Genomic DNA, 53,555 nt, shown 5'->3' with positions numbered 1-53,555 from the left:
GTAGTAACCCGTAACCGATAGCAGGTTTATCTGGAAAAGGCATCCGGCTTTTTTAAGTTTTTTGTATTCATCTGTATTTTGCAGGTAAAACAAATACCTTTCCGGGTGTGCCAGTACAGGCTTATAGCCTGCCACCTGCAAATCAAAAAGAACCTCATATAGCTTTAGCGGGGCGTTCAGGTAAGACATTTCTACCAAAACATAATTATCTTTAAGTGTCAGCAGTTGCTCTTCCTTAAATAGCTTTGCAAAAGTATCATCAATAATATATTCGGCTGCAGTTTTAAACGGTACTTCGGCATCTTTAAAAATGGATTTTGTACTTACCTCTTTGGTAAGTATATCTTCTTTTGTATTGTTCCATACCCCTGTCAGTACGTGTGGGGTAGTTATGAACTGGCCAAATCCGTAGCTTTTTAATATAGTAATCAGGCTTGTAGTGTCTTCATCATCTTTGGCACCATCATCTATGCCCGGCAGCAGGTGCGAATGTATATCTACATATCCATCGGGAATGATATCGCAAAGCCTTGGTTTAGGTTTCTTAAAAAAAAGCATTTGTTGTTAGTTTATACAAATATAGTTAAATGCTTTTAGTGCTTGGGCTTATACGCAAAGTACGCAATAGTATTGTGGTATTAAGCGCAAGCAGCGGTAACACGATTAACAGGTGTGGCTTATTAAGCATAAACAGTATATAAACGACAAAGCAGGCAAGCAGTATATAACAAAGAGTTTTTACTGCTTTTGTTTTACCTGCAAAGGTTAGTATAACCAATAATAAGAACAGCGGATTAATGAGTAATGCATTATAATTCTGTGAAATTTCATCATGAAAAGAATAAAATCCTACCGTGCAAAAGAACAAGCCTATCAATCCTGTAATTGCCATATAGCTTAATCGTATAACTTTATATCGTGTTAGCCACATTAATAGTAAAATTGCAAGTGCATAGCTGTAAAAACTATTCCAGAAGGTAAATGACTTCACCTTTGGCTGTGCCGCATTTACAAGCTCTGCCTGCGCAGCAAGTGGTTTACCATTAATATTGGTGTTCGAGATGCCTTCTAACAGTTCCTGAGGCAGGAAAAGCTTATCGCTTATCTTGTCTGTTTTATATCCGAAAATAAGATTGATGCCAAGATTTTCGTAAAAGTGGTTACCAAGGTAACTGTAAATGATTTCCCTGTTGGTTTTACCTTTATCAGATGTTTCATCTGATATTGTTCCTTCTATATTAGCGGCAATAATATCGGCAACCATAGTTGTACAGTTACGGTCTATAAACTTATAGGTATAAAACCTGCGGTCAGACAGTAAAATGTTATTTAGCTCATTCGCTACATTTTGCTTTTGTTGCTGGGTTAGCAGTAACTCCTGCTCCTGTACCGAACGGCCGTAATATTCGTATTCCTGTAAAAACTCTCTGTAAGATGTTACCGATACAAAATAGTGTAAGTCGCCCTTTACAAACTTCAGGTAAAAATTAGGAGTGCTGAAATCGAAAGTGCCGAAATTATATACAATATCTAATCCACGGCCATAATCGGCAATACGAATTGCCGTATGCCCGAATGTGGAGTATAGTTCTTCTCCGGGGCCACAGGTAAGCAGTGTAACTTTTGCCTGCTCTGTAAGTTCAAGCTGGGCCTTTGCTGTAAAAGGTAAAAAACAAATGGTGAGTAGTAACAGTGCAAATAAGGTGCTTCGCATTGGTTTAGGTTTTTACCGTATAAAGGTACCTAAATCTACCTTAAGTGAAAAAATATTTGAATAAAGTGCAGCGCTTTGGTCGCCAATATCTGTAAGGGCATAATCTACTGCAATACCTTTATACTTAAACCCAAGACCGATGTTGGGCTGAAAGCTCAGTTTTTCAGAATTATCTATCTGGGTTATATTCTGGAAATTACCTACACCTGCACGAAGATAAACAAGGTCTATATACCCAAACTCAAAACCCACTGCCGGGTCTATACTTACAATCTCAGAAGATATAATATCATTGGTCTGTGCAAACTGCATATTAAGGTTTGCAGCAGCAAGTATGCTGTAATCATACCTGATTATAAATTTCTTTGCAAAGCCAAGCTGTGCTTTAGGCAATGTAATTTCAGATGTTTCAGGCAGTTCCTGGTTTTCGCCGGGTATAGCACCGGCTATGGTTTCATATTCTTCTTCATCAATATTCCATACATTGTAGGTAGTGGTAATATCGCGTAGCATAAGGCCAATCATCCAGTCGTTCTTCGTTTGGTATTGCAGCCCAATATCAAAACCAAACCCCCATGAGTCGGCAAACTTGCCTATAACCCTTCGGATAACCTTGGCATTAATACCATAGTTTAGCCCATCCAAAGGTAAAGAACGTGCGTAGGATATCGTAAAGCCATAATCAGCGGTAGAGAAAAGGCTGATGCGGTTGTAGTCGATGTTACCTTCATCGTCTATAAGCTGGGTGGTATTCAGGATGTCATCAACACCAAAGCGGATAACAGAGAATCCAAAAGCCGAACGGTCGTCTATAGGCATGGCATAGCCTGCATAGTCATACTGTGCTATGTTGGCAAAGTAGCTGGCATGCATTAGCGCTACCTGCTTGTCTTTTACCTTTAGCAGCCCTGCCGGATTCCAATAACCTGAGTTAACATCGGCGCTGTGTGCAGTAACGGCATTGCTCATGCCGAGTGCCGCCGCATCTACGCCTATGTTCATAAACTCGTTGGAGTATTTCCTTACAGACTGTCCGTAAGTAATTACGGGTAAAAGAAATGATAAAAAAATTAAAAACCTGTTCAATGCTGTTAATTTGTGCAAATATGACATAAAATTCTCAATTACTAAACTCCATTTCAATTAACTTATTGTGTTAACTTTGTGCTTATAAAAAATTACATGCTATGCCTTTAAGGAAACACGTTCCGAACATTATTACTTTACTTAATTTAACTGCCGGGCTTGTTGCCCTTGTTTATGCTTTTGACACTAACCTGCAAATGGCATTTATATGGGTATGCATCGGTATTTTTTTAGATTTCTGGGATGGTTTCTTTGCACGTATCTTAAATGCACAAAGCAAAATCGGGTTACAGCTCGACTCGTTAGCCGATATGGTTACCAGTGGTGTGGTACCGGGTGTGGTGATGTATAAAATGCTGGAGAATATATATGAACTTAGCGAAACCTATGCTCCTGACAATTTTTATATGAACCTGCTGCCATACATTGGTTTTATAATAACAATAGGCTCATGCTACAGGCTTGCTAAATTTAATGTTGACACACGCCAGACCGAGTCTTTCATCGGTTTGCCGACTCCTGCAAATGCATTGCTTATAATAAGCCTCCCGGTTATTTTAAATCATTCCGACGGTACCGGGTTTGTTTTCGATATACTTTCTAACCCCTATGTACTGGTAGGCATAAGCCTGCTTAGCGCGTTTTTGTTAAATGCTGAAATTCCGCTTTTTTCGCTTAAGGTTAAGTACTTTAACTGGGAAACAAATAAGATACAGATTTTCTTTTTAGTACTTTCGGTGCTATTGCTTTTCTTTTTCCAGTATCTGGGCATACCACTAATTATATTGTCATACGTTATACTGTCAGTATTCAATAACAAACTTTCAGAAAAAAAGGCAGTGTAGCATGAAGCGCCCTGCGCCTAAAAAAGTAACAGTAGTAAAGAAAAAGCCTGTGGCCAAGCGCAGGTCTGCCCGCAAAAGCAAACAGCCTCATTCCTGGCAAAAAGCAAAGCGTTGGGTTATTCTCGTTTTTATTGCTGTACTACTTGTTGTTGCCTACAAATACCATAACGGGCTATTGTATTACCTTGGTTTTAAAACCGATAAAAATATAGATGCGCTTACCAAAGAAGAGCGCAAGCTTGCCGACCTGCGTATTTATGAAATTGTAGGTCGAAATAAGGATAAAGTGTTTGGTATTGATGTATCGCACTACCAAGGACGCATTAACTGGGAAGAATTACAAAAGGCAGAAGAAGAATTTCCACTACATTTTATATTTATGCGCGCCACAGCCGGTAAAAACGGTAAAGATACCCGCTTTACCCACAACTGGAAAAAAGCGGGGGAGAACGGCTACATTCGCGGCGCATACCATTACTACAGGCCAGACGAGAACTCGCTTGTGCAGGCAGAGCATTTTATAAAAACCGTTAAACTGGCTAAAGGCGACCTGCCACCTGTGCTTGATATAGAAAAGATACCTAACCGGCAAAGTATGGACAGCCTGAAAGTTGGATTGCAACGCTGGCTGGGCAGGGTAGAGGCACATTATGGCATACAGCCGATACTGTATAGTGGTGAGAGCTTTTACACAGATTTTCTTAAGAAAGAATTTTCCGGTTACAGGGTCTGGATAGCCAATTACAGTTTTTTTGAGGAAGATATAAAAAAGGAATGGCTGTTTTGGCAATTTACAGACCAGGCACAAATAAAGGGTATTGAGGGCAATGTAGATGTAAATATTTACAACGGCAGCCTGGAGAGCCTCCTTACTCACGTTAAAAAGTAAATCAGCAGTTGCCTTTGTTCTTGATGATATCGGCCAGCAGCTTTTTCGCCCTTAGCAGTTTTACCTTGATGTTATTTAGCGGCTCATTAAGCTGGTTAGCAATTTCCTGATAGCTTTGCTCCTGAAAGTAGCGTAGCTGTATTACTTCCTGATACTGCGGCTTTAGCTTTTTAATACACTCCAGCAGCCTGGAAAGGTTTTGTTCCTGTATCAACTCATCCTCAGCAGATGCCGACTCGTCAGCAATATTATAGGCGCGCCTGTCATCGTCCTCACTTATATCTACAAATAGCGAAGAGCGCTTTTTGCGCAACATATCTATATGCACATTTTTAGCAATAGCTATAAGCCAGGTGTTAAAGGCATACTCGGGGTTATAGGTACTTATCCGGTCAAAAGCCTTCGAAAAAGTTTCTATAACAATATCCTCGGTATCGGTTTCATTCTGGGTGCGTTTCAGCATAAAACCATAAACCTCATTCCAGAAAAAATCAAGGAGAAATGTAAAAGCCACCTGGTCGCCTGTTTTGGCTTTGGCTATATTTTGCTGTATAAGCGCTGAATTTATTTCCAATGTACCGGTTTTGAAAACATATTGGTGAAGAAAACATTTACCCTTGTGAAGATAAGGATAATTTCTATAACCGGAAACCAGTACACCACATCTTTTTCTTTCAGTTTAGCAGCACTGTAGCCAAAGGCAATCCAACTGCACAGGTAGCGCAATGCTATAACAGGCACTACAAACATCCAGTTATACTGAAGTGCAAGCAGCGCAATAAACAGTATAAAAAACATGACCTGGCTGATGCTGAACAACTTTAGCTGAAATTTATCTGAAGCCCTGAAAAACGATGCGGTATATTCCTGCCTGCGTTTTTGGTAAAACCAGGCTTTGTAATTTTTTTTAGGTTCGCAATAGGTAAAGCTGTCAGGTGTAAAACAAACGGTTGTGTTATGCTTGCGTGCTGCCTGGTTTATAAAAAGGGCATCTTCACCAGTGCGGATATTCATATGGTCTATAAAACCGTTCACTTTAAAAAATTCTTCCTTTTTATAGGCAAGGTTGCGGCCTTCGCCGGTATAGGGCCTGCCCAGTTTAGCCCATGCAAAATACTGTGTTGCGGTAAGCACGGCATCAAAACGGATAATTTTATTAAGGAATGAGCCTTTAATTTTTTCATAAGCCCCGTAGCCCAATACTATAGTTTTTTTAAGTGTAAAATGCGAACTCATTTGCGCAATCCAGTCTGCAGAAGCAGGATAGCAGTCACCATCAGTAAACAATAAATATTCTTTAGATGCAGCCTTAATGCCTAATGTGAGCGCGTATTTTTTATTCCCCCAAAAAGCTTCGTTGTTTTCTACCTTAACCAGCCTTATGTTAGGATACTGTTTTTCAAACTCCTCAAAGACATCCAGTGTCTCGTCAGATGAAGCGTCGTCTATAAGTACAAGCTCAAAGTCAGGATAATTTTGTGTTGCCAGTAGCGGAACAAACTGCCTTGCTTTCTCTGCTTCGTTCTTAGCACAGTAAATTACCGAAACGGGAATTTTTTTAGGATTGGATTCTTTGGGTTTGGAAAAGGCGAACTTTCCGAATATACCCAGATAGTAAACCAGTTGCAGTACGGTTATACCCACAAACACATAGAAAGTAATGTCAAGCATAAAAGGTGATGGCTGTTTTCTACAGCCGCAAAATTAGTTAAAAGTAACAAAGCGGTAAGCTTTCAGCTTTTAGTTTTTTATAAAAAATTTGATTTATCAACTAAAGCTGAAAGTTATATGATATTTACTTCGGCTTCTATTTGTATGCCAAACTTTTCAAGAACGGTTTCCTGTATTTTTTTAGATAGGTCCAGTAGCTCGCGGCCGGTAGCATTGCCATAATTAACAATTACCAATGCTTGTTTGGTATGTACGCCTGCATCGCCAAAGCGTTTGCCTTTAAAGCCGCTTTGCTCTATAAGCCAGCCGGCAGGTACTTTTACTTCGGTTTCTGATACTACATAATATGGCATTAACGGATGTTGTGCCTGTATTTTTTCAAACAAAGCTTTAGGCACAATAGGGTTTTTGAAAAAGCTACCGCTGTTGCCCAGTTCTTTAGGATCGGGCAGTTTACTCTGCCTTATAGCTATTACGGCATCGCTTACGTCTTTAATGGTGGGTACAATTATACCTTTATCAATTAATTTGTCGGTAATATCCCCATAAGCAGTATTTATTTTATGGTCTCTTTCAGTAAGCCTGAAGGTTACAGAAGTAATTATGTATTTGCCTTTCAGCCTGCCTTTAAAAATACTTTCCCTGTAGGCGAATTCACACTCCTCTTTTGTAAAAGTCTTTATTTCCTGAGTGGCTATATCCATTGCCTCGCAAGACACGAAAGTATCTTTTATCTCTGTGCCATAGGCGCCAATGTTCTGTATTGGGGTTGTGCCCACATTACCGGGAATGAGTGACAGGTTTTCCAGCCCGCCCAGATTGTTCTCTATACAAAACAGAACAAACTCATGCCAGTTTTCGCCTGCCATTGCTTTAACATGCGCATAACCATTTTGTTGTTCGGTAATTTGTTTTCCCTTTATATTGATATGTATAACAAGCGCATCTACATCCTGCGTAAGCAGCATATTGCTGCCGCCACCCAGTATAAAAAGTTTTCTGCCTTTGTTTTCCGCCAGAACAGTTGCAAGCTCTTCTGTAGTTTTTACCGATATAAATTCTTTTGCATGGGCAGCAATGCCAAATGTATTATAGTCTTTTAAATTAAAATTGGTGCTGATTTGCATGATCTGTAATTTGAGCGCAAAAGTAAGCTATTTATTCGGTGGTAAGTCCACGGTTTATAAACTCCACCAAAGGTTTTAACACCAAAAGCTTTTTAGAAGTTTCTGCCACAAAATTATCGCTTTCCAGTTCTTTATCTGTAATTTTTGCTGTTGCAGTAAAGCTTTTCAGCTTAAGAAATTCTATTGCCGGATGGTCTTTAGGGTAATCTTTAGGTGCGGTTTTTAGTGTATTGTTTTCGTCACGGTCAAAACCTGCATATATCTTTTTAAAGTTTTTATCTTCAACTATTTCTTCAAGGTCTTCATAAAATCCGGCTATTTCACGGCGTGTTTTTTTCAGTTCGTCGGCCTGGGGGCAATAAAGCCCTCCTGCAATAAAGCTTGCTCCTTTTTCTATGTGGACATAATAGCCAGCCATGTTATTGTGTTTGCTGCCTGCCGAAAACCACATGCCCATGTTGGTTTTATAAGGCGACTTGTCTTTACTGAAGCGTATATCGCGGTTAATGCGGAAAGTACAGCTCTTAAATTCAAGTTGTTGTAATGACGGATCGCCTTTACTGATTTCAGCTATAAAAGCCTCCGTAATGTTTTTATAGGCTTTTTTATATTCATTATAGCGTTTTTGGTTGGCCTGAAACCACTCGCGGTTATTGTTATCTTTTAGATCGGTAATAAAATCAAGGACTTCAGTTGGTATTGCCATATTATTTTCTGTTTACAGGATTAAGGGAGGTGTGCAGTACACCAATGATAATTATCGAGTCTTCTTTTATGTAATAATGAATAAGGTAAGGAAAAATTGACACTGCGGTAGTGCGGACATCCTTGTAGCGAGTAACTGCCGCATCAGGATTTTTACTTATAAAAGAAACTTCTTCCTTTATTGCCTTTAGAAATCTTTTACCGAGTCCTTTTTGCCTGTTCTCATACCATTCAGCAGAAGCTTTTAATTCAGCTTTAGCTTCTTTAGTAATTATAATTTTCAAAATTACAGACCTTTGTCAAGTTCATCAATTGTTGCTTCAAAATCCAGCAGGTCTGTTTTGCCGTCGGCAATACCCTCAAGGCGCCTGTCTATTTCCTGTTTATGCCAGTCGGGTATTTCTGTTATTTCACTTTCAATACCTTTAAATTTCTTTTTAAATGAGAGCCATTCTTTAATAGGGATAAAAACACCTGTTGTTTCTCCTTTACTATCTAATATGTACTGAAGGTTCATGATGATAAGTTTTTACGAATTTAATTAAAAAACACATCTGCTACAAGTTAAATATCCTGTAGCTCTGGTGGGTAGCTTTCACTATGTTTTCTGTACGCTCGGGGTGCGTGTCAGATATAAAGATTTGCCCGAAGGTTTTATTGTTTATCATCTGCACAATTTTTTCTACCCGGGTTTCATCCAGTTTGTCAAAAATATCATCAAAAAGTAATATCGGCAGTACGCCGCTTTGCTTTTTTATAAACTCAAACTGTGCCAGTTTAAGTGCTATAAGAAAAGATTTCTGCTGCCCCTGCGAACCAAACTTTTTTATAGGATGCTCTTCAATCTCAAAAGAAAGATCGTCTTTGTGTATGCCAATACTTGTATATTGCAGCACCCTGTCGCGTTGCAGGTTTTCATCCAGCAGGTCAGAAAGCGGCTTTTCATAAAGCTGGCTGTCATACTTTAATGTTACGGTCTCCTCAGAGCCTGTTATATTATGGTGATGGCTGTTGAAAATGGGTATAAAATCCTGTAAAAACTGCTTTCGCTTTTCAAAAACAGCGTGGCCTAACGCTGCCATCTGCTCATTATAAATGCCAAGTGTGTCTTTGTCAAAAGTGTGGTTCAGGGCAAAATACTTTAAAAGCGCGTTGCGCTGCGATACTACCTTTTGGTAATTGATTAGTTGTTGCAGATAAGCCGCATCAAGCTGCGATATAACGCTGTCTATAAACTTGCGGCGGGTTTCGCTGCCTTCCGTAATAAGGTCGTTATCGCTGGGCGATATCATTACAAGCGGAATAAAGCCTATATGTTCACTGAACTTTTCATAAGGCTTCCCGTTGCGCTTCAGTACCTTTTTCTGGCCGCGTTTCAGGCTGCAAACAATATTTTCGTTGCGCTCTTCTTTTTCAAAAACACCGTCTATTACAAAAAAGTCTTCGGTATGTTTTATATTCTGTAATGCAAGCGGGTTAAAATAGCTTTTGCCGTAGGCAAGGTGGTACACCGCATCGAGCACATTCGTTTTGCCTACCCCGTTTTTGCCCACAAAACAGTTTATTTTGGCATCAAACTCATAATCTGCCTCGGCAATGTTCTTATAATTGAGAAGTGATAATTTCTTTAAGTACATTATGAAATGGCTTCTGATTGTGAGAACCTTGTATAAATTGGCGGTAATTAATAAGGAAGCCGCAAATTATCGAAAAATATCGACAAAAAGATATTTTATTATTGAATAAAAATTTTATTTTTGCGGCTCACAAAATTATAATAAATGGCTACTTATAACAAAAGAGGATATAAAGCTCCTAAACCGGAAGAGGTAAAAGAAGTTGAACCTGTTGAGCAAACTTTTGACGATAACAGTACTACTGCTGAGGTTTTTGAAAGTTTAGACCAGGGCGCTTCAAAAACGGAGGAGTGGGTTGAGAAAAACCAGAAAATAATCTTTTCAATAATTGGTGCCATTGCCCTTGTTACAATAGGATACCTGCTTTACAATAAGTTTGTTGTAACACCTAAAGAAGAAGAAGCTGCCAATGAAATGTTTCAGGCACAGCAATATTTTACACAGGCTGTAGATGCACAAACAGCTAATGACTCTTTGTACAACCTGTCGCTTAACGGCGGAGAGGGGAAACTGGGCTTTCTTGGTATTATAGATAATTACTCCGGTACTGATGCTGCCAACATAGCACATTATTTTGCAGGTATGGCTTACCTTAATACAGGTAAATATAAAGAGGCAGTTGCACAGCTTGACGAGTTTTCTACAGAAGACGAAGTGCTTAAAGCAATGGCTTTTGGCGCTAAAGGTGATGCTTTTGTACAGGTAAACCAAACAGAAGATGCGCTTGAGTATTATGTAAAGGCTGCAGATGCAAGCAAGAACGACCTTACAAGGCCACGTTTCCTTTTCAAGGCGGGACAGGCAGCTTTAACGCTTAACAAAAAACAAGACGCACTTAAATATTTCCAGGAAATAAAAGACAGCTACACAGCATCGCCCGAAGCTACTTCTATAGACGGTTATATTGCAATGAGCGAATAAGCATATGGCTACAGCAAATAAGAATTTATCAGAATATGATAAGAACACAATCCCAAACGCGAAAGGTTTTCGGTTTGGGATTGTTGTTTCAGGGTGGAACACTAATGTAACAACCGGCCTTTACAATGGCGCTGTTGAGGCCCTTTTAGATCTTGGTGCAAATGAAGCCGATATTACCCGTTGGGATGTACCCGGCAGCTTTGAGCTGATATACGGCTGCAAGCGCATGATACAAACCCAAAAAGTAGATGCTGTTATAGCTATTGGCAGTGTTATACAGGGCGAAACCAAGCATTTTGATTTTGTATGCGAGGCTGTGTCGCAGGGGATAAAAGACCTGAATGTGCAGACAGATATACCTGTTATTTTTTGTGTACTTACTGATAATAACCTGCAACAGGCAATAGACAGGAGCGGTGGAACGCACGGTAACAAAGGAACCGAAGCCGCTGTGGCAGCGGTTATAATGGCTAACCTGAAAAGAGAAACAGAATAGTCGCAAAAAGTAACTAATAATATAAGCCTTCCTTTAACGGGAAGGTTTTTGTTTTTTAAAAAAGCTGTTAAAGTTTAACTGTGTTGCAGGATAATTCTTGCTGCTGCGGCTAAAATTGCTATTTTTATCTTGCTATAGTTTAAGCAGTATAATGTTTATGAACAAAATTACTTCCCTGTTCAACCTTCATGAAGGTGAAGACGACCGCGAAAAGATCTTTGAAAGCGTAAAGAAGAACATCAGCTACAAAGGGGCTAACCTATGGATACTCGCCTGCGCTATTATAATAGCCTCTATAGGGCTTAATGTAAACTCTACCGCAGTGGTTATAGGTGCAATGTTAATATCGCCGCTAATGGGCCCTATTGTGGGCGCCGGGTTTGCACTTGGTGTTTATGATTTCAGCCTTTTGCGTAAATCGTTACGGAACCTGCTTAATTCTACTTTGGTAAGCCTTACGGTTTCTACTGTTTATTTCTTTGCCAGCCCTTTTAAAGACGTGCAGTCGGAACTCTTAGCGCGAACCTCGCCTAACATATATGATATACTAATTGCTTTTTTTGGCGGTATAGTAGGGGTTATTGCTGTAACCCGTACCGAGAAAGGAAACCCGATACCCGGCGTAGCCATAGCAACAGCGCTTATGCCGCCTTTGTGTACTGCAGGTTACGGGCTTGCCACATGGCAAATCAGCTATTTTTTAGGCGCTTTTTACCTATATTGCATTAACTGTGTTTTTATAGGAATCTCTACTTTTTTTATCGTTAAATACTTAGGCTATCCTGCCGTAAAGCAGGTAAACGAAAAGCAGCAAAAACAGGTACGTATATCCATTACTGTTTTAATAATTGCCATGCTGGTGCCAAGCAGTTACCTTGCCTATTCTCTATACAGGCAGCAGCAGTTTACTAAAAATACTAATGATTTTATAAACGATGAGTTTACAGAGAAAGGTTATACCGTTGTTTATAAAAAAACAAGCTATTCACCAAAGCAGCTTGAGTTGGCATTTTTATCCAAACGTTTTGAAAAAGATGAAGTTGCGAGGCTTGAAAAGCAGATAAGCGATAATAAATACCTGCGGGGCACGCATCTTCTCATAAGGCAGGACAGTACCGACAGGCTGAGCGCCCTTAAAGGAGATATTCTTAATGAGATTAAAAGCACCGAGAACGAAATTGACCGGAAAGACCTAAGGATAGTTGCCCTTGAAAAACAGATAGCGCAAAACACTTTTGATAACCAGAAATTGCTGAAAGAAGCGAAAACTATTTTCCCTGAAATCACCTCTTTATCGGTGTCTAACCACAGTATGGCAACTGCAAAAGACAGTGCCTTTGTGGTAACAGCCGTAATTTATGAAAGCCCCGAAGTTTTACCCGCATCAGATAATGAAAAGTTCCGCAAATGGATGAACGAAAGGCTTTCTGTAAAAGATGTTGCTGTATTCAGGAGAGTTGTGCCGCCTGCGCCACAACCTGTCAATAAATCGGGTAAGAAAGCTAAGAAGTAGTTACTGCTGCTTTTTTACGTTGCTTTTTGTTGTAAACATTAAGTATTACATAGCCTAATATTCCTGAAAGCACGGATGCGGTTAATACGGCAAACTTGGCTTCGTTCTGAAAAAATTCACTTTTAAAGGACAACAAGGCAATAAATATCGACATGGTAAAGCCTATACCGCCAAGCAGCCCAAGCCCCAGCACGTGTGTCCAGTTAGAGCCTGCAGGCAATTCGGCAATCTTAAATTTAACCGAAAGCCACGACATAAGGAATATACCGATGGGTTTACCTAAAAACAGCCCTAAAACAATACCAAATCCTAAGTTGCTGGCTAAACCTTCCACCATTCCGGCTTCAAAAGTTATGTTTGTATTGGCTATGGCAAAAATGGGCATAATTAAAAAGTTAACCGGTTTGGCAAGCATATGTTCCAGTTTTTCCAGCGGAGATTCAGATGCATCCGGTGTAGTGGGCAGCGTAAGCGCTGTAAGTACGCCTGCAATGGTGGCATGTATGCCCGAATGGTGTATAAAATACCACATAAATATACCGGGAATAACATAAAACAGTACATTTTTAACCCCTGCACGGTTCAGTATGATCTGGAAAAGGAATATACCTGCGGCATACATAAGGTAGGTTAAGTGCAGGTTGGTAGAGTAAAATATTGCAATAACAAGTATAGCCATAAGGTCATCTACAATGGCAAGGGCGGCCAAAAATACTTTAATGCCCGATGGTACCTTATCTCCCAGCAATGAAAGTATGCCCAGTGCAAAAGCTATATCTGTAGCCATAGGTATTCCCCAGCCATGTATAGTATCAGATTCTGAATAATTGAAAAAAGTATAGATAAGTGCCGGAACCACAACACCGCCAATAGCTGCAAGCACCGGTAAAGATGCTTGGCGCAGCGAGGAGAGTTCGCCTTCTACAATTTCACGCTTAATTTCTAACCCTACAAGCAGGAAAAATATAGCCATAAGCCCGTCGTTTATCCACAACAGTACCGGGTAGCGCAATTGTACCGACTCGTTCGCAAAGCCAATTTCGGTGCTAAGCAGGTTATTAAAACCTTCGCCCGCATTGGTGTTGGCTATTATTAATGATATTACTACACAAAAAAGCAGGATAATTCCACCTGCTGATGAGGAACGAAAAAATTCCTTAAACGTTTTTAGATTGATGAGTTTTGCCATAGTCGCAAAATTACGAAATCATAGTGTATTTCATGTTATCAATAAGTTTAGTAAGCCAATTTTTACACTTTTTAACATTTATAACTTTTAATTCGGTTTTTAAAGGGGTAACTTGCAAATTGTGTAAAAATAACCTTATAAAATGATAAACATTCAAAAATATTCTAAGGATGAGCCAATGTCTGACCATGAGCAGCAAGAAACAGTAAGTTTCCTGTTTAAAAGCCTTGAGCAGTATGGAGATCCTGAAAAAGATATACATAAGGCAATACAATATGCCATGAACACACTGCATGCTAACCGCGAAACAGGCGGGAATGTTCTAACCGCCAAAACAGATGGTAAGATAGTGGGTGCAGTGGTGCTTAACGAGACCGGTATGGGCGGTTATATACCCGAAAACATACTGGTTTATATTGCAACCGACCCTGATTACAGGGGGCAGGGCATAGGCAAAAAACTGATGCATGAAGCTATTGGCGCCGTTAACGGCGATATAGCCTTGCACGTAGAGCCTGATAATCCCGCTAAAAAACTGTATGAAAGCCTCGGTTTTACTAATAAATACCTCGAAATGAGGTTTAAACAGGTAAAGTAATGGCATTTATAACCTTAGACACCAAAAAACTTAAAAGCAACTTTGATTACCTTAACGGCTTTTTTAAAGATCACAACATCGACTGGTCGGTAGTTACCAAAATACTGTGTGGTAACCGCGACTACCTTGCAGAGTTACTTAAAATGGGTATCAGCCAGTACTCCGATTCACGAATCAGTAACCTAAGGGTTATTAAGAGCATTGATAAGAACGCGCAGACCATTTACATAAAGCCTCCTGCCAAAGGTGTTATAAGCGATGTTATTAAATATGCTGATATCAGTATGAACACTGATTTCCGTACGATAGAGATGCTTTCTGAAGAAGCAAAGAAACAAGGTGTTACGCATAAGATAATCATTATGATTGACCTTGGTGAGCTTAGGGAAGGCGTAATGCGTGATGATTTTGTAGATTTCTACTCCCGTGTTTTCCGTATGGAGAATATAGAGATTATTGGCTTAGGTACCAACCTTTCGTGCCTATATGGTATATTGCCCAACAATGATAAACTGATACAGTTAAGCCTGTACAAGCAGCTGGTAGAGGCGAAATTCAATGTAAGCATCCCTTTTATATCCGGGGGCTCTTCGGTAACTATTGCATTGGTACAGCAGGGGCTTATACCCAAAGGTATTAACCACTTCAGGGTTGGTGAAACGCTTTTTATGGGGACAGATGTGTACAACAATAACCGTTTTGAGCATATGGAGAATGATATATTTAAGCTGTATGCTGAAGTGATTGAGTTGTATGAAAAACCAATAGTGCCTACAGGTGAACTGGGTACTAACCTGGAAGGCGATACCTTTAATTTTGAAGAATCAGATTACGGGAAAACTACTGTTCGCGCCATAATTGATATTGGGTTACTTGATATCGACATGAAACATCTTGACCCCACAGATACTGATATTAAATATGCAGGGGCAACCTCTGATATGGTTGTGCTTGACCTGGGTGAAAACCCGAAAAATTATAAAGTGGGTGATAAAATTGAGTTCACTATGGACTATATGGGTATAGTGCGCATAATGAATTCAAAATATATTGAAAAGCGTATTATCAATACACCTGATGCGGTAGCCGCTATTTAACCTTATCTGTAACTACCTTATAGGTAGGGTCTTCTATAATATTTACATCAACAACTGCCCGGGCATTGGCTAAAAGGCGCCTGCTGTCTTCACTAAGGTGGCGCAGGTGTACGGTCTTGCCGGCTTTGCTGTATTTTGCAGTAAGGTTATTAATTGTTTCTATAGCCGACATATCGGCAATGCGGCTTTCCTTAAAATCTATTATTATCACATCGGGGTCAGCTTCTACATCAAACTTTTCCATAAATACAGTTGTAGAAGCGAAGAAGAGCGGGCCGTAAATTTCGTAATGCTTCACGCCTTCGCTGTCCGTATAATGTCGGGCGCGGATGCGTTTTGCGCTTTCCCACGCAAACACAAGCGCAGATATTACTACTCCAATAAGTACAGCAAGCGCAAGGTTATGCAGCCATACCGTTATAACGGCAACCAGTATGCCGGTAATAATGTCATGCCTGGGCATTTTATTGATGATGGAAAAACTCGCCCATTCAAAAGTGCCTATCGCTACCATTATCATTACCCCAACAAGTGCGGCAATAGGTACTTTGCCAATAATAGGGGCGCCAAACAAAATAATTAGCAATATAGTAAGTGCAGCAACTATACCTGCCAGCCTTGCACGTGCACCGGCCGAAAGGTTTACCAGTGTTTGGGCTATCATGGGGCAGCCGCCCATTCCGTAAAAGAAACCGTTAAGTATGTTGGCGCTGCCCTGTGCCACACATTCGCGGTTGCTGTTGCCGCGTGTGCCTGTAATTTCATCCACAAGGCTAAGCGTTAGTAACCCTTCGGTAAGGCCAACGGCAGCCATAATAAGCGAGTAGGGGAATATAAGCTGTAGTGTTTCTATATTGAAAGCTATATCAGGCACATGAAAAGGAGGGAAACCCCCGCTTACAGAGGCAATGTCTTCTACTGTTTTGGTTTCTATACCAAAACCAAAAACTATTGCAAAAACTACTATTATGGCAACCAGTGATGCGGGTACTGCTTTTGTGAGCTTTGGCAGCAATACAACAATAGCAATGGTTAAGGCTACCAGCCCCGCCATTATATACAGCGTTGTGCCTGTTAGCCAGCCGCCTCCACCGGCAGATTTAAACTGCTCTAACTGCGACATAAATATTATTACCGCAAGCCCGTTTACAAAACCATACATAACCGGGTTGGGTACCAGCCTTATAAACTTGCCCAGTTTAAACACCCCTACAAGTATCTGCAATACACCTGCCAGCGCTACGGCAGCAAAAACATATTCAATGCCATGCGATTGCATTAATGCAATTAGTACTACAACCGTTGCACCCGCACCGCCAGATACCATTCCGGGCCTGCCGCCCAATACTGCTGTAACCAACCCCATTATAAAGGCTGCATACAACCCCACAAGCGGCGGAAAGCCAGCCAGTATAGCAAAAGATAACGATTCGGGTATCATGGTCATGGCTACGGTAAGCCCAGCCAAAATCTCATTTTTATAGTTTATTTTCTGAGAAAAGTCAAAAAGGTTGAGTATTGCTTTCATGCTGTTAATTAAAGTTAAGCCATGCATATACCATCATGGCAATGCATATCATCTGTATTAAAAAGTGTTGTATGGTGATGTCTCCCTGTTTAGCAGGCTGTTAATCAAGGCGGAGTAACTTTAATAAATGGTGCAGTACTTTTCATAAAAGCAAAATTAATTTCTTTTTTAGAGGCAAACTAATTTTACCTGAATTTTTGGTGGTTAAATTATTTATCGTAATATTGCGATATAGTAATAAAGTAATGGGTATATCGAAAACGGAAGGATTTACAAGTCTGCAAAATGAGCTTGCAGCAACCGCAAAAGCGCTTGGGCACCCTGCGCGCATTGCCATAATAGAGTATTTGCTGAAAGTGGATACGTGTATATGCGGTGATCTTGTGGGCGAGTTGCCGCTTGCACAGCCTACCGTTTCGCAGCACTTAAAAGAGCTCAAAAACGCCGGGCTGATAAAAGGCTCTATAGAAGGTACATCGGTTTGCTATTGCATAGACGAAGCAGGCTTTGCCAAAATAAAATCATTTTTTGAGCACGTACAGCTAACGCTGAATCAAAAAAAGAACGAATGTTGTTAATACTATATATGTTATGAAACTATCTGATATAAAGGTTATTCTTGAAACGGCCACTAATGTAAACTTTATGCTGGCCGACGGTACTTATGTGCCTGAACATTTTCATGTTACAGAAGTAGGTGAAGTGGCCAAAAAGTTTATTGACTGTGGCGGAACGGTGCGTACCGAAACAGTTGTAAACTTCCAGCTATGGGATGCGGATGATTATGAGCACAGGCTTAAACCGGCGAAACTTTTAAATATCATAAAACTGTCTGAAGAGGTTTTGGGTTTAGAAGACAATGAAATAGAAGTAGAATATCAGGGAACAGAAACCATTGGCAAGTACAGCCTTGATTTTAACGGTACCGATTTTATACTGCTTCCTACTAAAACGGCTTGCCTTGCAGAAGACCAGTGCGGGATAACGCCAAAAAAACAAAAAGTGCAGTTAGGCAGCCTTTCGGCTAGCGGTGGCTGTACACCCGGCGGTGGTTGTTGTTAATTTAAAATCACATATAAAATGAAGAAAATTTTAGTACTCTGCACAGGTAACAGTTGCCGAAGCCAGATAGCCGAGGGTTACTTAAGGCATTTTGCAGGCAACAGGGCACAGGTTTACAGTGCCGGTGTAGAAACACACGGTGTAAACCCCAAAGCCATTGCCACAATGCAGGAAGACGGCATAGATATATCCGGGCACACCTCTAACCATGTAGATGAATACAGGGATATTGAGTTTGACTATGTTATTACCGTGTGCGATAATGCTAAAGAAAACTGCCCTTACTTTCCTTCAAAAGCAGAGCGTTTTCACTATAACTTTCCCGATCCTGCCAAAGCACAGGGAACTCCTGAAGAGATTACAGAGGAATTCAGGAGGGTAAGGCAAATGATTAAAGACTATTCCGAAAATTTTATACAGCAAAATAATATTTAAAAATCTGTTAGCTGCCTTAAGGTGCACTTATTCGTGTTGTTTAATATAGGTGTGCCTTTGAGGTGGCGTACAGCTCCAGTAAATTATGGAAATAATTACCGAAGTACCCGCATGTAAAAAGAAAAAATTAGGCTTTTTAGACCGTTACCTTACCCTATGGATATTTCTTGCAATGGCAGCAGGTATAGGCATAGGTTATTTTTTTGACGGTGCAGAAGCTTTTTTAAATTCCGGCTCAAACGGTGCTGTAAACCTGCCGCTTGCCATAGGGCTTATCGTAATGATGTATCCTCCACTGGCAAAAGTGCGGTATGAAAGTACCGGTAAGGTTTTCCGTAATGTAAAGGTGCTTTCGGCATCATTGCTTTTAAACTGGGTAATTGGCCCGGTAATCATGTTTTTTCTTGCCATACTTTTTTTAAGTGACTATCCGGAATATATGTCGGGCTTAATACTAATTGGTATAGCGCGCTGCATCGCAATGGTTATTGTGTGGAATGAACTGGCACAGGGCAACAGGGAATATGCCGCAGGCCTTGTGGCGCTTAACAGTATTTTCCAGGTGTTGCTGTACAGTGTGTATGCTTACCTGTTTATAACCGTACTGCCCCCGCTTTTTGGTATAGAAGGCCTTGCGGTTAACATTACGATGGGCGAGATTGCAAAGAGTGTCTTTATTTACCTGGGAATACCATTCTTGGCGGGCATACTTTCCCGTTACGGTTTAATTATGCTGAAAGGGGAGGAGTGGTATACAAAAAAATACATACCGTTTATTTCTCCGTTAACCCTCATAGCGCTGCTATTTACCATTGTGGTAATGTTTAGCCTTAAAGGTAAATTGATAATTGAGATACCAATGGATGTAGTGCGTATAGCCATACCGTTGATTATTTATTTTGTGCTTATGTTTACAGTAAGCTTTATTTTAGGTAAGAAAACAGGAGCCGATTATTCGCAGTCGGCAGCCATATCGTTTACAGCGGCAGGCAATAATTTTGAGCTGGCTATCGCGGTTGCCATAGGGGTGTTCGGGATAAACAGCGGGCAGGCTTTTGCCGGCGTAATAGGCCCGCTTGTAGAAGTACCGGCACTTATTGTATTGGTTAATTTTTCATTCTGGATAAAGCGTAAGTATTTTAAATAATAACGCATGAGCCATTCGCTAAAAGAAGTTATACAGGTTTTTGCCCGTTTGGGCATTACCGCTTTTGGTGGCCCTGCTGCCCATATTGCCATGATGCGGCAGGAAGTGGTAAACCGCCGCAGGTGGATGGACGATGCTGCTTTTTTAGACCTGCTTGGCGCTACCAACCTTATACCCGGGCCTAACAGCACTGAAATGGCGATACACCTGGGTAAACACCGCGCCGGATGGAAAGGCCTTCTTATGGCGGGTATCCTTTTTATAGTACCTGCCGTGCTTATAACAGTTGTTATAGCCTGGCTGTATAAAGAGTATGGCAGTCTGCCGCAGGTTCAGCCTTTTATTTACGGAATAAAGCCTGCCATAATAGCCGTTATTATTTTTGCAGTATTCCCATTGGCAAAAGCATCGGTAAAAAATAATTTGCTTGCCATTATTGCAGTAATTGCTGTTGTTGCAGCCTTGCTTGGCCTGCATGAAATAATAGTGCTTTTTGGTGCAGGTGCTTTATATGCTGCACTTACATACGGAAAAGACAGGCTTATGCTCCTTCAGCCTTTATTACTTGCTGCCACTCTTTCTGAAACACGCATATTCATCATCTTTTTAAAAATTGGCGCAATACTTTACGGCAGCGGATATGTGCTTTTTGCCTTTATAGAGACAGAGCTTGTAGATAAAGGATTCCTGACAACTCAACAACTTGCAGATGCCATTGCGGTAGGGCAGTTTACACCGGGTCCGGTTTTCTCATCGGTAACATTTATTGGCTACCAGTTAAACGGGTTTAGCGGTGCTTTGGCAGCAACTGCGGGAGTGTTCCTGCCTTCATTTGTATTTGTAGCACTGATAAGCCGTATCGTACCTAAAATACGCACTTCCAAACTATTTGCTGCATTTTTAGATGCGGTAAATGCAGCATCGGTAGCGGTTATTGCTTCTGTGTGCTGGCAAATGGGCAGGGAAAGTATTGTAAGCTGGCAGGCTGCCCTGATTTTTATAGTGAGTATTTTACTGTTTTGGCTGTTCCCGAAAATAAACAGCGCTCTTATTGTGGTTTTTGGGTCTTTTGCCGGCTGGTTGCTGTATATGCTGTAGCCTAAAACTTATGGATGATAAAAATACACGGCCTGTTGTGCAGGTCGGGTTTTTCTTTTTTCCACTGAGCAGCCGTTTTGGTTTTAATATATTCTGTAGGCAGGGTTATATCTGCCGCTATGCACAAATGCGTGGCGGGCTGTAAAGTAGCCAATATATCATCAAGTAATTTATTGTTGCGGTAGGGTGTTTCTATAAAAAGCTGTGACTGATTTTTATCCTGCGACAGCTTTTCATAATTCTTAAGTGCATTCTTCTTTTCAGCTTTATCTATGGGCAGGTAGCCGTTAAAAGCAAAACTTTGCCCGTTCATGCCGCTTGCCATCATGGCCAGCAGTATAGATGAAGGCCCTGTTAAGGGCACTACCTGAATATTATTGCTGTGCGCCAGCTTTACTATTGCAGCACCGGGGTCGGCAACGCCGGGGCATCCGGCTTCACTCATCAGGCCTACGTTTTTACCTTCAAGGCAGGGCTTAATGAACTCAAAGTGCTCCTGAGGTTCTGTGTGCTTATTCAGCACAGATAGAATAAGTTCAGGCTGTTTTTTAGTGGGGAGTATGGCTTTTATAAAACGGCGTGCCGTTTTTTCATTTTCTACTATGTAGTGGTCTATAAATTCTATAGAGCGCGCTACAGATTCGGGCAGCACATCTTTAGGGTCGGCATCAGGCCCAAGCGGAACGGGCAACAGGTATAATTTGCCGGCAGCCATTACAAATGTTCCTTTTTCAGATTGTTGGCAACAAGGGTACAGGCTTCATCCAGCATATCATAAACACGGTCAAAGCCTTCATCACCGCCAAAATAAGGGTCGGGTACATCTATACTTTCTCCTGGATACAGTACATCCATCATCAGGCGCACTTTGGCTTTGGCTTCGTTATGAGGTGCCAGCTTAACTACATTACTGTAGTTAGAAGCATCCATTACATAAATATGGTCAAACTCTTCAAAATCAGAAACCCTGAACTGCCTTGCTTTTTGGCAGCTTATATCGAGCCCCCTGTTTTTTGCAGTTGCTATAGAGCGTTTGTCGGGCTGTTGCCCCACGTGCCAGTCGCCTGTTCCGGCGGAGTCAACAAAAAAAGTATCAGAGGGAAGTTTAGATTGAAGTATGCCTTCGGCCAGAGGAGACCGGCAGATATTGCCCAGGCATACCATCAGCACTTTTACCATTACACAGAAAGCTTTTTATTGATGTCATCTACAAACTTTCGGAACTGCTTATCGGTAGTAACAAGGTTGTCAACCGTTTTGCAGGCATGCAATACTGTTGCGTGGTCGCGGTCGCCAATTTGCGAACCAATGTTAGCAAGCGATGACTTGGTGTATTTTTTTGCGAAAAACATGGCAAGCTGCCTTGCTTGTACTACATGGCGCTTGCGGGTTTTACTTTGAAGGGTATCAACATCCAACTGAAAATAATCAGATACTACTTTCTGGATGTAGTCTATAGAAATTTCACGCTTTACGTTCTTTACAAACTTTTCTACAACCTGTTTGGCAAGGTCTAACGTAACCTCGCGCTTGTTGAAAGATGATTGTGCAATAAGCGATATTATAGCGCCCTCAAGCTCGCGCACATTAGTTTTAATGTTGCGTGCCACATATTCTATTATCTCTTCGGGCATTTCTACGCCGTCGCGATACAGTATGTTATTTAATATAGAAATGCGGGTTTCATAATCGGGCTGGTGCAGCTCGGCAGAAAGTCCCCACTTAAAGCGTGATAACAGCCTCTGCTCTATGTCCTGCATATCTACAGGCGCCTTATCACTGGTAAGTATTACCTGCTTGCCGTTTTGGTGCAGGTGGTTAAAGATGTGGAAAAATACATCCTGCGTTCCTGTCTTGCCGGAAAGGAACTGAACATCGTCTATAATAAGTACGTCGATAAGCTGATAGAAATGAATAAAGTCATTCCTTGTGTTACGCTTTACCGAATCTATATATTGTTGTGTAAATATCTCAGCCGAAATGTACAGTACCGTTTTATCCGGGTACTTATCTTTTATTTCTATCCCAATGGCATGGGCAAGGTGTGTTTTACCCAAACCTACGCCGCCAAAAATAAGCAGCGGGTTAAAAGATGTACCGCCCGGCTTGTTAGCCACCGCCATACCTGCCGATCTTGCAAGCCTGTTAGAGTCGCCCTCAAAAAAGTTATCAAAGCTGTAATTGGCATTAAGCTGAGATTCTATTTTAAGGTTTCGGATGCCCGGTATTATAAAAGGGTTTTTAAGTTCGGGGTTCTTGTTTTGTAAAGGCACATCAATTTCCTGTGGCTTTACGGGGGCACGGTTGGCACTTGGCAACTGCTCTGTAAAAGGCTGCTTGTTGCCATAAGTGTTTTCCATCTTAATTTTATAGAGTAACTTTGCCCCGTTACCCAGTTCTTTGGTAAGTGCAACTTTAAGCAGCTTTACGTAGTGCTCTTCCAGCCACTCATAAAAAAATTTGCTGGGTACCTGTATGTAAAGTGCGTTGTCAGTAAGCTCAACTGCACGTATAGGCTCGAACCAGGTCTTGTATGCCTGTTCCTGAATGTTGTCCTTTATGAACACAAGACAGTTATCCCATACCGATTGCGCAGTTTTAGTCATAAATCCTGAAATTTGTTGTTATAAAAGTTGTCTTACAAAATGGAGAAAGAAAATTTCACTCCTGTTCGGGAGAACAAATATGTAAACAAATTTTTTCAAAAAAAAACTTTGGGTGTATTGATTTTTCTAAAAAAAAATTGTAAGCCTCATTAATAGATTATTAAGATAAAATTAACGTTACTTAAATATGAAAATTCATCAGTTTACCGTAAGGGTACGATATGCAGAAACCGACCAGATGGGTGTAGTTTACCACGGAAATTACGCGCAATACTTCGAAATGGGGAGGGTGGAATGGCTTAGAAATCTGGGTCTTACGTATAAGGAAATGGAGAGCAGGGGAATTATGCTGCCGGTTGTTAGCTTATTGTTAAATTTTAAGAAACCTGCACGGTATGATGATCTCTTAACAGTAAAAACAATTTTTAAAAAGCAAGAGTCCGTCAAGATAGAATTTGACTATGAAATTTATAACGAGCAGGAGGAGTTATTAACAACGGGCAACTCGGTTTTAGTGTTTGTTGACATGAAAACAGGCCGCCCGGTAGCCCCGCCGGAGTATGTTACAGAGAAGCTTTCTTTTTAAGTTATAAAGAAGTTTTTACTTCTATTTCATACAAGCTTTGCAATGCCTCAAGTACCATTGGGGCATTATTTTTTCGGGTAGCAACTATTATTTCGCAGTCCATTTCCATTTTTTGCGATACAATATCAAGGTTCTTTTCTTTAATAACCCGCATTACCTTATTCATGTTCTGGTAGCCGAACTGTAGTGTGAAGTATACATCAATTGTCTTTTCGATAATCTCCGAGGCTTCCAGTGCCATTTGCGCAGAAGTTCGGTAGGCTGATATAAGCCCGCCTACGCCAAGCTTTACCCCTCCGAAGTACCGTACTACCACAACAAGCACATTGGTTACGTCAAACGACTGTATTTGCCCGTATATGGGCATACCCGCCGAGTTGTTGGGCTCGCCGTCGTCATTTGCACGATAATTAACTTGTTCAGTACCCAATTGCCATGCGTAGCACCAGTGTCTTGCCTGGTTGTGTTGTTTTCGCAGTTCTTCGAGTATGGCTTTTACCTCATTTTCATTGCATACAGGATATGCGTAACCAAAGAACTTGCTGTTCTTTTCTTTAAAAAGAGTTTCTTCGCCTAGGGCGGCAAGGGTTTTATAGGTGTCTTTTTCCAAAAGGCAGTGTTATCTCCCGCAAAAATACCTTTTACATGAGCCAATTGCAAGTGCTACTCTATAACTTCATAACCTATCGGCTTAAAAGCATAATTGTTGCTCATCTCTGCAGAGCAGGCGGTAAGCCCTACAAGCAAATCCATTTCAGCTTCAATTATTATATGATCTCCGGGTTTGCTTTTAGGCGGGAGCACATCTACTTTTCCGCTCTCGCCGTTCAGGGTTACATGCATAAATACATTAAATGTAATAGGTATGCTGTCGGGTGCTATGCCATGTGGTCTTAATGCCTCGCAAAGGTTACCAAAACAACCGCGGTGCGGGTGCTCATGCCCGTAAATAATCCTGAAGGTATCGGCACTGCAGGGGGTAAGTAAAAAATCATGGCGGCCAACAGTGTCTTCAATAATATTGAACATCACATTGCTGCGGTTTGAGTAAAAGGGGTGCCCTTTGGTAAGGAAAATGGTTTCGGCATAGTCAATCGTCCTGCCCGAAGACAGGTACTCCTGTTTGTCGAACAGGTTGTAGCACATAAGGTCGGCTACCTGTTCGCCTTCAATATCGGTAATCTTTAATTTTTGTCCTTTTTTAAGGATGAAAGAAACGCCGCTACGCGGATTTATTATGTTCATGCTTTATATGGTTGTGGTTACTGTGGTACGGGCATTTCCAGCTATTGTCATACTGCCGACCGGTATATTGGTACACTTCGGATGCTTCGCCGAAATCCTGTAACATCGGGTTTATACTGCCTGAATACTCCAGGTCTTTTTTACGTACAATGTTTTTCATTTTCTGGTACTGGCCGTTCTCCCTTAGCTGCTCAAACTGAGCGTGTGGGTTAAATGCTATTGCAGGCTGCGCAAATTGCCTCGCCTCCCTGCTGCTGGCAGGGTGAAGCCCTATTATAAAGAAAGCCTCGCCGCCCAAGCTGAAACTGAAGTTTTCAGATTCGGGCTCAGGGTCTACCCTTGGGTCATAATCATGTTTTTCAGCATCAAGGTCGGCCAGCGCCTGCAGCCTGTTCCAAAAAAGTTTTTCGAACATTGCCTCGCTGTAAATCTCTGTCTCAGGAAAAACAATTACTGCGCTGTGAAAGAGCTTGTCAGACTTGCGATAGTCTTTTATAAATGTATAAATAAATTCCAGTATGGCTTTATCGTCTTTTGGGCAGGCCATATGACCTGCTGTAAAAATGTGAAGCTGCTCTTTTGTAAGTGCGGCCTTTGCTGCCACGCACGGAAAAAGTTTATCCTCTATTTTTGATATAAATTCGTCTTTAATATCCTTTGCATTCATCATATAGCTCTTTTATTGAAATAAAGTTCCTCTATCAGGCTTGCAAATACAAGATATTTAGGCTTACTTTAGGCTTTGTAAGAATAGTAGTTATAAGGGTTTGTGAATTTTGTACGCTGAAATTATTTCGTACTTTTAAAAATAAAAAAGATCAAAATGAATACATTGATAAGAGGATTTTTGTTAGCGGTTGTATTAACTGTAACTTCCTGTGGCGAAAAACAGGAAGTAAAAGAACTTGGCTGTGGCGCCGAAATGAGTGGTTATGAAGTTATGGATGTAAAAGCACTTGGCAACACCCCGTTTACCTATAGTGAAGAAAACCGAAAGCTGGCGCTCGAAATGGCCGATATGGCTAATAAAGCTATGGGAACAGAGGACGAAATTAAAATTGCCTTTGTAAAAATTGATGATAAAGATTTTGCTGCTTTTGTGGTAGGCCCGGCTGATGTAGCCGAGGTCGAAAAAATAAGCTGTGTGCTTGTAAATAACGATTTTAGTGGCAGGTTGCCCCAAAACAGGAAGTTCTTATACTATACCGAAGACCATAACACGCTTGTAGCTGCTATAAAGAACAAGAAGCAGGGAGAATAGTTTGTTTTACGCTTCGTTAAACGGAATTATTTTTTTATCGAATAGCTCGGTAACATCTTCTGAGCCATTTTGCAGGTGCCATACTTTAAATCCGAGCGCTTCGGCAGCATCGGTGTTAAACTTTTTATCATCTACCAGCAGGGTGCGCTTGGGCTGGATGTCGTGATTGTTTATAAGATAATTATAGGCCTCTTCATCAGGCTTGCGTACACCAATTTCATGGCTGAAATACACTTTTTCAAAACACTGGTAAAAGTCGCTGTAAAAAGAAGCGCCGGAGTCATGCTCGAATTTCTCTATATGGATAGGATCTGTATTGCTTAACAGGAACAGCCGATAGCTGGTAGCCAGTTTTTGCAGGAACTCCAAACGGTAAAGCGGAAAATTTTCTATACCCGCATTCCATGCTTCTTTTATAGCTTCTAAAGAAGCATTGTCGGTATAAGACTGCAAACCTTTAAGAAATTCCTTAGCATTGATAACTCCCGTTTCGAGCTGCTTTTCCAGCTCTTCAAGATCTTCATTCCACTCGGTCAGTCCAAGGCTTGCCAAAGCCTCATCTTTGGCTTTACTGTTTTTGTTTATAAAAACATCTCCAAAATCAAATACTATCGTGTTAACCATAATTCCTGAAAATTAAAAGTTCGTCTTCTGCAATGCTCATTTTTTTTATGGGTGCGCCACTTAGCGACGGAGCTTTGGTGCCTCCGTTAAAGACGCTCTTACCCTTAAATATCCTTGCTTCATCCCATAAACCGGCATCTATAAACAGTTGCAGCGTTTGCTGCCCGCCCTCTATAATAACCGATTGCAGGTTGCGGCGATATAGTATGTTTGCAATTGTAGCGACAAGGTTTTCATCAAAGCTGATGTTTTCATATTCAAGGTTCTCTAAGTTAGTTAAACCTGTAACCTCTGTCAAGAATATTGATTTTATTTTAAGATTTTTAACAGCATATCTGTTGCCAATCCTGCCGTTCCGGTCAAGGATTACACGAACCGGGTTTGGGCCTGTCCAGTCGCGCACGTCCAGTTGCGGGTTGTCGTCAATCACGGTTTGCGTGCCGGCGAGTATCGCCATTTCTTCGCTGCGCCATTTATGCACCAGTTGGCGCGCATAGGGCCCTGTTATCCAATACGGCTTTTTTTCAGTATTTTCTCTTTTTTCTATTGGCGGGGCTATGTAACCATCGGCGGTTTCTGCCCATTTTAAAATCATGTAAGGGCGTTTTTTTTCATGAAAAGTAAAGAACCTGCGGTTAAACTCCCTGCACTCTTTTTCCAGGACTCCGACAATAACATTTTTGCCGGCTTCACGCAGCCTGCGGATGCCTTCTCCTGCCACTTTTTCGTGCGGGTCGGTAGTGCCTATAACTATGCTGGGTATCTGCTGTTGGATGATAAGGTCGCAGCAGGGCGGTGTTTTACCGTAGTGGCTGCATGGCTCCAGGCTTACGTATAATGTAGCGAGCGGTATAAGGTGCCTGTCAGCTTCCTTAACAGAATTAATGCAGTTAACCTCTCCGTGCGGCCCGCCATAAGCAGATGTATAGCCTTCGCCTATTATGCGGCCTTGGTGCGCCAGTACCGCGCCCACACAGGGGTTGGGCATGGCAGCCCTTAATCCGTTTGCTGCCAGTTCAAGGCAGCGCTGCATGTATATTTCGTGATCCATCAGGCAGGTTTAGCAAAGCGTAAAGTTACAAAATCCGCAAATAGTAGTAGCTTTGCCTTATGAATACCGTAATCCGTAAAATTGAGCAGCAGGATAATGCAGCAGTAGCAAAGGTTATACGCACCGTGCTGGAAGAACACAATGTACCTAAAGTAGGTACTGCTTATGCCGACAAGTCTTTAGATTGTATGTATGAAACCTATACAATGCCCGGTGCTGCCTATTTTATAATTGATGATAACGGCACTATAACCGGTGGTGCAGGCATTGCACCGCTTGAAGGTGGCGACCCTGATACCTGCGAACTGCAGAAAATGTATTTTCTCGATACCGCAAGGGGTAAGGGCACAGGTACCGCCATGATGCAGGCCTGCCTTGATTTTGCAGTTGAAGCAGGCTACAAATATTGTTACCTCGAAACCATGCCTTATATGGTGGCGGCACAAAAGCTATATAAAAAATCTGGTTTTGTGTATATAGATGCGCCTATGGGCAATACAGGCCACACCTCCTGCCCGGTATGGATGCTTAAGAAGTTAACCGACTGATGTAACGCCCACACCGATGAAGCTGAAAGACTACCGCAAGTATTTTACCGAACAGTTGTCGACATTGTATGACACTGCTGAAGCAGAACGCTTTTTTATCATTACCCTTGAAGAGCTTAAAGGCTGGAACCGTAGCAGGCTTGCATTAAACCCCGATGAAGAACTGACACCCGATGAGGTTAAGCAATGGGATGAGGTGCTGCAAAACCTTAAAGACCAAAAGCCGATACAATATATTTTTGGTAAAGCCTGGTTTTATGGACTTGAATTCAGGGTAAATGAAAACACGCTGATACCCCGCCCTGAAACGGAAGAACTGGTTGAGTGGATAATATCTAAAAATAAAAACAGGCAGGATGTTACAATACTTGATATTGGTACAGGTTCCGGGTGCATAGCGGTATCGCTCGCTAAAAACCTGCCCTATGCAAAGGTGTTTGCTATTGATGTTTCTGAAAAGGCTTTAGAGGTTGCCAGGCATAATGCTAAGGCTAACGGTGCTAACGTAACTTTTATTAAGGCGGATATATTATCCGTAGAGGCATTACCGCAGCAATTTGACATTATAGTTTCTAACCCGCCCTATGTTAGGCATCTTGAAAAGGCTGAAATTAAAGAAAATGTGCTTCAGTATGAGCCGCACCTTGCCCTTTTTGTTGAAGATGACGATGCACTGCTGTTTTACCACACTATTGCGCAACTCGGTAAAAGCAGCCTTAAAAAAAGTGGCCTGCTCTACTTTGAAATAAACCAGTATCTTGGTAATGAAACTGTAAAAATGCTGGCTGAAAACCACTACAAAGATATTATCCTGAAAAAAGATCTTTTCGGGAACGACAGGATGGTAAAGGCAAAACTGTAACTATTCGTAGCGTAGTGCCTCTACAGGGTCAAGCGCGGCAGCCTTTATCGCCGGGTATGAGCCTGAGAATAATGTTACAACTAAAATTGTGGTAAGTGCTGCCGTAATGGCGAGCCATGGCATAGGGAACGATGTATCCATTAAAAGTGATACGCCTACACCGCCGACTAAAATACCCAGTAAAATACCAAGGAAGCCCCCGATAAGGCTTATTACCAGTGTTTCGGTAAAAAACTGCATGGCAATGGTGCCTTTTGTAGCGCCTAAAGATTTACGCACGCCAATTTCCCGTGTACGTTCTGTTACCGAAACAAGCATAATGTTCATTAGGGCAATAGATGAGCCGAATACTGTAATAATACCGATAACCCATGCGGCAATCTGCAACGTATCGGTTTGCGAACGCAGGGTTTCTATAAGTTCGTCGCTGCGCTCTATACCAAAGTTATCATCTTCCACCGGGTTAAGGCTCCTTACGCGCCTCATGCTAATAATAGCTTCATCTACAGCAGCATCAAAAAACTGGCGGTTGCCAATCATTACCTTTATTTCATAATCTATATTAGGCGCTGTAAAAAGCGAACGTGCCAGTTGTATGGGTATTATAACCCTTAAATCCTGCCTGTCGCCAAAGGTAGAACCACGCTCTTTAAGCACACCTATAACCTTAAACCTTGCCCCGCGTATGGATATCGTTTTGTCAATAGGATTAACATCTTTAAACAGCCCCTCTTCAAAGTCAGAGCCCAGTATGCAGACGTAGTTGTTGTTACTTACATCAAAATTATTAAAGTTGCGGCCTTTGGTAAGCTCCAGCCCGGAGTTAGGCAGGAAATTCTCATCCGCACCCACAATATTTATTTCAGGGTCGGTTTTTTCATCCTGGTGCTTTACCTCTATGCCGCTTGCCGCCGTAAAAGACAATGACACCTGCGTTGTTGGGTAGTTGTATTTCTCTTTAAATTCTTTTGCCTGCGGATAGGATATTATGGGGTTAACTTTTGCATTCTGCCTGTTGCGCCCAAGCTGCTCAGAAAAGTCATAGCGGCTGATTGAAAAGGTGTTGGTACCCATGCTGGCAAAGTTGCCCGTTATGGTGTTCTCTAACACCGCTACACCCGCAAGTATGCCCACCAGTGCAAAAATACCTATGCCTATAATGGCTACGGTTAATATGGTACGTAACAACTGGCTGCGGATAGCGCCCAGGGCTATTTTAGTATTTTCGCGAAACAGGTTAAACATCGGCTGGTAATTTATGGCACTAAAATACAAATTTGTTTCAGCATTTGCAGGTAAAGTTGCATAATCAGTATGCCAAAGCTTTTATGGCTAACGCCCGAGTGCGTATATTTGCAGTAAATAACCTCAATAATTTAAACAATGGCACAAAAACCGGGAATACCAAAAGGCACACGCGATTTTTCACCTGCAGAAGTAGCAAAAAGGCAATACATTATTTCGGTGATGAAGCATCATTTCGAGGCTTTTGGTTTCCAGCCCATTGAAACACCTTCTTTTGAAAATTATGATACCCTGATGGGGAAGTACGGCGAAGAAGGCGACAGGCTTATTTTCAAGATTTTAAACAGTGGTGATTATCTGGCGAAAGCCAATGAAGAACATTTAAGTGCAAAAGACAGCAACAAGCTGACATCACAGATATCCGAGAAGGCCCTGCGCTATGACCTTACAGTGCCTTTTGCACGCTATGTAGTGCAGCACCAGAATGAGATTGAGTTCCCGTTCCGCCGTTACCAGATACAGAACGTATGGAGGGCAGACCGCCCGCAAAAAGGCCGTTTCAGGGAGTTTTACCAGTGCGATGCCGATGTAGTGGGCAGCACTTCTTTATGGCAGGAGGCAGAGCTTGTACAGCTTTATGACAGTGTGTTCTCTGACCTCGGGCTTAAAGGCGTTACCATCAAAATTAATAACCGCAAGGTATTATCTGGCATTGCCGAAGTAATAGGCGCAAAAGATAGACTCATCGATTTTACCGTAGCGCTGGATAAGCTTGACAAGGTAGGCGAGGAGGGTGTAAAAAAAGAAATGTTGGAAAAAGGTATAGCTGCCGAAGCTATAGAAAAAATTCAGCCGTTATTCAGCTTTACAGGCAGTGTTAACGATAAGCTGGAACAACTATCCCGACTCCTGTCATCATCCGAAGAAGGCATGAAAGGAGTAGAGGAGCTACGCTTTATCTGCGAAAAAGTGCTTGATCTTGGCCTGAACCAATCTATACTCGACCTTGATGTCACACTTGCACGCGGGCTTAATTATTACACAGGTGCTATTTTTGAAGTTACTGCACCAAAAGAGGTAGCGATGGGCTCTATTGGCGGGGGCGGCCGTTATGACGACCTTACGGGTATATTCGGGCTGAAGAATATGAGTGGTGTCGGTATCTCATTTGGTTTAGACCGTATTTACCTTGTGCTGGAAGAAATGGGGCTTTTTCCCGATACGGTTACCGAAGGCACAAAAGCATTGTTTATAAACTTTGGCGATGAAGAAGCATTCTACAGCATGAAGGCTATAAAGAAATTGCGAAGCCTGGGCCACAAGGTAGAGCTGTACCCTGACAAGGCAAAAGTAGGCAAGCAGTTTCAGCATGCCGATAAGCGGGGCATTACCTTTGCTGTGCTTACCGGTAAAGAAGAAATGGATAAAAACATGTTTACGCTTAAAAACCTGGTTACAGGCGGGCAGGAAACCCTGCCGCTGGAAGATTTAATACAGCGTTTAGGCTAATAAAAAAGAATCCCGCCATTGGCGGGATTTCTGTTTCAATTGTTTTTTCGGATAGCAGTGCTTACTTCACCGCATCCAGGATATTGATTTTGCTTTTCGGTATATTACCGGTGTTGTCCTGCAGTATCTCAATACCCAGAATTTCGAAAGGACGTTCAATCTGGTTACCATTATGATCAAGATAATCCATAACCAGTTCGTCAAAATTGTCCGGATGCAGTGTTATTGCCACACTGTCTGTAAGTTCATTTTCAAGAATGAAATTGCACATTCCGTCGTAAGTAATTTTTTCCATAAGCATATAAGTTTAGTTAGCATAAAAGTATATAACTTGGATGAATAAAATATTGTTAAAATTGTTAAAGTTTGCTAATTTAACACATGTTAGACTCAAACTCAGAAAATAACAGAAATATTCTGATTAATATTTGAAATATTCTCAATTCAGTTTTTTGCCTTAAAAAAGTAAATTGTACCACCGCCGGTATCGCCAGATGTCACTGTTTTATCAGCAGCAAGATTCCAGTTAATCCCGCTGAATTTCTTCCTGAATTCTTCAACATCCCTGTTAAATTCATCGGCTATAAAAATGCGAGGCGAGCCGGGCGTTGCATTTTCGGCATATGTGAGTTCGCCTATATAAGCTATCTCTCCTTTTTTAATTTCGAATGGTATTGCAAACTCTTTACTATTATTCACCATCCCCGTATAACCAATATGGTCTAGGTAATTATATTGTGTAAATGCATATTTGCCGGGCGGCCTGTTTATAATGAACAGGTAGGTTTTACTGTTATTAAAATCGCCGCTATAGGCGCGTTCGCTTTTTAGACGTGTGCGTATTTCTATTTTACCATCGTTTTGCTTTATAAATTTTTTGTCACCTTCTGTTGGCTCATAAAAAAAGCGGTAAATATCATTTCGCGGCACATCTCCTTCAAAAGTTATGGTACCTACTGCAAGGCCGTTTTCGGCACCTGCATCAAACGTAGCGGGAACTTCGTCGGCTGCTGCCGGCCTGCACGACACCATCATTACCAAAAGCAGTGGCAGGGCAATAAAAACTGTTTTCATAATAGATAATTAATCATTTATGTAAAGATACAAAAATTGGCAGCTATGAGTGGTTTAACGTAACCTTACCACTAATTAACATTACCCTATAACATGTTTATAATCAGGATGGCTAATTTTACTGTTACCGATAAGAGGTTAATTATTAATTCAAAAAACAAAATTATGACACTTAAAAACGATCACTCAGAAGGTAAAGTGGCAAAAGCCATAGAAAGCCAGACATCTAAATTGCCATCAGACACTTTTTTATGGGCTGCGCTTGGCTCTATGGCAGTATCTGCTACACTAAAAATATTCGGTAAAGATAAGTCGGCACTATTTGTAGGGCAGTGGGCTGCACCTTTCCTGCTTTTAGGCGTTTACAATAAAATTGTAAAGGTTGAAGGGCACGATAAGGAACACTCCATCAGCGATTATGCAGAGCCGGATGGCATACTGTAACAAAACTACTAAGCCCTGCATGTTGCAGGGTTTTTTATTGCTGTTTTATAAGAAGTATTGCTTCATCCAGAAATGCAACCTGCCGTTCGTTTATAAGCTTTACAGCTTCACCATAGGTAAACCAGCCTGCTTTATCCACTTCGGGAAATGTTTTCTTTAACCCCGACTTTGGCGGCCATTCCATCTCAAAAATATTGCATTTAATGCTGTTGCAGTCTAAATCGCCTTTGGCTGCCCAGCAATATACTTTCTTACCGCCTTTTTGTATTATTGGTTGCAGCTCAGTAAATGGATGCTGTGGCTCATAACCTGTTTCTTCTTTAAATTCGCGCAGTGCGCAATCCTGTAGCGCTTCACCTACTTCGGGTTCACCTTTTGGTATTGTCCACCAGCCCTCATGCTTTTTGGCAAAGAAGGGCCCGCCGGGGTGCACCAGTAAAAACTCTGTTGCAGCTTCACCTTCGCGGTACAGCAATATGCCGGCACTAACTTTCATTGGGTTGTGTTTCTGTATAAGTTGTACTTCCGAAACGCCTGAAATATTCCGTAGTAATATCACCGAAATTTTTCATGGTAAAGTAGTTGAAGCCCCCACCTACTACAGCGCCTATGCCAAAAGGGATAAACCTGCCCATTGCGGTACCGCCTTTTTTAGCCCCGTACTTCGCAATAAGCTTTTTGCCGATTTTCTGGTTGATGCGGTTACGGATGCGGTCATTAAAATGTGAATTAAAGTGTTGTACTGCCAAAGATGGGTTGTTATTAGTAATGGCAGCCTTAGGAGTAAGCACCCCCGACCATACCCCCAGTACAGAAGCAAATTCCACGTCAAAATTATGTTCTATATCCCTGCCGTATATAAGGGCAGTACCATAGCATACAGAACCCATCCACCTCAGCATAATAAGCATATCGGCAGAAAAGGTACCTGCTTCTATTGCTGCCTGTGCAATTGTACCCAGCCCGGGTACAATACCCGGCAATGCACTTACAGCGCCAACAGAAGTATATTTATTGCGAATCTTTTTTATGTAAAGTTTTGCAATACCTTCAGTCGTCATTCCCGGGTGCGACAGCCGCAGCATGTTTACATTTTTACGCACTTCTTTAAAGTCAGGGCGCACTTTGGCTATGATTTTACTTAAATCCATGCGTTAGGTACTGCAAATAGCGTTCCATGTAATTTATAAGTAATCGCTGCCTCTCTTTCAGCGTTTTGCTTTTTTGGGCGTACTATCCTGAAGGTCTTCAAAAAGCTCTTTGCGCAGTATGCGTTCTACATCTTCAAGCGTGGCACAGCGCAGCTTTTGCGTGCCGAACTCCGTGCGTACCTCAAGCGATACCGTTTCTATGCCGGTAAGGTCTTCTTTCAGGTAATCCTGCATATCGGTAACGGAATAAAACCATTCTTTATCATACTGCACCTTCCTGATAGACGAATCTTTGCGTATTACTTCTTCCTTAAGCTTTTTCATCTGTTGCTTTTTGCAAAGATACAGCAAAACAAAAGCAGCAGATGTTATGATTAACTTAATTGAAAAAGTGCTATTTTTAGCAAAATCATACTTAGACAAGAGTATGTATGTAAGAAAAAACAAGTAGCAGCGTTACCATAATTAACCAAACATAACCGACTAAAACATGCACAAATTTATACTTGCAACAGTACTGCTTTGCACTTCAGTTACTTATGCCCAGTTAAAAGGGAAGATTACCACTGCCGGGGGCACACCTGTACCTTATGTAAATGTGAGTATTGACGATACTTACATCAGCACATCTTCCAATACCGAAGGGGAGTATGTTTTGCCTGTAAACAAAGCGGGGCAGTACACGGTTAAATTTCAGTCTATAGGATTTAAGCCTAAAAATATAGCTGTTACCATCACATCCTTACCTTTTACGCTTAATGCCCGATTACAGGAAGAAGCCTATCAGCTTAACGAAGTGGTTATTGCACAGGGTGAAGACCCGGCCTACGAAATAATGCGGCAGGCAATAGCGCACCGAAAAGAAAACGCCAGGAAAGCGGGGAAGTATGAAGCTGACTTTTACTCTAAAGGTATTTTCAGAGCTAAAAATATCCCTAAACGGATTGCAGGGGTTAGGGTTGAAATGCCTGATGAAGCAACGCTGGACTCTACAGGCAGCGGTGTGATCTCTTTATCAGAAACAGTATCGCATATATATGTAGATTATCCGGATAAGCTGAAAGAGAATATCATAGCCACCAAGAAGAGCGGGAATAATAGTGAATTCAGTTTTAACAGTGCCAGCGAAGCCCAATATAATTTTTATGATGATTTCATGGATTTTGATTTCGATATAGAAATGATATCCCCGTTAAGTAAAATAGCGATGAACTACTACCGCTTTAAGTATGAGGGGAGTTTTACTGATGAATACGGTAATAATATCAATAAGATTAAGGTAATACCACGCCGCGACAAAGAGCCTGTGTTTGACGGCTATATTTATATAGCTGATGACAGCTGGGCAATACAGGCCGCCGACCTTACCCTGAAAGGGTACCGACTGCGGCAGCCGGTGCTGGAAACGCTGACAGTAAAGCAGAATTTCAGTTATAATAAGGATACCCAAATATGGGCACTTACCCTGCAAACATTTGATATAAGTGCGGGTATGCTGGGTATGGGGGTAAACGGCAGGTACACCCATGTTTACAATAATTATATATTCCATGAGTCTTTTGAAGAGGGCACTTTTAAGAGCAGGCTAAAATTTGAAGAAGATTCAAATAAAAAAGATTCTGTGTACTGGGCTGTAAACAGGCCGGTGCCACTAACAGTAGAGGAGAGAGAAGACTATGCCATAAAAGACAGTATAGCAGCACAAAAAAAAGCCGGGGCTCCCTCGGTTATTTTAACTAATAAGAACAGGTTTAAGGTGCTTAATGTGCTTACCGGCTATACCTACCGTAATACCGAAAAAGGCATTTATTACAGTTATGACGGCGTTATAGATTTGCCGGGGTACAACACAGTACAGGGCTGGAACTTTAGTACGGCTATGGCTTTGAGCCTTACAAATAAAGAAAAGACCTATACCGGCAGGTTTGCGGCTTATTTTAATTATGGTATCGCCGAAGACCGATTCAGGGTATGGGGCGAAGCACCTTTAAGGATAGGTAAGCAGACATTTTATTTTGCAGGAGGAAATAAAGCATCGCAGTTTAATGCTTCAGAACCCATTTCGTCTGTAATAAATACCTTCAGCTCACTGCTGTTTAAAAATAACTTTATGAAGCTGTATGATAAAACTTTTGCCGAAGTACACTACAGCAAAACCATATTTAAAAAACTGAAACTGACAGCGCGCGCCGAGTACCTGCGCCGCAGGCCATTGTATAATAATACAGATTATGTACTTATAAAAAATGATGACGATTATACATCAAACAATCCGTTTGCACCTTTAGATGAACAGTCTGCGCCTTTTCTAAAGCATACAATTTATAAGGCAAGCCTGGGCGGGGGCATACGCTTCGGTAAAAGTTATTATTACCAAAACCCTTCAGCTTGGGTTGCAGCAACAGAGACCAACGAACCGGGGCTGTATTTTATGTATGAAAAAGCGTTTGAATCCAGCGTTGACGGATATAATTTTGATTATATAAGCGCAAGGGCTGTCTATACATTTGCACTGGCTAACAAGGGTGATCTTGGCATGAGCATTAAAGCGGGTAAATTTTTTAATGCAGATGATATAGCTTTTACAGATTATAAGCATTTTAATGGTAACCTAACCCATATTAATGAAGGTAACCATAGCCTGAATGCTTTCAGCCTCTTGCCATACTATACCCACAGTACCAATGACTCTTTTATAGAAACCCATATAGAGCACAACTTTAAAGGATATATAATGAACAAGATACCGTTGCTCGACCTGCTGCAATATAACCTTGTGTTGGGCTACAACGGGCTTGCGCTGCCTGACAGGAAACCCTACCACGAGTTCTCGGCAGGTTTTGACAATTTCGGCTTTGGTAAATTCAGGTTCTTTAAAATTGATTATGTACGCGCTTACGAAGGCGGTTTTGTTACCGATGGCATTATGCTTGGTATAAAGCAAACATTTTAGATGCAACCATTCTATTAAAAAAATCGTCATTACTTAAGTAACCCGATAAAACAATCACAATGCAAAAAACCATTACCTTACTGTCGCTGTTTTTTTTTACGGTGGGCTTTGCCCAGATAAAGGGTAAAATTACCGATACAAACGGGGAGCCGGTACCTTTTGTAAGTATAACCGTAGCAGATACTTATACAGGTACCAACGCCAATGAGAACGGCGAATATGAGCTTAATGTAAAAAAGCCCGGTACTTATACACTCCTGTTTCAGTCTATTGGTTATAAAACGTATCGTGCGGTGGTTACTGCGCAATCGCTGCCACACACTCTAAACGTAGTACTTAAAGATGAAAGTTACCAGCTTAGCGAGGTGGTAGTATCTAATAAAGAGAACCCTGCGATTGCCATAATGCGGAAAGCAATAGCAAATAAGAAAGAAAACTTTTCTAAGACAGGGAAGTTTACAGCCGATTTTTATTCTAAAGGGCTATTAAGGGTTAAAGATGTACCCGACAAGATTATGGGTATAAAGGTTAAGGAGGAAGCCGAAGCGGTGCTTGACAGTACGGGGAGCGGTATCATTTACCTTTCAGAGACTGTTTCCGAAATTACTTTTGAGCAGCCCAATAATTTAAAAGAAAGGGTAGTGGCCTCTAAAATAAGCGGTAACGATAATGGTTTCAGCTATAATACCGCGTTAGGCACATTCTACAATTTCTATGCTAACTATGTCCCGTTCAACGTAAATATGGTATCACCATTGGCAGATAATGCCTTTAATTACTATAAGTTTACTTTTGAGGGCAGCTTTTTTGATGAGAACGAAACCCAGATAAATAAAATAAAAATTACCCCGAAAAGGGATAAAGAGCCTGTTTTTGAAGGCTATATCTATATTGTAGAGAACAGTTGGGCTATCTCTGCTATAGATGTAGGTATTAAAGGATACCGCATGCAACAGCCCATTTTGGAAACCCTTAACCTTAAGCAGAACTTTAGCTACAATTCCAACAACAGGCTGTGGGCTAAAAACTCGCAGATATTTGATTTTAAGGCAGGGCTTTTCGGTATAACCATAACCGGGACATTTACCCATATTTATACCAATTATGACTTTAAAGACAAGTTCGAAAAAGGCACTTTTGGTAAAGAGATTGTTTATATAGAAGAAGACTCTAACAAGAAAGATTCGTTGTACTGGAATGCCATGAGGCCTGTTCCGCTTACACAGGAAGAGGTAACCGATTATGTTAAGAAAGACAGCATACAAGCTGTAGAAAAATCTCCGGCTTACCTTGACTCCATCGACAGGAAGTATAATAAATTTAAAGTAACCGATATACTTACCGGATATACATACAGAAACTCACAAAAAAACACCCGCTACAGCTACGACGGGCTTTTAGGCTTGTCTAACATCGGCTTTAATACAGTACAGGGATGGAATTTTAACACCAACCTTACATTCAGTAAATATGATGAAGAAAGTGGTAAGTCTACTTATATCGGTTCCTATTTTAATTACGGTATAGCAGAAGACAGGCTTCGTGTAATAGGCAGGTTCACACACCGTTTTAACCGCATTAATAACGCTACGCTTTTTGTTTGGGGAGGCAGCGAAGCACAGCAGTTCAACCAGAGAGAACCTATATCAGAGCTGGTAAATACAGTAAGCACTTTGTTCTTTAAAGACAATTATATGAAGCTGTATGATAACACTTTTGCCAAGGCGCAGTACCAGCAAAATATTATTACAGGTCTTTTTGCAAGTGGTAGCTTAGAATATACACGCCGCAGGGCGCTTACCAATAATACAGATTATGTACTTATTAAAGACGACGAGCCTTATACTTCTAACAATCCTTTGAGCGCTGATGATGAAGGGCTATTCTTTGAAAAGCACGACCTGATGAAAGCAAATGTATTTGCTACTATCCGTTTTGGTGAAAAATACATAACGAGGCCTGATGGTAAAGTACCGGTAAGGAGTGGTAAGTACCCCGCAATAACGCTTCAATATGAAAAAGCATTTGCAGCAAGCGAAAGTAATTTTGAATATGACTTTGTAGCGGCACGCACTGCTTACAGCAGGACACTTGGTAACAAAGGTGAATTTGGTATTAATGCCGGAGCAGCTAAGTTTTTTAATGCAGAAGAAATTGCCTTTATAGACTATAAGCACTTTAACGGGAACCAGACGCATGTGTATAACGGCCAGCAAAACCTGACATCGTTCAACCTGCTGCCATACTACAGCCACAGTACCAACGACAGTTATTTTGAGCTGCATGCCGAACATAACTTTAACGGCTATATAATGAATAAGATACCGCTACTGAACAAGCTGCAATGGAATCTTGTGGTAGGCTACCACCAGATAAGTACACCTGATTTTAAACCTTATCAGGAATTTACGGCAGGTTTTGATAACATTGGCTTCGGTAAGTTCAGGATGCTGCGTATAGATTATGTACGTGCCTATCAGGGTGGCTTTAGTACAGACGGAATAATGTTCGGGCTAAAGTTTCTTGATATAGTAGATTAAGATAGCACATAAAATAAGGCCGGCACAAAAATATATTTTCCATTTCGACATTGCGGAGAAATCTAAAAATGTTTGAGATTTCCCCGACTTCATGTTATTCCGCTCGAAATGGAACTTTTTGTGCCGGCCTTTATTATTTATTCTTCTATAGATATCTCATCAGCTTCCCAGCCATCACGTGTTTGGGAAAGATGAAGGTGTACATTAACGTTTTTTTCTTCGCCAACCACCTCAATGTCAAATTCGGCATCACCGCTAAAAGCATCAATATCAATTGTGGAGTTCATAATATTCACTTTTACTATTCCACCTGTAGCTGTAAGAACCTCTTCATTATCATAAATAGCTTCATGCGCTTCTACAATAACATTACTATCTTTAACAACATTTTTGGCAGTAAAATAAAAAAACAGGATAGCTGCAATTGCAATCACAACTTTAAAGACCACCACAAGTAATATAATGTTGCGTCTTTTTTTGCGTTTGCGCCTGTAATCATTATAGGCTTCTTCGCTTACCGGAATTCCTTTTATATGATACTCCATGTCAAGATATTTTAATCGATTCTCTCAATTTTTGCACCTAGTGCTTTAAGCCTTTCGTCAATCCTTTCATAACCACGGTCTATCTGCTCACCATTCTGTATAATGCTCGTGCCTTTAGCCGAAAGTGCTGCAATTAAAAGTGATACCCCTGCACGTATATCAGGCGATGACATGTGGATGCCTTTAAGCTGCGATTTAAAGTCGTGCCCTATTACTGTGGCCCTGTGTGGGTCGCATAATATTATCTTGGCACCCATATCTATAAGCCTGTCTGTAAAGAACAGTCGGCTTTCAAACATTTTCTGGTGGATGAGCACACTGCCGCGTGCCTGTGTCGCCACTACCAGAACAATGCTCAGCAGGTCGGGCGTAAAACCGGGCCATGGCGCATCTGCAATGGTAAGTATAGAACCGTCTATGTAATTCTGTATTTCATAGCCCTCGGTGTGTGCAGGTATGTAAATATCACCACCACGCCTCTCTATTGTAATACCAAGCTTACGGAACGTATTAGGAATAATGCCTAAATTCTCCCAGCTTACATTTTTTATAGTTATTTCACTCTGTGTCATGGCAGCAAGTCCTATCCAGCTCCCTATTTCAATCATATCGGGCAATATCCTGTGCTCGCATCCGCCCAGTTTATCTACACCTTCAATTTCTAAAAGGTTAGACCCTATACCCGTAATTTTAGCCCCCATACTGTTCAGCATCTTGCAAAGCTGTTGCAAATAAGGCTCGCATGCGGCATTATAAATGGTGGTTTTGCCTTCGGCAAGAACGGCTGCCATTACAATATTGGCAGTTCCGGTAACAGATGCTTCGTCAAGCAGCATATAAGCGCCTTTAAGCCTGTCGGCCTCTACGCCGTAAAAATAATCTTCTTTATTGTATCGGAATTTAGCCCCCAGGTTTATAAAACCTTCAAAGTGGGTATCAAGCCTGCGGCGGCCAATTTTATCGCCCCCGGGTTTTGGTATGTAACCCTTGCCGAAACGCGCCAACAGCGGGCCTACAATCATTATAGAGCCGCGCAGAGCCTTACCTTCATTTTTAAAAGCTTCTGATTCAAGGTAGGCAAGGTTTACTTTATCTGCCTGGAATGTATAGGCACCGTGTGCAATTTTTTCTGTTTTAACCCCCAGGTTTTGCAGTAGTGTTATTAGTTTATTAACGTCTATTATATCAGGAATATTGGTAATTGTTACCTTTTCGGGTGTAAGCAAAACAGTGCATAATACCTGTAATGCTTCGTTTTTGGCTCCCTGTGGGGTAATCTCACCGCTTAGTTTTGTTCCTCCTTCAATTTTAAATGTTCCCATGCCGTTTACAGAAATGTGATTTTATAGATGTATCTTATGATTTACGGTTCTTGTTCTGGTTGTTTTTGCCCCCGGCACTGCTTCTGTGCATTTTTTGCTTGCCCCCTGTGCCGGTATTGTACTGTGCCTTATTGCTCACTTTTTTGTTAACCTTCATCAGGTCTGATGAGGTAGAAAGCTCTTCATCTGTTTTAAGCAGGTTTATTTTGCCACCCGAGAGTTCGAGCAGGTGCTCAAAAATAACCTCGTCCTTCACGGTATCTTTGTTCCAGCTCAGGTACGACTTTTTCATGTGGTTGGCAATAACCATAATAAGCGCATTTTTCAGTTCGCCATCTTCCCACTGGTTGGCAACCTCTATCATCCCTGTTATATTGTTGCCGTAAAAGCGGTATTTAGGGAAGTTTTGGGGGTACTTAAGCCTGTCCGGCTTTTGTTCCAGCATCTCGCGCGATGGTTTAGGGTAGGGCGAATCTACATCAAGCCTGAAATCTGACATTATAAAGATCTGGTCCCACAGCTTGTGCTGAAAATCAGGCACGTCGCGCAGGTGCGGGTTAAGGTTACCCATTACAGAAATTATATACCTGGCAGCTTTATTACGCTCCTCACGGTCTTCTATGGCTGATGCCTGGTCTATCAGTTTTTGCAGGTGCCTGCCATATTCGGGTATTATAAGGTGTGTCCTCTCGCTGTTATATTCCAGATGGTTAACTGCTTCTTCAGGGTTATGATGCATTATTGTTGTTTTTAAAGTGAAATTATGCCTTCAACAGAAGAAAGCTCTATATATTTGTCTATTACCGCCTGCGCACTCTGCATACGCACATTAACAGAAACGCTTGTATAGGTGCCTTTTTTAGATTGTGTGGTTTCTATTACGGCACCCATGCCGTTAAAAGCATCTTCTACCTGTAATATCTTGTTTTGGTCGGTAGGTACAATAAATTTAAATAAATATTCGGCAGGCCACAGTGTTGACGCTATCAGTTCCTGCTTTAGCCTTTCGTAAAATTCCTCGCTTTTTTTATCCATTATCATTTGGGTATAGTAAGGCAAATATACGGTATACAGATGTAACTTCCTTACAATTTGGTACGGAGCGCTATTTTTACATAAAAAACATTTCTGCTCAATACACGCAACCTTTTTATTTCTATAACATCTTAATGATGTAACGTTTAGTGAGTTTTAAGGTTATAAATTTTGGTTATTAGGAACCGTTGCAGTAATAACTGTAACGGTTTCTTTTTTTAGTGGCGTATCATGAGCATGGTGGTAAGGCAGGTTCCTGCCATAAAAACGTAGCTGTATTTTACCACTTTGCCCAGCAGTGTACGGTTTTTAAAAAGTCTTATTACAGCAAAAAGTACCGTTCCCATAACCAGGTTTAACAGCAGCATGGCTGTAAAAGCAGGGTTAAGGCTGGTGTTGCCGGTATCATAAAGGTTGATAAGAGCCATCACTATTAACGTGCCGGTAACAGCAAGCCATATAAAATAGATGGCTATCAGGATGTGAAATGCGGTATGTTTGTAATCGAGTTTGCTCATTTTTATGTACAAATTAGTACTATAACGGCGCTAAAACCTGTTTATTGGAATTTAGAGTGCAAAAGTAATGCCTGTAAATGTTATATTTTTTTGAATTTGTAGTTGTTATAAAAAAAATTTAACGCAATTGTGTTAACATAATATTATAATATTTATCTTTACCGTCAGATAAATGGCTCCCCAAGCCAATACCTTAAATAACTAATAACTATTTGCAAATGAAACTTAAAGACTTTAAGCTGTGGCTTAATACGCTCCCTGAAGAGGAGCTTGAAAAGGAGCTTATGTATAATGCCATGGACTATGGTATTTCGGGCAAAATTTCTGAGATAAATAAATCTGACGAAAATCTTTACTATGTTGGTGATGAGCCGGTATTACTGCACACAAGGCATGAGTTGGAGCAGCTTGGCTACAGCAACCCTGAAATTGACGACCTTGATGTTGAAATTCCGGGTGGATGCTATTATGTAGAGTTAAGCAACGAATACAGTATTATTGAAAGGTTTATTAGCCAATAACAGAAAAAATTCTATAACTTCACATACAGGAACATCTTTTAAGTTGTTCCTGTTTTTATTTGAAGCCGTATGAAAAATGCATTTAACTATATTTTTTCAGTACTATTTTGTTGTGTTTCAGCATTTGCAACAGCACAGGATACCATTCAAAATGAGCAGGCAGGATTTGTAAGGGTTAATCTTGAGGCTGAGGGCATACAAAACAGGATGGCCTATGCCGATACAGCTAACTTTATGCACCAAAAACTGTACCCCTGCGCCAAATGTTACCTGCGCCCAGAGGTGGCCGCTGCACTTAAAAAAGCAAACCTGCTGGCAAAAGAGAAAAACCTTCAGCTTGTTATTTATGATTGCTACAGGCCATACCCGTTACAGTTTAAGATGTTTGAAATAGTAAACGACCCGCGCTATGTGGCAAAACCGGGCAAAGGCAGTAATCATAACCGTGGCGCTGCTGTAGATATAACACTGGCAGATGCCGAAGGTAATGTACTGGATATGGGCAGCGGCTTTGACGAATTTACCGAAAGGTCGCATTATGTTGCAGATGGTATATCTAAAGAAGCAAAAAAGAACCGCAGGCTGCTGCGCCGCATAATGCAAAAGGCAGGCTTTAGCCCTTATCCCCACGAGTGGTGGCATTTTGATTATACCGATATGAAATATGAAACTGCCCGCTTTATATGGGATTGTGACTAACATCCGGCTTTTTTAAATAAAAACCTGTTTACTTTTTTAATTAGCCTTTCAGGGTTATCTTTGTGATAAGACAAAATATTATGGAACTTAAACTACACCGCCCAATTTGCTTTTTCGACCTCGAAACTACGGGTACCGATATCTGCAAAGACAGGATAGTTGAAATATCAATACTAAAAGTATATCCTAACGGCAATAAAGAAAGCCGCACCTGGCTTGTAAACCCCGAAAGGCCAATACCGCCGCACACAACGTCATTTCACGGCATTACTGATGAAAAGGTAGCTAATGAGCCTACTTTTAAACAGCTCTCGCACCAGATATACAACCTGATAAAAGATTCTGACCTTGCAGGTTATAATTCTGACAGGTTTGATATACCGCTGCTTGCTGAAGAAATGCTGCGTGCCGGGCTCGATTTTGACATGAAGAACCGGGTGAGTGTGGATGTGCAGACAATTTTCCATAAAAAAGAAGAACGTACCCTTAGCGCGGCCTATAAGTTTTACTGCGGCCAGATACTGGAGAATGCCCACAGCGCCGAGGCTGACACCAATGCCACCTATGAGATACTGAAAGCACAGCTTGACAGGTATGAAGACCTTGTGAACGATATGAAGCTGCTCTCTGAATTTACCACCCGCAAAAAGGCCGTAGATTTTGCCGGCTTTATTGTTATGGACGACGCCTGTGGTGCAGAAGTATTTACATTCGGTAAATTTAAAGGTGTAAAGGTAGAAGATGTGCTGGAGCAGGAGCCCGGCTATTATGGCTGGTTTCAGAATGCTGACTTTCCGTTATACACCAAAAAAGTGCTTACTGCCATTAAACTGCGTAAGCTGAACAGTAAACTCCATAATTAAATAAAACAGCAGCGATAATGAAAATTATCTGTATAGGCAGGAACTACGCCGACCATATAAGCGAACTGCAGAACGAAAGGCCCGATGCCCCCGTTATTTTTATGAAGCCCAATACGGCAGTGGTGCAAAAGCATTTTCCGTTTGTAATACCGGAATTCAGCAATGATGTGCACCACGAGGTTGAGGTTTTGGTTAAAATTAAAAAAGTAGGTAAGTATGTTGATGCAAAGTTCGCCCATAAATACTATGATGAAATAGGGCTGGGTATCGATTTTACGGCGCGCGACCTACAATCAGAGCTTAAGGCCAAAGGGCTGCCATGGGAAAAGGCAAAAGCGTTTGACGGTTCGGCTGTTATAGGAGATTTTGTTGACAAATCAGAATTTACATCGCTTGATAATATTAACTTTGAACTGACCAGTAACGGTACAGTGGTGCAACAGGGCAACACTGCACAAATGCTCTGGAAAGTTGATGAGCTTATAGCCTATATTTCACAGTATTTTACACTGCGTACAGGCGATATAATTTTTACAGGGACACCAAAAGGCGTGGCAAAGGTTAATACTGATGATGTGCTGGAAGGCTACCTTGAAGGAAAAAAAATGTTCAGGATACAGGTAAAGTAATGGCGCTGAATTATAATCTATCTAAAGTATATGCTATCTCTGACAATGATGTAGACTTTGCCAGGCAGATTGTTGTGCTTTTTACTGAAGAAGTGCCTGCAGAAATTGTAAACATTAAAGAAGGCCTTAAAGACAAAGACTACCAGCGTGTGTATCAGGCGGCACATAAAATAAAGCCAACGCTCGACCTCTTGGGTATGGATATAGCTTACCGGGATGTTATTGCCATAGAGGCATGGACTAAAGCCGAAGGCAAAAAAAGAGAGATAAAAGATGTGGTTAAAAACCTCAGGAAGTATATAAAGCTTACACTTAAAGAGCTTAAAAAAGATTACGACCTCAAATAAAATATGAAAGCAGCCATTGTAACTGTTGGCGATGAAATACTCATCGGGCAGATAGTAGATACAAACTCATCTTATATTGCTAAAGCACTTGATAAGATAGGGATAGGGGTTTATGAAATGCTTTCTGTAAGCGATGAAAAGCAACATATTACCAATACGCTAAGTAAACTCCAGGACAAGGTAGATGTGGTGGTTATAACAGGCGGACTTGGCCCTACCAAAGATGATATTACCAAGAAAACCTTTTGTGAGTATTTTGATGATCACCTGGTGCTGAATAGCGATGTACTGCAACACGTTACACACCTGATAGAGAAAGTATTGCAGCGGCCTGCATCTCAAATGAATAAAGACCAGGCGCTGGTGCCATCGCGCTGCACTGTGCTGTTTAACAGTGTGGGCACTGCACCGGGTATGTGGATGGAAAAGGGTGGCACTGTATTTATATCCTTGCCGGGTGTTCCGTATGAGATGAAAGATATAATGGAGAAAGAGGCTTTGCCCCGCCTTATGCAAAAATACAAGCGCCCGTATATTTACCATAAAACAATACTTACTTACGGGCAGGGCGAAAGCGTTATTGCCGAACGTATTGAAGATTGGGAAAACAACCTGCCTGAATTTATTAAACTGGCCTATTTGCCAAGCCCCGGCAGGGTAAGGCTGCGGCTTTCGGCACGAGGGGCAGACGAGCAACTTTTAAAAGATACCGTTGCAGCCGAAACAGAGAAGCTCAAAGCTTTTATTGGAGATATTATTGTGGGGTATGATGAGCAGGAAACCATAGAGGTGGTTGTGGGCAGGCTGTTAGCAGCAAAAGGTAAAACCATTGCCGTAGCCGAAAGCTGCACAGGCGGCAAGCTGGCGCAGGTTATAGCATCTGTGCCGGGTGCATCTGCCTACTTTAAGGGGGGCATGGTTACTTATGCCACTCAGTCAAAAACAGATGTGCTTGGCGTACCTGCTGATGTTATCGAAAAAAACTCTGTTGTAAGTGCACAGGTTGCCGAAGCTATGGCACAAAAAGCAAAAGAGGCTTTCGGGGCACATTATGCGCTTTCAACCACAGGTAATGCAGGGCCTGACAAGGGCGACTCTGAAGCGGAGGTGGGTACGGTTTTTATTGGTTTTGCAACTCCTGAGGGTGTTTACAGTGAAGAATTTAAGTTGGGGCAGCCGCGCGAAAAAGTAATAGACAGGGCAGTAAACAAAGCGCTCGAAAAAATTTATAAGGAAATATTAAAAAACTAACTTATTATGTTTGTGTAATATATTTCTTTTTTGTTTCTTTGCACCCTGATTTTGAATAACGATATAAAAGCTAATAATAATGTCAAGAGTTTGTGCCCTTACAGGTAAGAAAGCGATGGTAGGAAACAATGTTTCCCACGCAATGAACAAGACTAAAAGAAAGTTTAGTGTAAACTTGGTGAAGAAGCGTTTCTATCTTCCTGAAGAAGACAGGTGGATCACTTTAAGGGTAGCCGCTTCAACTATCAAAACGATAAACAAAAACGGTCTTGCTGCAGTTTTGAAAGAAGCTAAAGCTAAAGGATTTATTAAGTAATCCTAACAGGACTAAAATAATATATATTTAAGATGGCAAAGAAAGGTAACAGAATCCAGGTTATTTTAGAGTGTACTGAGCACAAGGCTACCGGTATGCCGGGAACCTCAAGGTACATCACTACTAAAAATAAGAAAAATACTCCTGACAGGCTGGAGATAAAAAAATTCAACCCTGTTCTTAAGAGAGTAACAGTTCATAAAGAAATTAAATAATTTTACATCATGGCAAAGAAAACCGTAGCATCATTACAAACATCTTCAAAGAGGTTAACTAAAGCCATCAAGATGGTAAAGTCGCCTAAAACAGGTGCTTACACTTTTGTTGAAGCTGTAATGGCACCCGAAATGGTGGATGAATTTCTTAAGAAGAAATGATTATCCTTACAAGATATAGAAAAGCTACTTTCCGATAAAGAAAGTAGCTTTTTTATTTTCTATCTTTACCGTTGGAAAAAACCGTTAGTACAACTATGAATTTCTTTAAAAAAATATTTTCTTCCGAAAAGAAAGAAACCCTTGACAAGGGTCTTGAGAAAACAAAAAGTTCTTTCTTTTCTAAGCTCTCAAAGGCCGTTGCAGGAAAATCTAAAGTAGATGATGAGGTACTCGATAACCTTGAGGAAGTACTTGTATCATCAGATGTTGGTGTAAACACAACACTTAAAGTAATAGAACGCATAGAAGAGCGTGTTTCGCGCGACAAGTACCTGGGTACAGACGAACTTAATAAAATTTTAAGGGAAGAAATTGCGGGATTACTTAGCGAAACCAATACCGGGGAAGAAACAGAATTTGTAATATCTGCGGATAAAAAGCCTTATGTAATAATGGTGGTTGGTGTTAATGGTGTTGGTAAAACCACTACAATAGGTAAACTTGCATACCAGTTTAAAAAAGCCGGGCACAAAGTTGTGCTTGGTGCTGCCGATACCTTTAGGGCTGCGGCTATAGACCAGCTTCAGGTGTGGGCCGACAGGGTGGGAGTGCCTATTGTAAGGCAGCAAATGGGCAGCGACCCGGCTTCTGTTGCTTTTGATACGCTGCAATCTGCCGTTAAGCAGGATGCCGATATTGTTATTATAGATACTGCAGGAAGGCTTCATAATAAAGTAAACCTTATGAACGAGCTTAGCAAGGTAAAACGTGTTATGCAAAAGGTAATAGATGATGCGCCGCATGATGTATTATTGGTGCTTGATGGCTCTACCGGGCAAAATGCATTTGAGCAGGCAAAGCAGTTTACTGCTGCTACAGAGGTTACCAGCCTTGCGGTTACAAAGCTTGACGGTACTGCAAAAGGTGGTGTGGTAATAGGTATATCAGACCAGTTCCAGATACCTGTAAAATATATTGGAGTAGGCGAAGGAATAGAGGATTTACAGGTGTTTAACAAACATGAATTTGTAGATTCATTCTTTAAATAAAATAGAAATACTATTATAAAATAAATGAGCTGATATTAATTTATCAGCTCATTTATTTTTACCCAGAGTTGCTCATCAAAATCTGATAGTGCAAAATTCTCCCCGTCGGCTGATTCGCCCATCCTTATTATAACCATCTTTTTGGATGGTATTACATAAATCTTCTGGTCGTTTTTACCCAGCGCCATATACATATCATTGGGTGCAACTGGTATCAGGCTGCCCGGGAACTGAAGCTGCGTCTGCGGCAGTCGGAAACTCTCTTCTCCGTTTATCCACCACAGGTAACCGTATGATTTATTGATGTTTTGAGATGTGGTTGTGGCATCCGCAAAATAGTTTACATTCACAATTTGCTGGCCTTTCCATTTTCCGTTATTAAGGGCAAGCAGCCCAAAGCGTGCCATACTGCGGGAGTTGCTCCAGTATACACTTAAATCTTCAGATGGTATCCATGCACCCGACATGCCAATAGGGGTTTTAAGTTTGGTGTTGAAATAGTTATCCCAACTCTGGTTGGTAGCGGCCGCCACAACATCCTGAAGTTTTACATATACATTATGGTAAGCCCAGCGTGTGCCGGCATCAGCTTTATAGATAAGGTTATCGGGAGAAACATCATCGCCCATTGCATCGTCAAGCCCGCTGCTCATGGTTAAAAGATGTTCTATAGTAATAAGATTTTCTTTAGCAGGAGGAGCGCTTGTCCATCCTGTACCAAGATAGTCAGATGCTTTATCATTTAAATCAATATAGTTTTCCTGTTCTGCAATACCTGTTAGTGTAGCGGTTAGTGTTTTGCCGGCACTTGCCCAGTACCAGGGCGAAGTGGCAGTATGTCCGTTAAAATACTCCTCAATTGCAATGCGGCCATTAACCAGTACAATAAATGACTTTGTATTCTTTTCTTCTAAGTAAGAAAACAAATCAGCCTTGGCGGTTTCATCCCACCCAAGTTCTGAAGTGCTTACTGTTTCCCAGACATCGGTATTGTTTTCAGGAAAATACATCTCATCATTATTAGTAGCTGGAGGTGTATTGCTGTCATTATCTTCAGAACTGCATGCTACAGATAAGCATACTATAGCAAGCCACAGATATTTTTTCATAATGCATTATTTAACTATAAGACATTAAAAGTATCAAATAGTTTAATGCTGTATGAAAAAGCTGAAATATTTTTTCTGGTTATTTAAGTGAGATGATTACTGTATTAAACTGTTCAGCCTTACCCATAGTTGCTCGTCAAAGCCGGAGAATGGGGTAGTACTCTCATCTGCCGCTTCGCCCATGCGTACCACTACAATATTAAGAGAAGGCACTACATAAATACGTTGGTGCATATTGCCATACCCCATATACATATCATCCGGAGCCGAAAGTACTATGCTGCCCGGGAATAAGTGGTCATTTTTAGGTAGCAGGTGGCTTTCCTGCCCGTTTACCCACCATAAATAGCCAAACGATTTATTTATATCCTGAGATGATGAAGTGCACTCAGTAAAATAATTGCGGTCAATAATCTGTGTACCGTTCCAGTTTCCGTTATTCAGTGCTAACAGTCCGAAGCGCGCCATGCTGCGCGTATCGCTTTTATACATCCTTTGCCCGTTCACTTTATACCAGCTTCCGTTCATGCCTATTTGCCTCCCGATTTTTTCAGAAAAATAATCTTCCCATCTTTTACCTGTAGCAGTTGCTATAACATCAGTCAGTAAACAATCGGTATCAGTATAAGCCCAGGTTGTACCAGCATCATTGTTATAGCGCAGGCTTTGCGGTGTGTCTAACATCCCCTCACCGGCATCAAGCCCTGATGTCATACTCAGCAGGTGCCTGCACGTTATTGCAGTTTCCTTATCTGCGGGAGCGCTTGTCCAGCCCTGCCCAAGATAATCTGTAATACTATTGTCTAAGTTTATATAACCCTCCTGCTGTGCTATGCCTGCTACAGCTGCGGTTAGTGTTTTATCGGCATTAGCCCATTGCCAAACCGAGTTTCGGGTGTGCCCCCTAAAGTAATTCTCCATTACTATTTTACCATCGGCAATTACCATAAAAGACTTGGTATTCTGTGTTTCGAGAAAATCAAGCAGCGGCGCAATGGCTTTTTCATTCCAGCCCATATCCCGAACAGAAGTTTGCTGCCATGCATCTCCGTTACCCGGAAAATAGGCTTTTTCGTCATTTATAATAGTGCTGTCGTCTTCAGAGCATGATATCAGCATTACGGCAGTAAATAAAAGTGTTAGTCGTCTCATATAGCCTTTTCATTTTATGATGTAAAATTACTGCGCGCAGTGCGGTAAAGCATTATAAATGTTAAAACCATAACAGTTATTTTTTACTTAAATTTGCCTGTGTAATGCTTAAGAATATGAAAAAATTACTGCTGCTTGCTGCCTGTGTTGCTTTTCTGTCCTGCAATAAAACCTATACTGCCGAAGAGCTGAAACAGCTTAACGGTTATTGGGAAATAAAAGTTGCGGAAATGCCCGACGGTACCGAAAAAGAATATACCGTAAACCCTACGATAGACTACTTTGAGCTTAAAGGCGATAAAGGTTTCCGCAAGAAGGTAATGCCACAGTTTGACGGTACTTATGTAGCTAATGACCTCTCAGAAGATATTTCTGTAGTAAATGAAGATGGTAAGACCTACCTTAGCTACAAAACAGGATATGCTGAATGGAAAGAACAGGTGATTGAGCTTGACGAAGAAAACCTTGTACTGAAAAACGAGCAGGATATAGAATACCACTATGTAAAACCCGAACCTTTTACGCTTAAATAATATGGCAAAACGGCTGAATGATGAAAGCCCCATAGGGGATGTGCTGAAGGAGTTTATACGCGCTAACAACCTGCAAAACGGCATTGATAAAATAGATGTGCGCGAAGCTTGGAAAAACCTTATGGGCAACGGTGTAAACAATTATACACGCGAGATAATGCTTAAACATGAGGTACTGTATGTAGAGCTTACTTCGGCAGTGCTGCGGGAGGAGCTTAGCTACGGCAGGGAAAAAATAATAAAGATGATTAACGAAGAGCTTGGTCGTGAGGTTGTAAAAGATGTAGTGTTACGATAACAAAAAATGCCGCTGTTAAAGCGGCATTTTTTATTTTCTGTCTGTAAAGGATTAGAACTGCTCTCTTCCCGCAAAGTGGAAGTTGCTTTCTATCTCAGCGTTCTCATCGCTGTCAGAACCGTGAACAGCGTTTTCGCCTACTGATGTAGCATATTTTTTACGGATAGTACCTTCGGCAGCATCAGCCGGGTTGGTAGCACCGATAAGTTTCCTGAATTCTTCAACAGCGTTGTCTTTTTCAAGTATGGCAGCCACGATTGGGCCACGAGACATAAACTCTACAAGCTCGCCATAAAAAGGCCTTTCGCTGTGAACAGCATAAAATTTCTTAGCATCAGCCACTGTAAGCTGCGTAAGCTTTAATGATACGATCCTGAAACCTGCTTCAGTTATCATAGATAAAATTCCACCGATGTGCCCTTTTTCAACAGCATCCGGCTTAATCATGGTAAAAGTCCTGTTTGTTGCCATAGTCATTTTTAAATTTGCTGCAAAAGTAACGGTTTTTACATTAATAACTTTAATTAATTATTA

66 protein-coding genes (1 of these 66 running past the window's edge) are annotated in these 53,555 nt (G+C 41.2%); 32 read left to right on the top strand and 34 right to left on the bottom strand.

What is annotated here, in order from left to right:
• The 3 genes in view from Q0K96_RS06440 to Q0K96_RS06430 are tightly spaced (at most 25 nt apart) and all read right to left on the bottom strand, a layout consistent with a single transcriptional unit that may run on beyond the window.
• Positions 1-558 carry the 5' portion of a CpsB/CapC family capsule biosynthesis tyrosine phosphatase gene (locus Q0K96_RS06440; RefSeq protein WP_297333183.1) on the bottom strand. The gene continues 174 nt to the left of window position 1, outside the view, so only the first 558 of its 732 coding nucleotides appear in the window; the start codon lies at positions 556-558; its stop codon lies off the left edge, out of view.
• A 25-nt stretch (positions 559-583) separates the two neighbouring features.
• Positions 584-1,714, bottom strand: coding sequence for a DUF4105 domain-containing protein (locus tag Q0K96_RS06435; protein WP_297333182.1), 1,131 nt, complete (start codon positions 1,712-1,714; stop codon positions 584-586).
• A gap of 12 nt (positions 1,715-1,726) precedes the next feature.
• Positions 1,727-2,716, bottom strand: coding sequence for a PorV/PorQ family protein (locus tag Q0K96_RS06430; protein ID WP_297333186.1), 990 nt, complete (start codon positions 2,714-2,716; stop codon positions 1,727-1,729).
• 185 nt (positions 2,717-2,901) lie between these two features.
• Here Q0K96_RS06430 and Q0K96_RS06425 point away from each other — a divergent pair, with 185 nt between their 5' ends.
• Both Q0K96_RS06425 and Q0K96_RS06420 read left to right on the top strand, forming a co-directional pair.
• Positions 2,902-3,645 (top strand): CDP-alcohol phosphatidyltransferase family protein, encoded by a 744-nt coding sequence (locus Q0K96_RS06425; protein WP_297333181.1) that lies wholly within the window; start codon positions 2,902-2,904, stop codon positions 3,643-3,645.
• A 1-nt stretch (position 3,646) separates the two neighbouring features.
• Positions 3,647-4,534: a glycoside hydrolase family 25 protein gene (locus Q0K96_RS06420; RefSeq protein WP_297333180.1), complete on the top strand. Its 888-nt coding sequence runs from the start codon at positions 3,647-3,649 to the stop codon at positions 4,532-4,534.
• A gap of 1 nt (position 4,535) precedes the next feature.
• On the opposite strand, the gene Q0K96_RS06415 is transcribed toward Q0K96_RS06420, so the two are convergent.
• The 7 genes from Q0K96_RS06415 to Q0K96_RS06385 all read right to left on the bottom strand — a co-directional run bounded on the left by Q0K96_RS06415 (position 4,536) and on the right by Q0K96_RS06385 (position 9,674).
• Positions 4,536-5,108 carry a sigma-70 family RNA polymerase sigma factor gene (locus Q0K96_RS06415; protein WP_223053088.1) on the bottom strand — a complete coding sequence of 191 codons (573 nt, stop codon included), beginning with the start codon at positions 5,106-5,108 and terminating at the stop codon, positions 4,536-4,538.
• A complete protein-coding gene (locus tag Q0K96_RS06410) occupies positions 5,099-6,205 on the bottom strand; it encodes a glycosyltransferase (protein WP_297333179.1) in 1,107 nt (368 codons plus the stop codon). The genes Q0K96_RS06415 and Q0K96_RS06410 overlap by 10 nt, the downstream gene beginning before the upstream one ends.
• Before the next feature lie 113 nt (positions 6,206-6,318).
• The gene (murB, locus tag Q0K96_RS06405) at positions 6,319-7,332 is read right to left on the bottom strand and encodes a UDP-N-acetylmuramate dehydrogenase (RefSeq protein ID WP_297333178.1); all 1,014 of its coding nucleotides are present in this window, start codon (positions 7,330-7,332) and stop codon (positions 6,319-6,321) included.
• Between the two features lie 31 nt (positions 7,333-7,363).
• Positions 7,364-8,038, bottom strand: coding sequence for a DUF2461 domain-containing protein (locus Q0K96_RS06400; RefSeq protein WP_297333177.1), 675 nt, complete (start codon positions 8,036-8,038; stop codon positions 7,364-7,366).
• Between the two features lies 1 nt (position 8,039).
• The gene (locus tag Q0K96_RS06395; protein ID WP_297333176.1) at positions 8,040-8,321 is read right to left on the bottom strand and encodes a type II toxin-antitoxin system RelE/ParE family toxin; all 282 of its coding nucleotides are present in this window, start codon (positions 8,319-8,321) and stop codon (positions 8,040-8,042) included.
• Between the two features lie 2 nt (positions 8,322-8,323).
• Complete coding sequence (locus tag Q0K96_RS06390; protein WP_297333175.1) at positions 8,324-8,554, bottom strand: addiction module protein; 231 nt, start codon at positions 8,552-8,554, stop codon at positions 8,324-8,326.
• A gap of 40 nt (positions 8,555-8,594) precedes the next feature.
• The gene (locus Q0K96_RS06385; RefSeq protein WP_297333174.1) at positions 8,595-9,674 is read right to left on the bottom strand and encodes a DNA replication/repair protein RecF; all 1,080 of its coding nucleotides are present in this window, start codon (positions 9,672-9,674) and stop codon (positions 8,595-8,597) included.
• A 144-nt stretch (positions 9,675-9,818) separates the two neighbouring features.
• Here Q0K96_RS06385 and Q0K96_RS06380 point away from each other — a divergent pair, with 144 nt between their 5' ends.
• The 3 genes from Q0K96_RS06380 to Q0K96_RS06370 all read left to right on the top strand — a co-directional run bounded on the left by Q0K96_RS06380 (position 9,819) and on the right by Q0K96_RS06370 (position 12,604).
• A complete protein-coding gene (locus Q0K96_RS06380) occupies positions 9,819-10,595 on the top strand; it encodes a tetratricopeptide repeat protein (RefSeq protein WP_297333173.1) in 777 nt (258 codons plus the stop codon).
• A 4-nt stretch (positions 10,596-10,599) separates the two neighbouring features.
• Positions 10,600-11,091, top strand: a complete 492-nt coding sequence (gene ribH, locus Q0K96_RS06375; RefSeq protein WP_297333172.1) for a 6,7-dimethyl-8-ribityllumazine synthase — start codon at positions 10,600-10,602, stop codon at positions 11,089-11,091.
• Between the two features lie 157 nt (positions 11,092-11,248).
• Complete coding sequence (locus Q0K96_RS06370) at positions 11,249-12,604, top strand: TIGR00341 family protein (RefSeq protein WP_297333171.1); 1,356 nt, start codon at positions 11,249-11,251, stop codon at positions 12,602-12,604.
• On the opposite strand, the gene nhaA is transcribed toward Q0K96_RS06370, so the two are convergent.
• A complete protein-coding gene (gene nhaA / locus Q0K96_RS06365) occupies positions 12,594-13,793 on the bottom strand; it encodes a Na+/H+ antiporter NhaA (protein WP_297333170.1) in 1,200 nt (399 codons plus the stop codon). The genes Q0K96_RS06370 and nhaA overlap by 11 nt on opposite strands.
• 142 nt (positions 13,794-13,935) lie before the next feature.
• Between nhaA and Q0K96_RS06360 the strand changes: the two genes are divergently transcribed.
• Entirely contained in the window at positions 13,936-14,391 is a 456-nt protein-coding gene (locus tag Q0K96_RS06360) for a GNAT family N-acetyltransferase (RefSeq protein ID WP_297333169.1), read from the top strand.
• Positions 14,391-15,488: an alanine racemase gene (locus Q0K96_RS06355; RefSeq protein WP_297333168.1), complete on the top strand. Its 1,098-nt coding sequence runs from the start codon at positions 14,391-14,393 to the stop codon at positions 15,486-15,488. Before Q0K96_RS06360 ends, Q0K96_RS06355 begins: the two co-directional genes overlap by 1 nt.
• Here Q0K96_RS06355 and Q0K96_RS06350 read toward each other — a convergent pair.
• A complete protein-coding gene (locus Q0K96_RS06350) occupies positions 15,481-17,016 on the bottom strand; it encodes a SulP family inorganic anion transporter (RefSeq protein ID WP_297333167.1) in 1,536 nt (511 codons plus the stop codon). The genes Q0K96_RS06355 and Q0K96_RS06350 overlap by 8 nt on opposite strands.
• A gap of 245 nt (positions 17,017-17,261) precedes the next feature.
• Here Q0K96_RS06350 and Q0K96_RS06345 point away from each other — a divergent pair, with 245 nt between their 5' ends.
• The 5 genes from Q0K96_RS06345 (at position 17,262) to chrA (ending at position 20,758) form a co-directional block, all read left to right on the top strand.
• Positions 17,262-17,594: a metalloregulator ArsR/SmtB family transcription factor gene (locus Q0K96_RS06345; RefSeq protein WP_297333166.1), complete on the top strand. Its 333-nt coding sequence runs from the start codon at positions 17,262-17,264 to the stop codon at positions 17,592-17,594.
• 13 nt (positions 17,595-17,607) lie between these two features.
• Positions 17,608-18,078, top strand: coding sequence for a DUF6428 family protein (locus Q0K96_RS06340; RefSeq protein WP_297333165.1), 471 nt, complete (start codon positions 17,608-17,610; stop codon positions 18,076-18,078).
• An 18-nt stretch (positions 18,079-18,096) separates the two neighbouring features.
• The gene (locus tag Q0K96_RS06335; protein WP_223053104.1) at positions 18,097-18,513 is read left to right on the top strand and encodes an arsenate reductase ArsC; all 417 of its coding nucleotides are present in this window, start codon (positions 18,097-18,099) and stop codon (positions 18,511-18,513) included.
• Positions 18,514-18,598: 85 nt separating this feature from the next.
• Positions 18,599-19,660 carry an ACR3 family arsenite efflux transporter gene (gene arsB, locus Q0K96_RS06330; protein WP_297333164.1) on the top strand — a complete coding sequence of 354 codons (1,062 nt, stop codon included), beginning with the start codon at positions 18,599-18,601 and terminating at the stop codon, positions 19,658-19,660.
• A gap of 6 nt (positions 19,661-19,666) precedes the next feature.
• Positions 19,667-20,758 (top strand): chromate efflux transporter, encoded by a 1,092-nt coding sequence (chrA, locus tag Q0K96_RS06325; protein ID WP_297333163.1) that lies wholly within the window; start codon positions 19,667-19,669, stop codon positions 20,756-20,758.
• A gap of 1 nt (position 20,759) precedes the next feature.
• On the opposite strand, the gene Q0K96_RS06320 is transcribed toward chrA, so the two are convergent.
• Genes Q0K96_RS06320 through dnaA form a run of 3 tightly spaced genes read right to left on the bottom strand, consistent with a single transcriptional unit; the run spans position 20,760 to position 23,364 of the window.
• Complete coding sequence (locus Q0K96_RS06320; RefSeq protein WP_297333162.1) at positions 20,760-21,473, bottom strand: SAM-dependent methyltransferase; 714 nt, start codon at positions 21,471-21,473, stop codon at positions 20,760-20,762.
• The gene (locus Q0K96_RS06315) at positions 21,473-21,937 is read right to left on the bottom strand and encodes a low molecular weight protein-tyrosine-phosphatase (protein WP_297333161.1); all 465 of its coding nucleotides are present in this window, start codon (positions 21,935-21,937) and stop codon (positions 21,473-21,475) included. The genes Q0K96_RS06320 and Q0K96_RS06315 overlap by 1 nt, the downstream gene beginning before the upstream one ends.
• Positions 21,937-23,364, bottom strand: a complete 1,428-nt coding sequence (dnaA, locus tag Q0K96_RS06310) for a chromosomal replication initiator protein DnaA (RefSeq protein ID WP_297333160.1) — start codon at positions 23,362-23,364, stop codon at positions 21,937-21,939. The genes Q0K96_RS06315 and dnaA overlap by 1 nt, the downstream gene beginning before the upstream one ends.
• Before the next feature lie 187 nt (positions 23,365-23,551).
• Between dnaA and Q0K96_RS06305 the strand changes: the two genes are divergently transcribed.
• Positions 23,552-23,950 (top strand): thioesterase family protein, encoded by a 399-nt coding sequence (locus Q0K96_RS06305; RefSeq protein ID WP_297333159.1) that lies wholly within the window; start codon positions 23,552-23,554, stop codon positions 23,948-23,950.
• Between the two features lies 1 nt (position 23,951).
• On the opposite strand, the gene Q0K96_RS06300 is transcribed toward Q0K96_RS06305, so the two are convergent.
• The 3 genes from Q0K96_RS06300 to gntA are packed head-to-tail and all read right to left on the bottom strand — an operon-like array spanning position 23,952 to position 25,865.
• Positions 23,952-24,560: a YigZ family protein gene (locus Q0K96_RS06300; RefSeq protein ID WP_297333158.1), complete on the bottom strand. Its 609-nt coding sequence runs from the start codon at positions 24,558-24,560 to the stop codon at positions 23,952-23,954.
• Between the two features lie 53 nt (positions 24,561-24,613).
• Positions 24,614-25,195 carry an urea carboxylase-associated family protein gene (locus tag Q0K96_RS06295; RefSeq protein ID WP_297333157.1) on the bottom strand — a complete coding sequence of 194 codons (582 nt, stop codon included), beginning with the start codon at positions 25,193-25,195 and terminating at the stop codon, positions 24,614-24,616.
• On the bottom strand, positions 25,173-25,865 hold the full coding sequence (gene gntA, locus Q0K96_RS06290) for a guanitoxin biosynthesis heme-dependent pre-guanitoxin N-hydroxylase GntA (protein WP_297333156.1): 693 nt from the start codon (positions 25,863-25,865) through the stop codon (positions 25,173-25,175). The genes Q0K96_RS06295 and gntA overlap by 23 nt, the downstream gene beginning before the upstream one ends.
• Positions 25,866-26,018: 153 nt before the next feature.
• Between gntA and Q0K96_RS06285 the strand changes: the two genes are divergently transcribed.
• Positions 26,019-26,456: a hypothetical protein gene (locus Q0K96_RS06285; protein WP_297333155.1), complete on the top strand. Its 438-nt coding sequence runs from the start codon at positions 26,019-26,021 to the stop codon at positions 26,454-26,456.
• A 6-nt stretch (positions 26,457-26,462) separates the two neighbouring features.
• Here the strand turns inward: Q0K96_RS06285 and Q0K96_RS06280 are convergent, their stop codons facing one another.
• The gene (locus tag Q0K96_RS06280; protein WP_297333154.1) at positions 26,463-27,080 is read right to left on the bottom strand and encodes an HAD family phosphatase; all 618 of its coding nucleotides are present in this window, start codon (positions 27,078-27,080) and stop codon (positions 26,463-26,465) included.
• Entirely contained in the window at positions 27,073-28,131 is a 1,059-nt protein-coding gene (gene ribD / locus Q0K96_RS06275; protein WP_363317236.1) for a bifunctional diaminohydroxyphosphoribosylaminopyrimidine deaminase/5-amino-6-(5-phosphoribosylamino)uracil reductase RibD, read from the bottom strand. Before ribD ends, Q0K96_RS06280 begins: the two co-directional genes overlap by 8 nt.
• 59 nt (positions 28,132-28,190) lie before the next feature.
• On the opposite strand from ribD, the gene Q0K96_RS06270 reads away from it, so the two are divergent.
• Positions 28,191-28,679 (top strand): GNAT family N-acetyltransferase, encoded by a 489-nt coding sequence (locus Q0K96_RS06270; RefSeq protein WP_297333153.1) that lies wholly within the window; start codon positions 28,191-28,193, stop codon positions 28,677-28,679.
• Positions 28,680-28,695: 16 nt separating this feature from the next.
• Entirely contained in the window at positions 28,696-29,541 is an 846-nt protein-coding gene (gene prmC, locus Q0K96_RS06265) for a peptide chain release factor N(5)-glutamine methyltransferase (RefSeq protein WP_297333152.1), read from the top strand.
• Here prmC and Q0K96_RS06260 read toward each other — a convergent pair whose 3' ends face one another.
• Positions 29,542-30,786 (bottom strand): ABC transporter permease, encoded by a 1,245-nt coding sequence (locus Q0K96_RS06260; RefSeq protein ID WP_297333151.1) that lies wholly within the window; start codon positions 30,784-30,786, stop codon positions 29,542-29,544.
• Positions 30,787-30,924: 138 nt separating this feature from the next.
• Between Q0K96_RS06260 and hisS the strand changes: the two genes are divergently transcribed.
• On the top strand, positions 30,925-32,295 hold the full coding sequence (hisS, locus tag Q0K96_RS06255; protein WP_297333150.1) for a histidine--tRNA ligase: 1,371 nt from the start codon (positions 30,925-30,927) through the stop codon (positions 32,293-32,295).
• A gap of 61 nt (positions 32,296-32,356) precedes the next feature.
• On the opposite strand, the gene Q0K96_RS06250 is transcribed toward hisS, so the two are convergent.
• Positions 32,357-32,590, bottom strand: a complete 234-nt coding sequence (locus Q0K96_RS06250; protein ID WP_297333149.1) for a hypothetical protein — start codon at positions 32,588-32,590, stop codon at positions 32,357-32,359.
• A gap of 149 nt (positions 32,591-32,739) precedes the next feature.
• Positions 32,740-33,369 carry a hypothetical protein gene (locus tag Q0K96_RS06245; protein ID WP_297333148.1) on the bottom strand — a complete coding sequence of 210 codons (630 nt, stop codon included), beginning with the start codon at positions 33,367-33,369 and terminating at the stop codon, positions 32,740-32,742.
• A 165-nt stretch (positions 33,370-33,534) separates the two neighbouring features.
• Between Q0K96_RS06245 and Q0K96_RS06240 the strand changes: the two genes are divergently transcribed.
• Positions 33,535-33,813, top strand: coding sequence for a hypothetical protein (locus tag Q0K96_RS06240; RefSeq protein ID WP_297333147.1), 279 nt, complete (start codon positions 33,535-33,537; stop codon positions 33,811-33,813).
• A 34-nt stretch (positions 33,814-33,847) separates the two neighbouring features.
• Here the strand turns inward: Q0K96_RS06240 and Q0K96_RS06235 are convergent, their stop codons facing one another.
• Genes Q0K96_RS06235 through Q0K96_RS06225 form a run of 3 tightly spaced genes read right to left on the bottom strand, consistent with a single transcriptional unit; the run spans position 33,848 to position 35,288 of the window.
• A complete protein-coding gene (locus Q0K96_RS06235) occupies positions 33,848-34,309 on the bottom strand; it encodes an NUDIX domain-containing protein (RefSeq protein ID WP_297333146.1) in 462 nt (153 codons plus the stop codon).
• Positions 34,299-34,964: a hypothetical protein gene (locus Q0K96_RS06230; RefSeq protein WP_297333145.1), complete on the bottom strand. Its 666-nt coding sequence runs from the start codon at positions 34,962-34,964 to the stop codon at positions 34,299-34,301. The genes Q0K96_RS06235 and Q0K96_RS06230 overlap by 11 nt, the downstream gene beginning before the upstream one ends.
• Positions 34,965-35,021: 57 nt before the next feature.
• Positions 35,022-35,288: a hypothetical protein gene (locus Q0K96_RS06225; protein ID WP_297333144.1), complete on the bottom strand. Its 267-nt coding sequence runs from the start codon at positions 35,286-35,288 to the stop codon at positions 35,022-35,024.
• A 166-nt stretch (positions 35,289-35,454) separates the two neighbouring features.
• On the opposite strand from Q0K96_RS06225, the gene Q0K96_RS06220 reads away from it, so the two are divergent.
• On the top strand, positions 35,455-37,917 hold the full coding sequence (locus Q0K96_RS06220) for a DUF5686 and carboxypeptidase regulatory-like domain-containing protein (protein WP_297333143.1): 2,463 nt from the start codon (positions 35,455-35,457) through the stop codon (positions 37,915-37,917).
• A gap of 59 nt (positions 37,918-37,976) precedes the next feature.
• The gene (locus Q0K96_RS06215) at positions 37,977-40,457 is read left to right on the top strand and encodes a DUF5686 and carboxypeptidase regulatory-like domain-containing protein (RefSeq protein WP_297333142.1); all 2,481 of its coding nucleotides are present in this window, start codon (positions 37,977-37,979) and stop codon (positions 40,455-40,457) included.
• 137 nt (positions 40,458-40,594) lie between these two features.
• Here the strand turns inward: Q0K96_RS06215 and Q0K96_RS06210 are convergent, their stop codons facing one another.
• From Q0K96_RS06210 to Q0K96_RS06190, 5 genes are all read right to left on the bottom strand, one after another.
• A complete protein-coding gene (locus tag Q0K96_RS06210; protein WP_297333141.1) occupies positions 40,595-41,002 on the bottom strand; it encodes a cytochrome c oxidase assembly factor Coa1 family protein in 408 nt (135 codons plus the stop codon).
• Between the two features lie 11 nt (positions 41,003-41,013).
• On the bottom strand, positions 41,014-42,324 hold the full coding sequence (gene murA, locus Q0K96_RS06205; protein WP_297333140.1) for a UDP-N-acetylglucosamine 1-carboxyvinyltransferase: 1,311 nt from the start codon (positions 42,322-42,324) through the stop codon (positions 41,014-41,016).
• Between the two features lie 34 nt (positions 42,325-42,358).
• A complete protein-coding gene (locus Q0K96_RS06200; protein WP_297333139.1) occupies positions 42,359-43,063 on the bottom strand; it encodes a DUF4290 domain-containing protein in 705 nt (234 codons plus the stop codon).
• An 11-nt stretch (positions 43,064-43,074) separates the two neighbouring features.
• Positions 43,075-43,359: a DUF493 family protein gene (locus Q0K96_RS06195; protein WP_297333138.1), complete on the bottom strand. Its 285-nt coding sequence runs from the start codon at positions 43,357-43,359 to the stop codon at positions 43,075-43,077.
• A 218-nt stretch (positions 43,360-43,577) separates the two neighbouring features.
• A complete protein-coding gene (locus Q0K96_RS06190) occupies positions 43,578-43,877 on the bottom strand; it encodes a hypothetical protein (RefSeq protein WP_297333137.1) in 300 nt (99 codons plus the stop codon).
• 218 nt (positions 43,878-44,095) lie between these two features.
• Between Q0K96_RS06190 and Q0K96_RS06185 the strand changes: the two genes are divergently transcribed.
• From Q0K96_RS06185 to ftsY, 10 genes are all read left to right on the top strand, one after another.
• Positions 44,096-44,398 carry a hypothetical protein gene (locus tag Q0K96_RS06185; protein WP_297333136.1) on the top strand — a complete coding sequence of 101 codons (303 nt, stop codon included), beginning with the start codon at positions 44,096-44,098 and terminating at the stop codon, positions 44,396-44,398.
• Between the two features lie 69 nt (positions 44,399-44,467).
• A complete protein-coding gene (gene ddpX, locus Q0K96_RS06180) occupies positions 44,468-45,097 on the top strand; it encodes a D-alanyl-D-alanine dipeptidase (protein WP_297333135.1) in 630 nt (209 codons plus the stop codon).
• Positions 45,098-45,177: 80 nt separating this feature from the next.
• Complete coding sequence (locus Q0K96_RS06175) at positions 45,178-45,960, top strand: 3'-5' exonuclease (RefSeq protein WP_297333134.1); 783 nt, start codon at positions 45,178-45,180, stop codon at positions 45,958-45,960.
• Between the two features lie 17 nt (positions 45,961-45,977).
• Complete coding sequence (locus Q0K96_RS06170; protein WP_297333133.1) at positions 45,978-46,589, top strand: fumarylacetoacetate hydrolase family protein; 612 nt, start codon at positions 45,978-45,980, stop codon at positions 46,587-46,589.
• Complete coding sequence (locus Q0K96_RS06165) at positions 46,589-46,936, top strand: Hpt domain-containing protein (RefSeq protein ID WP_297333132.1); 348 nt, start codon at positions 46,589-46,591, stop codon at positions 46,934-46,936. Before Q0K96_RS06170 ends, Q0K96_RS06165 begins: the two co-directional genes overlap by 1 nt.
• A gap of 3 nt (positions 46,937-46,939) precedes the next feature.
• The gene (locus Q0K96_RS06160; protein ID WP_297333131.1) at positions 46,940-48,187 is read left to right on the top strand and encodes a competence/damage-inducible protein A; all 1,248 of its coding nucleotides are present in this window, start codon (positions 46,940-46,942) and stop codon (positions 48,185-48,187) included.
• 79 nt (positions 48,188-48,266) lie between these two features.
• Positions 48,267-48,503: a 50S ribosomal protein L28 gene (gene rpmB / locus Q0K96_RS06155; protein ID WP_223053142.1), complete on the top strand. Its 237-nt coding sequence runs from the start codon at positions 48,267-48,269 to the stop codon at positions 48,501-48,503.
• Between the two features lie 32 nt (positions 48,504-48,535).
• Positions 48,536-48,718, top strand: a complete 183-nt coding sequence (gene rpmG, locus Q0K96_RS06150; RefSeq protein ID WP_072785033.1) for a 50S ribosomal protein L33 — start codon at positions 48,536-48,538, stop codon at positions 48,716-48,718.
• Positions 48,719-48,727: 9 nt separating this feature from the next.
• Entirely contained in the window at positions 48,728-48,880 is a 153-nt protein-coding gene (locus Q0K96_RS06145; RefSeq protein WP_297333130.1) for a DUF4295 domain-containing protein, read from the top strand.
• Between the two features lie 95 nt (positions 48,881-48,975).
• The gene (gene ftsY, locus Q0K96_RS06140; protein ID WP_297333129.1) at positions 48,976-49,929 is read left to right on the top strand and encodes a signal recognition particle-docking protein FtsY; all 954 of its coding nucleotides are present in this window, start codon (positions 48,976-48,978) and stop codon (positions 49,927-49,929) included.
• A 35-nt stretch (positions 49,930-49,964) separates the two neighbouring features.
• Here the strand turns inward: ftsY and Q0K96_RS06135 are convergent, their stop codons facing one another.
• Complete coding sequence (locus Q0K96_RS06135; protein WP_297333128.1) at positions 49,965-51,038, bottom strand: serine hydrolase; 1,074 nt, start codon at positions 51,036-51,038, stop codon at positions 49,965-49,967.
• A gap of 96 nt (positions 51,039-51,134) precedes the next feature.
• A complete protein-coding gene (locus tag Q0K96_RS06130; protein ID WP_297333127.1) occupies positions 51,135-52,190 on the bottom strand; it encodes a serine hydrolase in 1,056 nt (351 codons plus the stop codon).
• A gap of 116 nt (positions 52,191-52,306) precedes the next feature.
• Here Q0K96_RS06130 and Q0K96_RS06125 point away from each other — a divergent pair, with 116 nt between their 5' ends.
• Together Q0K96_RS06125 and Q0K96_RS06120 are read left to right on the top strand one after the other, a co-directional pair.
• Entirely contained in the window at positions 52,307-52,723 is a 417-nt protein-coding gene (locus Q0K96_RS06125; RefSeq protein ID WP_297333126.1) for a lipocalin family protein, read from the top strand.
• A gap of 1 nt (position 52,724) precedes the next feature.
• On the top strand, positions 52,725-53,021 hold the full coding sequence (locus tag Q0K96_RS06120; RefSeq protein ID WP_223053149.1) for a DUF721 domain-containing protein: 297 nt from the start codon (positions 52,725-52,727) through the stop codon (positions 53,019-53,021).
• A 51-nt stretch (positions 53,022-53,072) separates the two neighbouring features.
• Here the strand turns inward: Q0K96_RS06120 and Q0K96_RS06115 are convergent, their stop codons facing one another.
• Positions 53,073-53,492, bottom strand: a complete 420-nt coding sequence (locus tag Q0K96_RS06115; protein ID WP_297333125.1) for a nucleoside-diphosphate kinase — start codon at positions 53,490-53,492, stop codon at positions 53,073-53,075.
• Between the last annotated feature and the right edge of the window lie 63 nt (positions 53,493-53,555).

This window comes from Flavobacterium sp. (genome assembly GCF_024305175.1).
Classification (GTDB): Bacteria; Bacteroidota; Bacteroidia; order Flavobacteriales; family Flavobacteriaceae; genus Flavobacterium.
The sequence above is the reverse complement of the archived record's forward strand: the minus strand, read 5'-3'. Positions and strand labels throughout refer to the sequence as shown.

What these genes read in the sequence shown, in the direction of transcription:
- hisS (WP_297333150.1), top strand. Translation starts at nt 30,925, where the DNA reads ATGGCACAAAAACCGGGAATACCAAAAGGCACACGCGATTTTTCACCT.
- Q0K96_RS06190 (WP_297333137.1), bottom strand. Translation starts at nt 43,877, where the DNA reads ATGAGCAAACTCGATTACAAACATACCGCATTTCACATCCTGATAGCC.
- Q0K96_RS06305 (WP_297333159.1), top strand. Translation starts at nt 23,552, where the DNA reads ATGAAAATTCATCAGTTTACCGTAAGGGTACGATATGCAGAAACCGAC.
- Q0K96_RS06260 (WP_297333151.1), bottom strand. Translation starts at nt 30,786, where the DNA reads ATGTTTAACCTGTTTCGCGAAAATACTAAAATAGCCCTGGGCGCTATC.
- Q0K96_RS06425 (WP_297333181.1), top strand. Translation starts at nt 2,902, where the DNA reads ATGCCTTTAAGGAAACACGTTCCGAACATTATTACTTTACTTAATTTA.
- rpmB (WP_223053142.1), top strand. Translation starts at nt 48,267, where the DNA reads ATGTCAAGAGTTTGTGCCCTTACAGGTAAGAAAGCGATGGTAGGAAAC.
- murA (WP_297333140.1), bottom strand. Translation starts at nt 42,324, where the DNA reads ATGGGAACATTTAAAATTGAAGGAGGAACAAAACTAAGCGGTGAGATT.
- Q0K96_RS06430 (WP_297333186.1), bottom strand. Translation starts at nt 2,716, where the DNA reads ATGAACATAGGCGTAGATGCGGCGGCACTCGGCATGAGCAATGCCGTT.
- Q0K96_RS06195 (WP_297333138.1), bottom strand. Translation starts at nt 43,359, where the DNA reads ATGGATAAAAAAAGCGAGGAATTTTACGAAAGGCTAAAGCAGGAACTG.
- Q0K96_RS06360 (WP_297333169.1), top strand. Translation starts at nt 13,936, where the DNA reads ATGATAAACATTCAAAAATATTCTAAGGATGAGCCAATGTCTGACCAT.
- Q0K96_RS06200 (WP_297333139.1), bottom strand. Translation starts at nt 43,063, where the DNA reads ATGCATCATAACCCTGAAGAAGCAGTTAACCATCTGGAATATAACAGC.
- rpmG (WP_072785033.1), top strand. Translation starts at nt 48,536, where the DNA reads ATGGCAAAGAAAGGTAACAGAATCCAGGTTATTTTAGAGTGTACTGAG.
- prmC (WP_297333152.1), top strand. Translation starts at nt 28,696, where the DNA reads ATGAAGCTGAAAGACTACCGCAAGTATTTTACCGAACAGTTGTCGACA.
- Q0K96_RS06420 (WP_297333180.1), top strand. Translation starts at nt 3,647, where the DNA reads ATGAAGCGCCCTGCGCCTAAAAAAGTAACAGTAGTAAAGAAAAAGCCT.
- ribH (WP_297333172.1), top strand. Translation starts at nt 10,600, where the DNA reads ATGGCTACAGCAAATAAGAATTTATCAGAATATGATAAGAACACAATC.
- Q0K96_RS06210 (WP_297333141.1), bottom strand. Translation starts at nt 41,002, where the DNA reads ATGGAGTATCATATAAAAGGAATTCCGGTAAGCGAAGAAGCCTATAAT.
- Q0K96_RS06145 (WP_297333130.1), top strand. Translation starts at nt 48,728, where the DNA reads ATGGCAAAGAAAACCGTAGCATCATTACAAACATCTTCAAAGAGGTTA.
- Q0K96_RS06220 (WP_297333143.1), top strand. Translation starts at nt 35,455, where the DNA reads ATGCACAAATTTATACTTGCAACAGTACTGCTTTGCACTTCAGTTACT.
- Q0K96_RS06170 (WP_297333133.1), top strand. Translation starts at nt 45,978, where the DNA reads ATGAAAATTATCTGTATAGGCAGGAACTACGCCGACCATATAAGCGAA.
- Q0K96_RS06115 (WP_297333125.1), bottom strand. Translation starts at nt 53,492, where the DNA reads ATGGCAACAAACAGGACTTTTACCATGATTAAGCCGGATGCTGTTGAA.
- Q0K96_RS06135 (WP_297333128.1), bottom strand. Translation starts at nt 51,038, where the DNA reads ATGAAAAAATATCTGTGGCTTGCTATAGTATGCTTATCTGTAGCATGC.
- Q0K96_RS06130 (WP_297333127.1), bottom strand. Translation starts at nt 52,190, where the DNA reads ATGAGACGACTAACACTTTTATTTACTGCCGTAATGCTGATATCATGC.
- ribD (WP_363317236.1), bottom strand. Translation starts at nt 28,131, where the DNA reads ATGGATCACGAAATATACATGCAGCGCTGCCTTGAACTGGCAGCAAAC.
- Q0K96_RS06280 (WP_297333154.1), bottom strand. Translation starts at nt 27,080, where the DNA reads ATGGTTAACACGATAGTATTTGATTTTGGAGATGTTTTTATAAACAAA.
- Q0K96_RS06160 (WP_297333131.1), top strand. Translation starts at nt 46,940, where the DNA reads ATGAAAGCAGCCATTGTAACTGTTGGCGATGAAATACTCATCGGGCAG.
- dnaA (WP_297333160.1), bottom strand. Translation starts at nt 23,364, where the DNA reads ATGACTAAAACTGCGCAATCGGTATGGGATAACTGTCTTGTGTTCATA.
- Q0K96_RS06355 (WP_297333168.1), top strand. Translation starts at nt 14,391, where the DNA reads ATGGCATTTATAACCTTAGACACCAAAAAACTTAAAAGCAACTTTGAT.
- Q0K96_RS06240 (WP_297333147.1), top strand. Translation starts at nt 33,535, where the DNA reads ATGACACTTAAAAACGATCACTCAGAAGGTAAAGTGGCAAAAGCCATA.
- Q0K96_RS06345 (WP_297333166.1), top strand. Translation starts at nt 17,262, where the DNA reads ATGGGTATATCGAAAACGGAAGGATTTACAAGTCTGCAAAATGAGCTT.
- ftsY (WP_297333129.1), top strand. Translation starts at nt 48,976, where the DNA reads ATGAATTTCTTTAAAAAAATATTTTCTTCCGAAAAGAAAGAAACCCTT.
- Q0K96_RS06245 (WP_297333148.1), bottom strand. Translation starts at nt 33,369, where the DNA reads ATGAAAACAGTTTTTATTGCCCTGCCACTGCTTTTGGTAATGATGGTG.
- Q0K96_RS06285 (WP_297333155.1), top strand. Translation starts at nt 26,019, where the DNA reads ATGAATACATTGATAAGAGGATTTTTGTTAGCGGTTGTATTAACTGTA.
- Q0K96_RS06320 (WP_297333162.1), bottom strand. Translation starts at nt 21,473, where the DNA reads ATGGCTGCCGGCAAATTATACCTGTTGCCCGTTCCGCTTGGGCCTGAT.
- Q0K96_RS06125 (WP_297333126.1), top strand. Translation starts at nt 52,307, where the DNA reads ATGAAAAAATTACTGCTGCTTGCTGCCTGTGTTGCTTTTCTGTCCTGC.
- Q0K96_RS06225 (WP_297333144.1), bottom strand. Translation starts at nt 35,288, where the DNA reads ATGAAAAAGCTTAAGGAAGAAGTAATACGCAAAGATTCGTCTATCAGG.
- murB (WP_297333178.1), bottom strand. Translation starts at nt 7,332, where the DNA reads ATGCAAATCAGCACCAATTTTAATTTAAAAGACTATAATACATTTGGC.
- arsB (WP_297333164.1), top strand. Translation starts at nt 18,599, where the DNA reads ATGGAAATAATTACCGAAGTACCCGCATGTAAAAAGAAAAAATTAGGC.
- Q0K96_RS06215 (WP_297333142.1), top strand. Translation starts at nt 37,977, where the DNA reads ATGCAAAAAACCATTACCTTACTGTCGCTGTTTTTTTTTACGGTGGGC.
- Q0K96_RS06235 (WP_297333146.1), bottom strand. Translation starts at nt 34,309, where the DNA reads ATGAAAGTTAGTGCCGGCATATTGCTGTACCGCGAAGGTGAAGCTGCA.
- Q0K96_RS06340 (WP_297333165.1), top strand. Translation starts at nt 17,608, where the DNA reads ATGAAACTATCTGATATAAAGGTTATTCTTGAAACGGCCACTAATGTA.
- chrA (WP_297333163.1), top strand. Translation starts at nt 19,667, where the DNA reads ATGAGCCATTCGCTAAAAGAAGTTATACAGGTTTTTGCCCGTTTGGGC.
- Q0K96_RS06385 (WP_297333174.1), bottom strand. Translation starts at nt 9,674, where the DNA reads ATGTACTTAAAGAAATTATCACTTCTCAATTATAAGAACATTGCCGAG.
- Q0K96_RS06185 (WP_297333136.1), top strand. Translation starts at nt 44,096, where the DNA reads ATGAAACTTAAAGACTTTAAGCTGTGGCTTAATACGCTCCCTGAAGAG.
- Q0K96_RS06390 (WP_297333175.1), bottom strand. Translation starts at nt 8,554, where the DNA reads ATGAACCTTCAGTACATATTAGATAGTAAAGGAGAAACAACAGGTGTT.
- gntA (WP_297333156.1), bottom strand. Translation starts at nt 25,865, where the DNA reads ATGATGAATGCAAAGGATATTAAAGACGAATTTATATCAAAAATAGAG.
- Q0K96_RS06410 (WP_297333179.1), bottom strand. Translation starts at nt 6,205, where the DNA reads ATGCTTGACATTACTTTCTATGTGTTTGTGGGTATAACCGTACTGCAA.
- Q0K96_RS06175 (WP_297333134.1), top strand. Translation starts at nt 45,178, where the DNA reads ATGGAACTTAAACTACACCGCCCAATTTGCTTTTTCGACCTCGAAACT.
- Q0K96_RS06295 (WP_297333157.1), bottom strand. Translation starts at nt 25,195, where the DNA reads ATGAACATAATAAATCCGCGTAGCGGCGTTTCTTTCATCCTTAAAAAA.
- Q0K96_RS06380 (WP_297333173.1), top strand. Translation starts at nt 9,819, where the DNA reads ATGGCTACTTATAACAAAAGAGGATATAAAGCTCCTAAACCGGAAGAG.
- Q0K96_RS06400 (WP_297333177.1), bottom strand. Translation starts at nt 8,038, where the DNA reads ATGGCAATACCAACTGAAGTCCTTGATTTTATTACCGATCTAAAAGAT.
- ddpX (WP_297333135.1), top strand. Translation starts at nt 44,468, where the DNA reads ATGAAAAATGCATTTAACTATATTTTTTCAGTACTATTTTGTTGTGTT.
- Q0K96_RS06250 (WP_297333149.1), bottom strand. Translation starts at nt 32,590, where the DNA reads ATGGAAAAAATTACTTACGACGGAATGTGCAATTTCATTCTTGAAAAT.
- Q0K96_RS06350 (WP_297333167.1), bottom strand. Translation starts at nt 17,016, where the DNA reads ATGAAAGCAATACTCAACCTTTTTGACTTTTCTCAGAAAATAAACTAT.
- Q0K96_RS06370 (WP_297333171.1), top strand. Translation starts at nt 11,249, where the DNA reads ATGAACAAAATTACTTCCCTGTTCAACCTTCATGAAGGTGAAGACGAC.
- Q0K96_RS06435 (WP_297333182.1), bottom strand. Translation starts at nt 1,714, where the DNA reads ATGCGAAGCACCTTATTTGCACTGTTACTACTCACCATTTGTTTTTTA.
- Q0K96_RS06315 (WP_297333161.1), bottom strand. Translation starts at nt 21,937, where the DNA reads ATGGTAAAAGTGCTGATGGTATGCCTGGGCAATATCTGCCGGTCTCCT.
- nhaA (WP_297333170.1), bottom strand. Translation starts at nt 13,793, where the DNA reads ATGGCAAAACTCATCAATCTAAAAACGTTTAAGGAATTTTTTCGTTCC.
- Q0K96_RS06335 (WP_223053104.1), top strand. Translation starts at nt 18,097, where the DNA reads ATGAAGAAAATTTTAGTACTCTGCACAGGTAACAGTTGCCGAAGCCAG.
- Q0K96_RS06230 (WP_297333145.1), bottom strand. Translation starts at nt 34,964, where the DNA reads ATGGATTTAAGTAAAATCATAGCCAAAGTGCGCCCTGACTTTAAAGAA.
- Q0K96_RS06165 (WP_297333132.1), top strand. Translation starts at nt 46,589, where the DNA reads ATGGCGCTGAATTATAATCTATCTAAAGTATATGCTATCTCTGACAAT.
- Q0K96_RS06270 (WP_297333153.1), top strand. Translation starts at nt 28,191, where the DNA reads ATGAATACCGTAATCCGTAAAATTGAGCAGCAGGATAATGCAGCAGTA.
- Q0K96_RS06120 (WP_223053149.1), top strand. Translation starts at nt 52,725, where the DNA reads ATGGCAAAACGGCTGAATGATGAAAGCCCCATAGGGGATGTGCTGAAG.